Annotated in this window: 50 protein-coding genes, 4 tRNA genes and 1 riboswitch (2 of these 55 running past the window's edge); of the genes, 25 read left to right on the top strand and 29 right to left on the bottom strand. The window is 63.9% G+C overall.

What is annotated here, in order from left to right:
* On the top strand, positions 1–721 hold the 3' portion of the coding sequence (locus LGR64_RS05715; RefSeq protein ID WP_013801468.1) for a Ppx/GppA family phosphatase. It extends 260 nt beyond the left edge of the window; only the last 721 of its 981 coding nucleotides appear in the window; its start codon lies off the left edge, out of view; it ends in the stop codon at positions 719–721.
* A gap of 119 nt (positions 722–840) precedes the next feature.
* The gene (locus LGR64_RS05710) at positions 841–2,694 is read left to right on the top strand and encodes an EAL domain-containing protein (protein ID WP_034396146.1); all 1,854 of its coding nucleotides are present in this window, start codon (positions 841–843) and stop codon (positions 2,692–2,694) included.
* A 108-nt stretch (positions 2,695–2,802) separates the two neighbouring features.
* Here the strand turns inward: LGR64_RS05710 and glmM are convergent, their stop codons facing one another.
* From glmM to LGR64_RS05690, 4 genes are all read right to left on the bottom strand, one after another.
* On the bottom strand, positions 2,803–4,146 hold the full coding sequence (gene glmM / locus LGR64_RS05705) for a phosphoglucosamine mutase (RefSeq protein WP_141834536.1): 1,344 nt from the start codon (positions 4,144–4,146) through the stop codon (positions 2,803–2,805).
* A gap of 16 nt (positions 4,147–4,162) precedes the next feature.
* Positions 4,163–4,999 carry a dihydropteroate synthase gene (gene folP, locus LGR64_RS05700; protein ID WP_141834533.1) on the bottom strand — a complete coding sequence of 279 codons (837 nt, stop codon included), beginning with the start codon at positions 4,997–4,999 and terminating at the stop codon, positions 4,163–4,165.
* A 142-nt stretch (positions 5,000–5,141) separates the two neighbouring features.
* Positions 5,142–7,064: an ATP-dependent zinc metalloprotease FtsH gene (ftsH, locus tag LGR64_RS05695; protein ID WP_016447469.1), complete on the bottom strand. Its 1,923-nt coding sequence runs from the start codon at positions 7,062–7,064 to the stop codon at positions 5,142–5,144.
* A 170-nt stretch (positions 7,065–7,234) separates the two neighbouring features.
* Positions 7,235–7,888, bottom strand: coding sequence for an RlmE family RNA methyltransferase (locus LGR64_RS05690; RefSeq protein ID WP_141834530.1), 654 nt, complete (start codon positions 7,886–7,888; stop codon positions 7,235–7,237).
* A 737-nt stretch (positions 7,889–8,625) separates the two neighbouring features.
* On the opposite strand from LGR64_RS05690, the gene LGR64_RS05685 reads away from it, so the two are divergent.
* The 12 genes from LGR64_RS05685 (at position 8,626) to LGR64_RS05635 (ending at position 16,347) form a co-directional block, all read left to right on the top strand.
* Positions 8,626–8,961, top strand: coding sequence for a hypothetical protein (locus tag LGR64_RS05685; protein WP_133073611.1), 336 nt, complete (start codon positions 8,626–8,628; stop codon positions 8,959–8,961).
* A gap of 2 nt (positions 8,962–8,963) precedes the next feature.
* Positions 8,964–9,182 (top strand): hypothetical protein, encoded by a 219-nt coding sequence (locus LGR64_RS05680; RefSeq protein WP_133073610.1) that lies wholly within the window; start codon positions 8,964–8,966, stop codon positions 9,180–9,182.
* Complete coding sequence (locus LGR64_RS05675) at positions 9,175–9,378, top strand: hypothetical protein (protein WP_034367010.1); 204 nt, start codon at positions 9,175–9,177, stop codon at positions 9,376–9,378. The genes LGR64_RS05680 and LGR64_RS05675 overlap by 8 nt, the downstream gene beginning before the upstream one ends.
* 4 nt (positions 9,379–9,382) lie before the next feature.
* Positions 9,383–9,598 (top strand): major capsid protein, encoded by a 216-nt coding sequence (locus LGR64_RS05670; RefSeq protein ID WP_126312308.1) that lies wholly within the window; start codon positions 9,383–9,385, stop codon positions 9,596–9,598.
* Between the two features lie 615 nt (positions 9,599–10,213).
* Positions 10,214–10,915 (top strand): hypothetical protein, encoded by a 702-nt coding sequence (locus LGR64_RS05665; protein ID WP_230355067.1) that lies wholly within the window; start codon positions 10,214–10,216, stop codon positions 10,913–10,915.
* A 59-nt stretch (positions 10,916–10,974) separates the two neighbouring features.
* A complete protein-coding gene (locus LGR64_RS28655; protein ID WP_423779890.1) occupies positions 10,975–11,208 on the top strand; it encodes a virulence factor TspB C-terminal domain-related protein in 234 nt (77 codons plus the stop codon).
* Positions 11,209–11,212: 4 nt separating this feature from the next.
* Positions 11,213–11,509 carry a DUF2523 domain-containing protein gene (locus LGR64_RS05660; RefSeq protein WP_133072429.1) on the top strand — a complete coding sequence of 99 codons (297 nt, stop codon included), beginning with the start codon at positions 11,213–11,215 and terminating at the stop codon, positions 11,507–11,509.
* Positions 11,510–11,516: 7 nt separating this feature from the next.
* Positions 11,517–12,653, top strand: coding sequence for a zonular occludens toxin domain-containing protein (locus tag LGR64_RS05655; protein WP_230355066.1), 1,137 nt, complete (start codon positions 11,517–11,519; stop codon positions 12,651–12,653).
* 424 nt (positions 12,654–13,077) lie between these two features.
* Positions 13,078–14,046 carry a rolling circle replication-associated protein gene (locus tag LGR64_RS05650; RefSeq protein WP_133072427.1) on the top strand — a complete coding sequence of 323 codons (969 nt, stop codon included), beginning with the start codon at positions 13,078–13,080 and terminating at the stop codon, positions 14,044–14,046.
* A 349-nt stretch (positions 14,047–14,395) separates the two neighbouring features.
* Entirely contained in the window at positions 14,396–14,998 is a 603-nt protein-coding gene (locus LGR64_RS05645; protein WP_133072426.1) for a recombinase family protein, read from the top strand.
* Between the two features lie 67 nt (positions 14,999–15,065).
* Positions 15,066–15,539 carry a YhbY family RNA-binding protein gene (locus LGR64_RS05640; protein WP_012206726.1) on the top strand — a complete coding sequence of 158 codons (474 nt, stop codon included), beginning with the start codon at positions 15,066–15,068 and terminating at the stop codon, positions 15,537–15,539.
* A gap of 13 nt (positions 15,540–15,552) precedes the next feature.
* On the top strand, positions 15,553–16,347 hold the full coding sequence (locus LGR64_RS05635) for a hypothetical protein (protein WP_013801461.1): 795 nt from the start codon (positions 15,553–15,555) through the stop codon (positions 16,345–16,347).
* Positions 16,348–16,424: 77 nt separating this feature from the next.
* Here LGR64_RS05635 and LGR64_RS05630 read toward each other — a convergent pair whose 3' ends face one another.
* From LGR64_RS05630 to rpsB, 20 genes are all read right to left on the bottom strand, one after another.
* Positions 16,425–16,868 (bottom strand): DUF4149 domain-containing protein, encoded by a 444-nt coding sequence (locus tag LGR64_RS05630; RefSeq protein ID WP_141834526.1) that lies wholly within the window; start codon positions 16,866–16,868, stop codon positions 16,425–16,427.
* A gap of 44 nt (positions 16,869–16,912) precedes the next feature.
* Positions 16,913–17,389: a transcription elongation factor GreA gene (gene greA / locus LGR64_RS05625; protein WP_012206729.1), complete on the bottom strand. Its 477-nt coding sequence runs from the start codon at positions 17,387–17,389 to the stop codon at positions 16,913–16,915.
* A gap of 254 nt (positions 17,390–17,643) precedes the next feature.
* Positions 17,644–20,892, bottom strand: coding sequence for a carbamoyl-phosphate synthase large subunit (carB, locus tag LGR64_RS05620; protein ID WP_034396158.1), 3,249 nt, complete (start codon positions 20,890–20,892; stop codon positions 17,644–17,646).
* Positions 20,885–22,057, bottom strand: a complete 1,173-nt coding sequence (gene carA, locus LGR64_RS05615) for a glutamine-hydrolyzing carbamoyl-phosphate synthase small subunit (RefSeq protein WP_141834523.1) — start codon at positions 22,055–22,057, stop codon at positions 20,885–20,887. The genes carB and carA overlap by 8 nt, the downstream gene beginning before the upstream one ends.
* 174 nt (positions 22,058–22,231) lie before the next feature.
* Positions 22,232–23,023 (bottom strand): TrmH family RNA methyltransferase, encoded by a 792-nt coding sequence (locus tag LGR64_RS05610; RefSeq protein WP_099750765.1) that lies wholly within the window; start codon positions 23,021–23,023, stop codon positions 22,232–22,234.
* Positions 23,024–23,084: 61 nt separating this feature from the next.
* Positions 23,085–23,792, bottom strand: a complete 708-nt coding sequence (gene rnhB, locus LGR64_RS05605) for a ribonuclease HII (protein WP_012206733.1) — start codon at positions 23,790–23,792, stop codon at positions 23,085–23,087.
* Positions 23,755–24,945, bottom strand: a complete 1,191-nt coding sequence (gene lpxB, locus LGR64_RS05600; RefSeq protein WP_141834520.1) for a lipid-A-disaccharide synthase — start codon at positions 24,943–24,945, stop codon at positions 23,755–23,757. Before lpxB ends, rnhB begins: the two co-directional genes overlap by 38 nt.
* 21 nt (positions 24,946–24,966) lie before the next feature.
* Positions 24,967–25,764 (bottom strand): acyl-ACP--UDP-N-acetylglucosamine O-acyltransferase, encoded by a 798-nt coding sequence (gene lpxA, locus LGR64_RS05595; protein WP_013801455.1) that lies wholly within the window; start codon positions 25,762–25,764, stop codon positions 24,967–24,969.
* Positions 25,765–25,771: 7 nt separating this feature from the next.
* Positions 25,772–26,212, bottom strand: coding sequence for a 3-hydroxyacyl-ACP dehydratase FabZ (gene fabZ, locus LGR64_RS05590; protein ID WP_012206736.1), 441 nt, complete (start codon positions 26,210–26,212; stop codon positions 25,772–25,774).
* Entirely contained in the window at positions 26,209–27,216 is a 1,008-nt protein-coding gene (lpxD, locus tag LGR64_RS05585) for a UDP-3-O-(3-hydroxymyristoyl)glucosamine N-acyltransferase (protein WP_141834517.1), read from the bottom strand. The genes fabZ and lpxD overlap by 4 nt, the downstream gene beginning before the upstream one ends.
* Before the next feature lie 23 nt (positions 27,217–27,239).
* Complete coding sequence (locus LGR64_RS05580) at positions 27,240–27,749, bottom strand: OmpH family outer membrane protein (RefSeq protein ID WP_012206738.1); 510 nt, start codon at positions 27,747–27,749, stop codon at positions 27,240–27,242.
* Positions 27,749–30,046, bottom strand: coding sequence for an outer membrane protein assembly factor BamA (bamA, locus tag LGR64_RS05575; protein WP_013801452.1), 2,298 nt, complete (start codon positions 30,044–30,046; stop codon positions 27,749–27,751). Before bamA ends, LGR64_RS05580 begins: the two co-directional genes overlap by 1 nt.
* Positions 30,047–30,091: 45 nt before the next feature.
* Positions 30,092–31,462, bottom strand: a complete 1,371-nt coding sequence (gene rseP / locus LGR64_RS05570) for an RIP metalloprotease RseP (RefSeq protein ID WP_185750998.1) — start codon at positions 31,460–31,462, stop codon at positions 30,092–30,094.
* Between the two features lie 82 nt (positions 31,463–31,544).
* Positions 31,545–32,723: a 1-deoxy-D-xylulose-5-phosphate reductoisomerase gene (gene ispC / locus LGR64_RS05565; RefSeq protein WP_043819021.1), complete on the bottom strand. Its 1,179-nt coding sequence runs from the start codon at positions 32,721–32,723 to the stop codon at positions 31,545–31,547.
* Positions 32,720–33,574: a phosphatidate cytidylyltransferase gene (locus LGR64_RS05560; protein ID WP_141834511.1), complete on the bottom strand. Its 855-nt coding sequence runs from the start codon at positions 33,572–33,574 to the stop codon at positions 32,720–32,722. The genes ispC and LGR64_RS05560 overlap by 4 nt, the downstream gene beginning before the upstream one ends.
* A 13-nt stretch (positions 33,575–33,587) precedes the next feature.
* Complete coding sequence (gene uppS, locus LGR64_RS05555; protein WP_034396177.1) at positions 33,588–34,334, bottom strand: polyprenyl diphosphate synthase; 747 nt, start codon at positions 34,332–34,334, stop codon at positions 33,588–33,590.
* A gap of 35 nt (positions 34,335–34,369) precedes the next feature.
* On the bottom strand, positions 34,370–34,930 hold the full coding sequence (gene frr / locus LGR64_RS05550; protein ID WP_088164102.1) for a ribosome recycling factor: 561 nt from the start codon (positions 34,928–34,930) through the stop codon (positions 34,370–34,372).
* A 43-nt stretch (positions 34,931–34,973) separates the two neighbouring features.
* The gene (gene pyrH, locus LGR64_RS05545; RefSeq protein ID WP_012206745.1) at positions 34,974–35,696 is read right to left on the bottom strand and encodes a UMP kinase; all 723 of its coding nucleotides are present in this window, start codon (positions 35,694–35,696) and stop codon (positions 34,974–34,976) included.
* 64 nt (positions 35,697–35,760) lie between these two features.
* Positions 35,761–36,657: a translation elongation factor Ts gene (gene tsf, locus LGR64_RS05540; protein ID WP_065346071.1), complete on the bottom strand. Its 897-nt coding sequence runs from the start codon at positions 36,655–36,657 to the stop codon at positions 35,761–35,763.
* A gap of 113 nt (positions 36,658–36,770) precedes the next feature.
* Complete coding sequence (rpsB, locus tag LGR64_RS05535) at positions 36,771–37,523, bottom strand: 30S ribosomal protein S2 (protein WP_012206747.1); 753 nt, start codon at positions 37,521–37,523, stop codon at positions 36,771–36,773.
* A gap of 370 nt (positions 37,524–37,893) precedes the next feature.
* On the opposite strand from rpsB, the gene LGR64_RS05530 reads away from it, so the two are divergent.
* Positions 37,894–39,165, top strand: coding sequence for an FAD-dependent oxidoreductase (locus LGR64_RS05530; protein ID WP_141834508.1), 1,272 nt, complete (start codon positions 37,894–37,896; stop codon positions 39,163–39,165).
* Positions 39,166–39,209: 44 nt separating this feature from the next.
* Entirely contained in the window at positions 39,210–40,787 is a 1,578-nt protein-coding gene (locus LGR64_RS05525; protein WP_141834506.1) for an NAD(P)H-hydrate dehydratase, read from the top strand.
* A 6-nt stretch (positions 40,788–40,793) separates the two neighbouring features.
* Here LGR64_RS05525 and rnr read toward each other — a convergent pair whose 3' ends face one another.
* The gene (gene rnr, locus LGR64_RS05520) at positions 40,794–43,376 is read right to left on the bottom strand and encodes a ribonuclease R (protein WP_141834503.1); all 2,583 of its coding nucleotides are present in this window, start codon (positions 43,374–43,376) and stop codon (positions 40,794–40,796) included.
* A 34-nt stretch (positions 43,377–43,410) separates the two neighbouring features.
* Here rnr and LGR64_RS05515 point away from each other — a divergent pair.
* The 4 genes from LGR64_RS05515 to LGR64_RS05500 all read left to right on the top strand — a co-directional run bounded on the left by LGR64_RS05515 (position 43,411) and on the right by LGR64_RS05500 (position 44,218).
* A tRNA-Leu gene (locus LGR64_RS05515) sits at positions 43,411–43,495 on the top strand.
* Positions 43,496–43,654: 159 nt separating this feature from the next.
* Positions 43,655–43,739 (top strand) — tRNA-Leu (locus tag LGR64_RS05510).
* Between the two features lie 154 nt (positions 43,740–43,893).
* Positions 43,894–43,978, top strand: a tRNA-Leu gene (locus LGR64_RS05505).
* 155 nt (positions 43,979–44,133) lie between these two features.
* Positions 44,134–44,218, top strand: a tRNA-Leu gene (locus LGR64_RS05500).
* Between the two features lie 141 nt (positions 44,219–44,359).
* Here the strand turns inward: LGR64_RS05500 and LGR64_RS05495 are convergent.
* Positions 44,360–46,987: a DUF349 domain-containing protein gene (locus tag LGR64_RS05495; RefSeq protein WP_141834798.1), complete on the bottom strand. Its 2,628-nt coding sequence runs from the start codon at positions 46,985–46,987 to the stop codon at positions 44,360–44,362.
* A gap of 154 nt (positions 46,988–47,141) precedes the next feature.
* Positions 47,142–50,957, bottom strand: a complete 3,816-nt coding sequence (locus tag LGR64_RS05490) for a DUF748 domain-containing protein (RefSeq protein WP_230355065.1) — start codon at positions 50,955–50,957, stop codon at positions 47,142–47,144.
* 768 nt (positions 50,958–51,725) lie between these two features.
* Here LGR64_RS05490 and LGR64_RS05485 point away from each other — a divergent pair.
* From LGR64_RS05485 to nrdR, 3 genes are all read left to right on the top strand, one after another.
* Complete coding sequence (locus LGR64_RS05485) at positions 51,726–52,637, top strand: lytic transglycosylase domain-containing protein (protein ID WP_034396191.1); 912 nt, start codon at positions 51,726–51,728, stop codon at positions 52,635–52,637.
* 137 nt (positions 52,638–52,774) lie between these two features.
* Positions 52,775–52,950, top strand: a riboswitch (ZMP/ZTP riboswitch).
* 34 nt (positions 52,951–52,984) lie between these two features.
* The gene (gene glyA / locus LGR64_RS05480) at positions 52,985–54,232 is read left to right on the top strand and encodes a serine hydroxymethyltransferase (RefSeq protein ID WP_012206754.1); all 1,248 of its coding nucleotides are present in this window, start codon (positions 52,985–52,987) and stop codon (positions 54,230–54,232) included.
* 22 nt (positions 54,233–54,254) lie between these two features.
* Positions 54,255–54,710 (top strand): transcriptional regulator NrdR, encoded by a 456-nt coding sequence (nrdR, locus tag LGR64_RS05475; protein WP_012206755.1) that lies wholly within the window; start codon positions 54,255–54,257, stop codon positions 54,708–54,710.
* Positions 54,711–54,776: 66 nt separating this feature from the next.
* Here the strand turns inward: nrdR and aroC are convergent, their stop codons facing one another.
* Entirely contained in the window at positions 54,777–55,874 is a 1,098-nt protein-coding gene (aroC, locus tag LGR64_RS05470) for a chorismate synthase (RefSeq protein ID WP_141834497.1), read from the bottom strand.
* A gap of 200 nt (positions 55,875–56,074) precedes the next feature.
* Here aroC and LGR64_RS05465 point away from each other — a divergent pair, with 200 nt between their 5' ends.
* Entirely contained in the window at positions 56,075–56,572 is a 498-nt protein-coding gene (locus tag LGR64_RS05465; protein WP_034396196.1) for a helix-turn-helix domain-containing protein, read from the top strand.
* A 146-nt stretch (positions 56,573–56,718) separates the two neighbouring features.
* Here LGR64_RS05465 and LGR64_RS05460 read toward each other — a convergent pair whose 3' ends face one another.
* Positions 56,719–57,171, bottom strand: a complete 453-nt coding sequence (locus LGR64_RS05460; RefSeq protein ID WP_012206758.1) for a CBS domain-containing protein — start codon at positions 57,169–57,171, stop codon at positions 56,719–56,721.
* Between the two features lie 106 nt (positions 57,172–57,277).
* On the opposite strand from LGR64_RS05460, the gene LGR64_RS05455 reads away from it, so the two are divergent.
* Positions 57,278–57,318, top strand: partial view of an O-acetylhomoserine aminocarboxypropyltransferase gene (locus LGR64_RS05455; RefSeq protein ID WP_012206759.1) — the 5' portion only. The gene runs 1,258 nt beyond the window's last position; the window shows 41 of its 1,299 coding nt (coding positions 1–41); it begins with the start codon at positions 57,278–57,280; its stop codon lies beyond the right edge, outside the window.

The raw sequence follows: 57,318 nt of genomic DNA, 5'->3' as shown, positions 1-57,318 counted from the left end.
GCAGACGCTGAGAGAGGCATCGAACCGCCAGGTCTTCCTGGACGAAGGCCAGCGCATCCTAGGCTGCGCCATCGAAGTCATCGACGGCGAGGAAGAAGCGCGCCTGATCTATCGCGGCGTCGCCCAGTTGCTGCCGCCCGGTCCCCAGCGGCGGCTGGTGGTGGACATCGGTGGCCGCTCGACCGAGCTGTGCCTTGGCCAGCAGCGGCAGGTGCTGCAGGCACGCTCCTTCGCCTTCGGCAGCGTGACCTGGGCATTGCGCCACTTTCCCGATGGAGAGCTGTCGGCCCAGGCACTGTCCCAGGCCGAAGCGGCGGTGGCCGACATCATTGCGCCCGAAGCCGCGCGGTTTGCCGCCGGGCAGTGGAGCCATGCCTATGGGTCCTCCGGCACAGCCGGTGCCATCGTCAAGGTGCTGGCCCATGCACCCGATGGCACGGCCGGCTGGATCACGCGGCAGGGATTGGACTGGCTGCAGGCGCAGTTGCTGCGTGCAGGGCATGTCAGCCGCGTGAACATGGACGGGCTCAAGGAAGAACTGCGCCCCATGATCGGCGGCGGCATGAGCGTGATGCGGGCGATCTTCTCCAGCCTGGGCATCGAGCGCATGCGCGTGACGCATGGCGCACTGCGGCATGGCGTGCTGTATGAGCTGGCCGATCGGCTGGATGCCGAAGCCTCCGGAAAACACAGGCGTAGGCAAGTTGCACCCGGCCCCTGATGGCCCATGACGGCCCAGGCCCTGCTTGCGTCAGGGAAGGCCGATGGAGTGTTTTTCGCACAAGTGCTACACTTTGTAAGCTTCCCACCCTCCCTCCATTACCGCCCCACCGCTTCGCCATGTCCGCGCCGACGATTGCGTACGACCCTGTACTCGAACGTCCGTCTTCGATGATGGCGGCGTCCCTGCAACGCAGTCTGCGCGAGCAGCAGGCCCTGCTCGACAATGCTGGCGTCGGCATCGTCTTCATTCGCCAACGCGTCATCGTCCGCTGCAACCAGTGCTACGCAGACATATTCGGCTACGCGGGCGAGCATGCGCTGGTGGGCATCAACAGCGAACATCTGCATCCCAGCCGTGATGAGCTGCGCAGCCTGGGACGCGAGGCCTACCGCACGCTGAGCGCCGGCCTGTCCTTTCGCACGCAGCGCCGCCTGCGCCGCAAGGACGGCAGCCTGTTCTGGGGAGAGCTCACGGGGCGGCTCATCAATCCGGGCGATGCGCGCGAGGGATCAATCTGGATCGTGAGCGATATCGACGACCGCCTGCGTGCCCAGCAGGCCCTGAGCCAGGCCCACGAACTGCTGGAGCAGCAGGTGCGCGACCGCACACGCGAACTCAGCGCCACGGTGGAGAACCTGCACCGGGAGATTGCCGACCGCAAGCTGGACCAGGAACGCATCTACTGGATGGCGCACTACGACGCGCTCACCGGCCTGCCCAACCGCACGCTGCTGGCCGAGCGCAGTGCCCGCGCCATCGAGCTGGCCAAGGCCAACGACACGCCGCTGGCCGTGATGTTCCTGGACCTGGACCACTTCAAGCATGTTAATGATTCGCTGGGCCACCGCGTGGGCGATGCCTTGCTGGTGGAGATTGCCCGACGCCTGCGTGCCGTCGTGCGCGACCGCGATACGGTGGCCCGCATCGGCGGTGACGAATTCGTGCTGCTGCTGCCCGGCGCCAATGCCCAGGGTGCGGCCCGCGTGGCCGGCAAGCTGCAGGAGGCGTCGCGCCAGGCCTACCAGATCGACCGTCATGAGCTGACCATTGCGCCGTCCATGGGCATTGCGCTGTACCCGCGCGACGGCCACGACATCGACTCGCTGACACAGGCCGCCGATGCGGCCATGTACCACGCCAAGCAGGCCGGCCGCAACACCTACCGCTTCTTCACGCCGCAGATGCAGGCCCAGTCCCTGCGCGCCCTGCAACTGGAGAACGCGCTGCGCCGGGCGCTGGAGCGCAATCAGCTGTATCTGCACTATCAGCCGCAGATCACGCTGAGCACGGGCCGCGTGCGCAGCGTGGAGGCGCTGCTGCGCTGGGAGCACCCGGAACTGGGATCGGTCTCGCCGGCCGAGTTCATTCCCGTGGCCGAGGACAGCGGCCAGATCCTGCAGATCGGCGAATGGGTGCTGCGCAGCGCCATGCAGCAGTTGCAGGTCTGGCGCAATGCGGGCCTGTGCGACCTGAAGGTGGCCGTGAATCTTTCGGCCATCCAGTTCCATCAGCAGCAACTGCCCGAGATCATCAACCGCATCCTGCTCGACAGCGACCTGCCGGCCGATTCTCTGGAGCTGGAGCTGACCGAGGGCGTGGCCATCCATGATCCGCGCCAGGCGACGGCCACCATGGACCGGCTGCGCGAGCACGGCGTGCGCCTGGCCATGGATGACTTCGGCACCGGCTATTCATCCCTGAGCCAGCTCAAGCGCTTTCAGATCTACAAGCTCAAGATCGACCAGTCCTTCATCCAGGACCTGGACCACGACAGCAACGACCGCGCCATTGTCAGCGCCATCATCCGCATGGCCCAGGCCCTGGGCATGCAGACCACGGCCGAGGGCGTGGAGACCGAGGCGCAGCTGGAGTTCCTGCGCGAGCAAGGCTGCGATGAAGCCCAGGGCTACCATTTCAGCCGCCCGCTGGCACCTGAGGCGCTGGAGTCCTTCTTGCGCAGCCAGGGCTGACCGGGCCGCATCACCGCGCGCATCGCATCACCTCGCGCACCGGAATCCAGACGAAAAAAAGCCGAGGAATGAAGCCTCGGCCTTCCATGCACAGGAGCGCGCAACCGCTCAGGCAACCGGCGAATTCTTGGCCACGCTGGCCAGGCGCTCGGCACAGCGGCTGGCCTGATCGCCATCGCGCGCCTCCACCATCACGCGCAGCAAAGGCTCGGTGCCGCTGGCGCGGATGAGCACACGCCCGGTATCGCCCAGCTCGGCCTTGACGGCCTCGGTGGCCTCTTCCAATTGGGTGTTGCGCTTCCAGTCCTGGCCCGGCTGCAGCCGCACGTTGAGCAGCACTTGGGGAAACAGCTGCACGGACGACAACCACTGCGACAGGCTCTTGCCCGAGCGCACGCAGGCCTGCAGCACCTGCAGCGCGCTGACCAGACCGTCGCCCGTGGTGTGCTTGTCCAGCGCCAGCAAATGGCCCGAGCCCTCACCGCCCAGGGTCCAGCCCTGGCGGTGCAACTCTTCCAGCACATAGCGGTCGCCCACCTTGGCACGCACAAAGCCCACGCCCTGGGACTTCAGCGCCACCTCCACGGCCATATTGGTCATCAGCGTGCCCACGGCGCCCGGCACGGCCTCGCCGCGCGCCAGCCGGTCGGCCGCCATCAGATACAGCAGCTCGTCGCCGTTGTAGAGCCGCCCTGCCGCATCGACCAGCAGTAGCCGGTCGGCATCGCCATCCAGCGCCACGCCGAAATCGGCCTTGTTGGCGCGCACGGCCAGCACCAGAGCCTCGGGGTGCGTGGCACCCACGTCTTCGTTGATGTTCAGTCCATCGGGCGCACAGCCTATGGCCACCACATCGGCCCCCAGTTCATGGAAGACCTTGGGTGCGATCTGATAGGCCGCGCCATGGGCCGCATCGACAACGATCTTCACGCCCTTGAGCGTGAGTGCATGGTCAAAGGTGCTCTTGCAGAACTCGATGTAGCGCCCTGCCGCGTCTTCAAGGCGCCGGGCCTTTCCCAGAGCGGCAGAGTCGGCCCACACGGGATCTTCGGTCAAGGCCTGCTCGACCTCTTCCTCCCAGGCATCGGGCAGCTTGGTGCCCTGGGCGCTGAAGAACTTGATGCCGTTGTCGTAGTAAGGGTTGTGGCTGGCGCTGATGACCACGCCCAAGCTGGCGCGCTGGGCGCGCGTCAGGTAGGCCACGCCCGGGGTGGGCAGGGGACCGAGCAGCATCACGTCCACGCCGGCCGAGTTGAAGCCGGACTCCAGGGCACTTTCCAGCATGTAGCCCGAGATCCGGGTGTCCTTGCCGATCAGCACCATCGGGCGGGCTTCCTTGCGCCGCAGCACACGGCCCACGGCGTGCGCCAGACGCAGTGCGAAGTCGGGGGTGATGGGCGAGCAGCCCACCAGACCGCGAATTCCATCGGTACCAAAATATGTGCGTGCCATAGTGCTCCTTTGTTGTTCAGTTGTTGTCGTGCATGGTCTGCCAGACCGTCAATGCCGCCACCGTATCGGCCACGTCGTGCACGCGCACCACGCGCGCACCCCGCTCCACTGCCAGCAGCGCCGCCGCCACACTGGGCACCATGCGCTGGCCCTGCGCAAGGCCACTGACCTGCCCGAGCGAGCCCTTGCGCGACCAGCCCGCCAGCAGCGGAAAGTCTAGGCCCAGCAATTCCTGCTGGCGCGCAAGCAGCGAAAAATTCTGTGCCACGCTTTTGCCGAAGCCGATGCCGTAGTCCCAGACAATGCGCTCGCGCGCCACGCCCCGGGCCAGCAGGGCATCGGTGTGCAACTGCAGGAAATCGCGCACGGCGGGCACGGCATCGCCTTGCATGGGCGTGGTCTGCATGTCCTGCGGCGTGCCATGCATGTGCATGAGACAGATGCCGCAGCGCGGGTGCGCGGCCACCACCTGCTGCGCGCCCGGCTGGCGCAGCGCCCAGATGTCGTTGACGATGTCGGCCCCCAGATCCAGCACGGCCTGCATGACCTCGGGCTTGTAGGTATCGACGGAGACAGGCACGCCCAATTGCACCGCGCCCTGCACCACGGGCAGCACGCGCCGCAATTCCTCATCCAGCGGCACGGCCGGTGATCCGGGCCTGGTGGACTCGCCGCCGATGTCGAGGATGTGCGCACCTTCACCGATCAGCTGCTCTGCATGCCGCAAGGCCCGCTCCACGGTGTTGTGCCGCCCGCCGTCGGAAAACGAGTCGGGCGTCACATTGACGATGCCCATGACCAGTGGACGCTGAAGGTCTAGAACAAAGCGCGAAGTCTGCCATTGATGCGGCATGGGATTTCCTGAAGGTAGGCGCTTGCCGGACCGGGCCCCTCGCTCGGCCACCGCTGTGGGCGATTGAACACATCCTGCAAGCAAAGCAAAAGGGCCCCTCGGGGCCCTTTGCATGGGATTGGCAGATTCTGCGTCAAGCAGATCAGGCCGTGGTGGGCGCAGGGTCGGCATCCACTGCCGGCGTGCCGCCGGACGAGTTGCCACCGTCGGAAGACGGCGGGTTGCGCGGCACCCAGTCCTTGGGAGGACGCGGCTCGCGGCCGGCCATGATGTCATCGAGTTGCTCGGCGTCGATGGTTTCCCAGTCGAGCATGGCCTTGGCCATGGCATGCATCTTGTCGGAGTTGTCCTCGATCAGCTTGCGCGCCAGTCCGTACTGCTCGTCGATGATGCGGCGAACCTCCTGGTCCACCTTCTGCATCGTCTGCTCGCTCATGCTGTTGGTCTTGCTCATCGAGCGGCCCAGGAAAGGCTCGCCTTCCTGCTCCGCATAGACCATGGGGCCCAGCGCGTCGGTCATGCCGTAGCGCGTGACCATGTCGCGTGCGATCTGCGTGGCCCGCTCGAAGTCGTTGCTCGCGCCCGTGGTCATCTGGTTCATGAACACTTCTTCGGCAATGCGTCCACCGAACAACATGGCGATCTGGTTGAGCATGAACTCCTTGTCGTAGGAGTAGCGGTCCTTCTCGGGCAGGCTCATCGTCACGCCCAGCGCACGGCCGCGCGGGATGATGGTGACCTTGTGCACGGGATCGCACTTGGGCAGCAGCTTGCCGATCAGTGCGTGGCCCGCCTCGTGGTAGGCGGTGTTGCGGCGCTCTTCCTCGGGCATGACCATGCTCTTGCGCTCGGGGCCCATGATGATCTTGTCCTTGGCCTTCTCGAAATCCTGCATCTCGACGGTACGCGCATTGCGGCGCGCGGCCATCAGGGCTGCTTCGTTGCAGAGGTTGGCCAGATCGGCGCCCGACATGCCGGGCGTGCCGCGGGCGATCACGCCCGGATTCACGTCCTGGCCGACAGGGATCTTGCGCATGTGCACATTGAGGATCTGCTCGCGGCCGCGGATATCGGGCAGCGTCACATACACCTGGCGGTCGAAACGGCCGGGGCGCAGCAGCGCCGCATCCAGGATGTCCGGACGGTTGGTCGCAGCAACGACGATCACGCCGAGGTTGGTCTCGAAGCCGTCCATCTCGACCAGCATCTGGTTCAGGGTCTGTTCACGCTCATCGTTGCCACCGCCCAGGCCTGCGCCGCGCTGGCGGCCCACGGCGTCGATTTCATCGATGAAGATGATGCAGGGTGCGTTCTTCTTGGCGTTCTCGAACATGTCGCGCACACGGGCCGCGCCCACGCCCACGAACATTTCCACGAAGTCGGAGCCCGAGATGCTGAAGAACGGGACCTTGGCCTCGCCCGCAATGGACTTGGCCAGCAGCGTCTTGCCGGTACCCGGAGGCCCGACCAGCAGCAGGCCACGCGGAATGCGGCCGCCGAGCTTCTGGAATTTGTTGGGGTCCTTCAGGAAGTCCACGACTTCCTTGACCTCTTCCTTGGCTTCGTCGCAGCCTGCAACGTCGGCAAAGGTCACGGTGTTGTTGTTCTCGTCCAGCATTCGCGCCTTGCTCTTGCCGAAGCTGAAAGCACCGCCCTTGCCGCCACCCTGCATCTGGCGCATGAAGTACACCCACACGCCGATCAACAGCAGCATGGGGCCCCAGCTGACGAGCAGGGTCATGAGGACCGAGCCTTCTTCGCGGGGCTTGACGTCGAACTTGACGTTGTTGTTGATCAGGTCACCCACGAGCCCGCGATCCAGGTAGGTGGCTGTGGTGCGCACCTTGCGGTCATCGTTGGTCGTGGCCACGATCTCGGTGCCGCCGGGGCTTTCCTGGATGGTGGCGCTCTTGATGCGGTTGCTGCGCACCTCTTCCAGGAACTCGGAGTAACCGACATGGGACGCGCCAGCGCCGCCACGGGTGTCAAATTGTTTGAACACCGTAAACAGCACCATGGCGATGACCAGCCAGACGGCAATTTTTGAAAACCACTGATTGTTCAAGCGGGGCTCCAATGGGGATACAGATAAAACGACTTCCAGCGTGCTCGAAGCGTATTTGCGGTCCATTTTAGGTGTTTCAAGCTGGCTGGTCGCCTATATCCCTCTATAGCAGCCATAGCTTGAATGCGGTCTTGACCCGCGTCAGGGCCGCGCCGGGCGGCTGTGCAGGGCTACTTGAGCCCCATGCCCACCAGAAACGTCTCTGAAGACTTGTCGCGCGAGGACTTGGGCTTGATCGGCTTGACCACCTTGAAGGTCTGCCGGAACAGCGCTACCAGGCCGTCGTAGGCCCCGCCGTGGAAGAGCTTCACGACCAGGGCCCCTTCAGGTTTCATATGGTGGATGGAGAAATCAACCGCCAGCTCCACCAGCAGCGCAATGCGCGCCGCATCCGTCGTTCCGTTGCCCGACAGGTTGGGAGCCATGTCGGAGACCACCACATCGGCCTTGCCGCCGCCCAGCGCCTCCTGCAGCTGCGCCAGCACCGGCTCCTCGCGAAAATCGCCCAGAATGAACTGCACGCCCTCGATGGGCTCCATGGGCAGCAGATCCAGCGAGATGATCCGGCCATTGAGCGCGCCCACCGCCGCGCCTTCTGGCGACAGGCAGCGGCGCACATACTGGCTCCACGCCCCTGGCGTAGAGCCCAGATCCACCACCGTGGCACCCGGCCGGATGAGCTTGAGCTGCTCGTCGATCTCCTTGAGTTTGTAGGCCGCGCGAGCGCGGTAGCCGTCCTTCTGGGCGGCTTTGACGTAAGGATCGTTGACGTGGCTGTTGAGCCAAGCCTTGTTGACCTTCTTGCTTTTTGTGTTGACTTTCATACTTTTAGTATGGACTTTCATTTCTTCTTCCGACTCGTGGTCGATCGGCATGCTTCCGAGCACGGCCAGGACACCTTGTTCGACCTGGTCTAGTGCTCCCTTGATCAGGGCTTCGTGTTCGACATCATCGCTCAGGCCCGATGCCATGCCTTCGATGAGGATTCGTACTGCCTCTTCACGCATGCCTGCTGCTGCGGCGATTTGCGCGTGCTTCTGATAGCTGCAGGGCCTGCCCTTCTTGAAGCCGCTGATATGGGTCTCGGGTATGCCCAAGAGGTGGGCAAGCGCCTTCTGGCTGCCTACAGCACGTGTTGCGGCCTCAATTGTTTCAGCAATAGACACACTTTGCCTCTCTTGCAAAAAAGTTACTAGTCATGGTATCTTCGGCTCATTGATTACCACAGATGGTCATTGCCATCGAAGGTAATTTTCTCACAGGAGCCGCCAGCATGCCTTTTCGATCTTCCTCATGTCCTCTGCCTGGTCAGCGAGACCAGGGCGTGCGCCTGGCGGCTCCCGCCACGGTCGGCCAGGTGGGGGGCACCTCATGCGCTTTTTTGCATGCCCCCGGGCAAGTCTCTCGGGACAGTTCCGAGCCGGCCAGCTCGGCGCAATCCGCGGGGCATGCACCGTGACAGCCCTGCACGCTTCCTCGCGTGCGGGAAAGCGTAGAGCGCTGTTGCTCGCATAGCCCGAACTGCGCGGGATTTCACTACGCAGTCTGTCAAGGAAACACCATGTCTACACCCCTGCCCGCATTCATCAAGGTCCTGGTCGTGCAAGAGGTCCGCAAGGGCACCGGCAAGAGCGGCAAGCCTTACGAATTTCAAGAGGTCGATTGCCTCACTCTCGATGCGGACGGCGTCGAACTGCAGGTCGGCGTTACGCCCGTGCCTGCTCCCCTGGTCGGCAAGATCACGCGGGGCCTGTATGCCCCCGTCTACGGCATGCGCGTTGATTTCCAGTCTCGCAAGATCATGCCCGCCATCGTTGACTTCACGCCCGTGCCGTCGCTCGCACCTGTGGGCCGTGCTGCACCTGCCGCTGCAGCGCCTGCTGCACCGAAGGCTTAGCCATGGTCGCGCTCACCGAAGCCCAGTTGCAGCACTTCGCGCATACGTTGGTATGGCTCGCGATGTGCGGTGGTGCCCTCGGCGCTCTCGCCTTTGGGCTGTTCATGGCGGTTATCACGCGCGGCATTTCGAGCGTCGGTAACTGGATGGATCGGCGCACCCGCATCTACACAGCGCGGATGCGTGCCACTGCCCTGCATCGCATCAACAGCAATGGCTGACCAGGTCATTCAGTGCGCGCAAGCCTGCACGGTCACCGTGCAGCACGAATTTGCCCTCCCGGTGCTCTCGCTGAGTCCCGAAGAGGGCGCAGCAATCAGCGGCGCCGTCCTGCTGATCTGGGCTGTCGGTTGGGGCTTTCGAGTCCTGATTCAGACGCTCAGAAATACCGACGGAAACCAAACTCAAGAGGACTGATTTCATGAATCGCATCAATACCCAAACCGCGCGCATTGCCGCAATCGCTGCTGCTGCAGCCCTGGCCGCTGGTGGCGCGAATGCTGCTGCTGTGGACGTTGGCGCCGTCGTCACCGATATCGGTGCGCAAGCTGTGCCCATCGGCCTGATCGGCGCCGCCGTGCTGCTGATCTTCGTGGGCGTCAAGGCGTTCCAGTGGGTGCGCAAGGCGCTGTCCTGATCAGCGGCCTATAGGAACCCGCAGACCGGCCGGCTGCGGGGCCTTTTTTTTAAAGCGCCACGGGTGGCGTTTCAAAGAGGGGGTGCCATGGGCCTGTTTGTAATCGTCGCAATGCTGGGGGCTGCATGGCTTATCTTTTCCGCATAATTGCTTTTTTATTATCTTGCACGCCATTTGCAATTATTGCTGCAGAGCAGTGCACTTTATATAACACAAATGGTGGTGGCATCGATTCTGGGTGGGTCTCATCTAGGCAGGCTGCTTGTTCTCCTTTGGTGGGTGGGTCTTATACGATGTATCACGGGGTCAGTCCCGTTGTAGCAAAGATTGTTTCGGCGACAGTTACTCCTGGCGGGCTTTGTGAATTAGAAGCAGAGTACGTCTACAAAGGTACTACATATAAAGACTACGATAAGAGGGCAATATCTACAAAATTAGGTGACTGTGGATGCAAGGCCGGTACAAAGATGTATTTTGATGACCGACCTGGTGAGGTGCCGACTGCTATGTGCGAGAAGGGCTGCGTTGTCACCCCGACTATCACAACTAAATTTCAGAATTCGTCCGGCACGTGGGTGTGGGGCGGTGAGGGTACTCAGACTGGCGGTAAATGCGATGGCAACGCAGGTAATACGCCCGGCGATGGTAGTGGCGCAGGCGGCGGCACGGGTGGCGGTACTGGCGGTGGCACTGGGGGCACAGGTGGTGGCACGGGCGGCGGCACGGGTGGTGGCACAGGAGGCGGCACGGGTGGTGGCACGGGTGGTGGCACGGGTGGTGGCACGGGTGGTGGCACAGGAGGTGGCACAGGAGGTGGCACAGGAGGTGGCACAGGAGGCGGCACAGGAGGCGGCACAGGAGGCGGCACAGGAGGCGGCACGGGTGGTGGTACAGGAGGCGGCACGGGTGGTGACACAGGAGGTGACACAGGAGGTGGCACGGGTGGTGGCACAGGCGGCGGCACAGGCGGCGGTACTGGGGGCGGCACAGGAGGGGGCACGGGGGGCGGCACAGGAGGTGGCACGGGGGGCGGCACAGGCGGCGGCACGGGGGGCGGCACGGGAGGTGGCACAGGCGGCGGCACAGGGGGTGGTGTCGATACAGGAGGCGGCACAGGGGGCGGCACAGGCGGTGGCACGGGGGGTGGTGTCGATACAGGAGGCGGCACAGGAGGCGGCGATTGCAAGGGTGACGATTGCGGCGACGGCAAAGGCAAATTCGGTGGCTCTTGCTCTGCGGGTTTCACGTGTGAGGGCGATGTTTTACTTTGTGCGATTGCCAAAGAGCAGCATAAGCGCGCGTGCGAGTTATTCGTAAACGAGTCTCCAGAATCAAAGCTATATGACGCCGAAGTCGCTAAGGGTCGAAATCGCGACGTGACGAAAGATTTACCCGGAAATAAAGATGTGGATGTTTCAGGGAAGCTGAGTCAGGACAATTTGCTTGGTGGCGGCCAATGCATATCTGATTTGTCGGTGACTGTGTGGGGCACCGAAGTATCTTTGCCTATGTCCCGTATTTGTCCTGGCCTTGAATACATGGGCTGGGTGCTGGTCGCAGTGTCTAGCCTGGCTGGATTCCGTATTGTTTCTGGCGTTGCGAGGGAGTAATTAAATGCCTGTTTTTCTCGCTGCGCTGGGCGGCATGTTCCTTAATATTGCTGGCAGTCTCGCAGGACAAGTGTTGATTTCTCTCGGAATATCTGTTGTCACGTACATGGGTGTTGACACTGCGCTTGACCGTCTGAAGTCTGACGCTCTAACTGCTTTTTTCGGCCTGCCTCCTGAGTTGGTCGGTCTGCTTTCGTATATGAAAGTTGGCGTAGCCATCAGCATCATTACGTCAGCAGTAGCAGTGCGTCTCAGCCTCGCGGGCATGACTGGCGCGGTGAAACGTTTCCGTAAGCAGTGAGGCTGGGATGATCTATTTAACTACTGGTGGCAATGGTGCAGGTAAAACGCTGTTTACTCTCAAGGATGTCCGTGAGCAGCAATTAAAAGAAAGTCGTCCAGTCTATTTCCACGGTTTTACTGCGAAGCAGATCCTTCTCGATTGGGGTTGGCAGGAATTCGACCCGAAGAAATGGCAGGATTTGCCCGATGGCTCTATCTGTGTGATGGATGAATGTCAGAATGAGTTTCCTCACAAGATTCAAGGGGAGTTGCCTGAATATATAAACGCTGTCGCTCAGTTCAGGCGCAAGCGTGGTTTTGACTTCTGGATGATTACGCCTCATCCATCCCTGATAAACGTCAATATCAGGCGACTTATCGAGGCGCCTAGCTGGCATAGGCATTTCAAGCGTACTTTTGGCGCGGATATGGTCAGTGAGCTGCGCTTTAATTTTGCTGAAACTGCGTGTGAAAAGCCGGGTGCTGGTGCTCGTGGCGTCGTATCAATGCGTGCATTTCCCAAGGAGGTTTACGACTGGTACGAGTCCGCGTCTCTGCATACTGGCAAAAAAAAGGTGCCTTGGCGTGTCTGGATGGTTGTTGCTTGCGCCTTGCTTGTGCCTGCTTTTGGGTATCTCGCAATCACCGGGGTCTATAAAAATGTGACGAAAGAGCGGCCGCAAGCCACCGTTGCGGGTGCGACGGCTGGGCCTGGTCGTGCTGCAGGCAGCGAGGGGCGCGTGCTGACCGCTGCGGAATATGTAGACGCTCGCGCGCCTCGCATCCCAGGTTTCCCGCATTCGGCGCCCGTCTATGACTCTGTAACCCAGCCCGTTGAGGCGCCATACCCTGCTGCTTGCGTCGTCATGCGCGGAGAGTGCAAGTGCTACACGCAGCAGGCCACCCTCCTGTACATGCCTGAGGGCCTGTGCAAGCACATCGTAGACCGCGGCTTTTTCGTTGATTTCAAATTGCCGCGCGAGGCCCCGCGCCGGTCTGTAGATCAGTCTCGGCAGGAGGTGCGGCCAGTCCAGCCAGTGCAGCAGCAGCCCCCGCAGCAACTGCAGGTTGTCGTCGCGCCCCTCCCGCAGCAGGACCCCGGCGCGGCCTATCTGCAAGGTCTATCTGCGCGCAATGCACAGGTGCGTAGTGGGCTGCAGTGATGTCACCGTCCAGTCGCGCGACGTGCCCGGCGATGTGCTCAGGGCGTCACTAGCGCGCCTGCCGCTTGCTTCCTGCGGCGCTATTGCACGCCCTGCAGCGTCGTTGCCATTGCGCCTGCGCTGGCCCCTGTACGCGAGGCGCAGCGCCCATGCCAAGCGGGCCGCAATCCGTCGCCCTGAGAAACCAGGTAGCCCCCCGCGTAAGCGGCTCTGTGTTCTGCCTGGCCGTGGGCCTGGATGAGGCCAGCGTGCGGGTGGCCCGCCCATGCAGGCGGAGCGCAGGGGCGGGCCGCGCGCAGCGCGGCCTAGATTTATCCCATAAACACTTTGGGACATACAGGGCAGCAGGGCTCTGAAAAAGGTGAACCCCGCGACGGCGGCAACCGTCCGGGGCTCGTGACGTCAACCAACACGACTGGTCAACATGATCCGAATTATCTGTGATGCGAACCCTACGCGTCGATACACCCCTGAAGAACTGCTGCACATGCATCGTCGTGGCGAGGCTCTCACAGTCTTTGATGGCAGCACGGGCGAGGGCATGCGTGTGAAGGCCCATGACCTGGGCAATGGGCACATGGAAATCACAGGCACGGCCCCCACGGTCTGGGTGGAGCGTGAGTGGAATCACATAGCCCTGGAGACCTACCTGGAGCGCGTCATTGAACGGCGCGAGGAAGAGGCCGAAGAGATGCGCGAACGGTCGCTGACCATCGCGGCGAATCGTGCAAAGGTCAAGGTGCGCAAGCTCTGCAAAGCGATGGGATCAGACACCCTGCTGACGCTCACGTATCGCGCAAACGAGACGGACCTGGAGCGATCCAAGAAGGATCTAAAAGAGTTCGTGCGCCGCATGCGTCGGTACATGCCTGAGTTCAAGGCTGTGGCCGTGTATGAGTACCAGGCCCGCGGGGCAATCCATTGGCACATTGCGACGGCAAATGTGCCCCGTGTGTTCGAGCGCAAGAATGACCAGGGCCAAACCTACCAGGTCAAAAGCTTTGACGCTATCCGCAGCGTCTGGCGTGGTGTCACGAAAGAGCGTGGCGGCAACATCGATCTGGCCCGGCGCAAGCGCAACAGCATGCGTTCCCCTGCTCGCATTGCCTCGTACATCGCCAAGTACATCGTCAAGGCATTCCGCGAGGGGCAGGCCTTCACGAATCGCTACAGCACCTTCGGAGACTTCGAAATGGGCAAGCCCGTCGACCTGGGCTGGTTCCCTCGCGTCGCAGATGCTGTGTCGGCTTGCTATGACTGCATGCTTCAAGGTCAGGCTGTTGTCTATTCGGAGCTGTCGCGCTGGCGTGACTGGTTCGTACTGCACGCAGAGGTGCCAAAACGGCCCGCCACGCGTTTTTTAGAAGGTGGTGGCTATGCAGGCATCAACTGACCCTAAGCGCGCAAACAGCACCGGAAACGCTCGCCTGCGGCGATACCGCGACGGCAAGAAGCGCGTTGATCTGTACATAGACCCTGGGCTGCTGCAACAGGTGCAGCGGATCGGGAAGACCTATGAGGCCAGTCAAAGCGAGGTCATAGGTTGCATGCTGAGGCACGCGTTGACGTCACATGACTGGATGCGTTTCGGGCTGCTGTGGCGGAACAAGTGACGGGGTCGGGACGTAGGCATCTCGTCTACGTGATGCCGCTGTGTGGCTGTGGCCCCTACAGGTGCAGTTTGTCGCGTGATTTGACGCCCCTCCCTAGCATCAAGTCGTCGCAACAAAGTGAGTAGGAACATGCTGATTGGTTACGCGCGGGTCTCAACGAGGGATCAAGAAACGCACCTTCAGATGGATGCATTGCATCGGGCGGGTGTGCAACAGATCTATCAGGAGAAGACTAGCTCAGTGAGTGCACGCCCGGAGCTGCAACGCTGTCTTGCCGCGCTGCAGCCAGGTGACACCCTGGTTGTCTACAAAATGGACCGCATCGCTCGCTCGCTGCTGGATCTACTAATGATTCTGGATCGCATCAAAGCGTCAGGAGCTGCGGTGCGCTCTCTCACAGAGCCGCTTGATACGACAGGGCCGCTGGGTGTCTTCATGGTCCAAATTTTGGGAGCTGTGGCGCAGCTTGAGCGAGGGATCATCAGAGAGCGCACGGTTGCGGGGCAAGTTGCTGCGATCAAGCGGGGGCGTGTCTTTGGTAGGCCCAAGAAGCTTGATGATGAGCAAGAAGCGGAGGCCCTACGCATGTTGGCTGAGGGCTGGAGTAAGGCTGCGACGGCAAGGCATTTTGATGTGTCGCTGATCGTCGTGCGTCGGATCGCTGATGAGGCTGCGGGCAAAAAAAACACCGGGCGTTACCCGGTGCTGCGCAAGTTCCTTGATGGTGAGTAGCCATCGCCTGTGACGGCTTCTACTATTGACTTTCATGCTGGATTCTTTCAGCCTCGATAATACGGCCATGCCCCAAATTCAATTGACTCCCGCCGAGCGCCGGGAACACCGCGCCAACGCACACCACCTGGACCCCGTGGTCCTCATCGGAGGTGACGGCCTGACGGCTGCCGTGCAAAAGGAGGTCAACGCCGGCCTTAACGCACATGGCCTGATCAAGGTCCGTGTCTTCAACGACGACCGCGCCGCACGCGAGCAGATGTATCTGCAGCTGTGCGACGAACTTGGCGCTGCACCCATTCAACACATCGGCAAGCTGCTGGTGCTCTGGCGCCCCATGCCGGAAAAGGAAAAAGCCATCGACGAGAACCGCATGCCCGGTCCTCGCGATGTCAAGCTGCTCAAGTTCAGCAAGCGCTCCGGCCAAAAGCCCGAGGTCAAGCAGATCCGCGTGCTGGGCAACCAGCGCCTGACGGCAGGTGGCCAGGTCAAGCGCGCCAAGCCCAAGCAAAAGTCGGTCAAGAAGCGCCAGGCAGACTGAGTCCGCCGCATCCATGACCGTAGCATCCCATGCCGCCAGCGTGGCCCAGGCCGCGCAACCGCCCTCCGCCTCCCCCTCTGCGCAGCAGCGCTTCGTGATCTGCATGAAGTGGGGCAAGAAGTACGGTCCGGAGTATGTCAACAGGCTCTACGCCATGGTGCGTCGGCATCTGAAGGGCGATTTTCGCCTTGTCTGCCTGACCGATGACGGCGTGGGGATTCGTGACGAAGTCGAATGCCTGCCCATTCCGCCGCTGAACCTGCCCGCCGGCATTCCCGAGCGTGGCTGGAACAAGCTGGCCACCTTCAGTGCCGACCTGCATGGCCTGCGCGGCACGGCGCTGTTTCTTGACGTGGACGTGGTCATCACCGGGCCGCTGGACGATTTTTTCACCGAGCCCGGCGAATTCCTGATCATCCACGACTACAAGCGTCCCTGGCGCATCACGGGCAATTCCTCGGTGTACCGCTTCGAGCTGGGTGCCCACCCCGAGGTACTGGACTACTTCCGCACGCATTTCGAAGAGATCCGCAGCAGCTTCCGCAACGAGCAGGCCTACCTGTCCGACATGCTGCACAAGCAGGGCAAGCTCAAGTACTGGCCGCAGGCCTGGTGCCCCAGCTTCAAGTACCACTGCATTCCCGCATGGCCGACGAACTACTGGAAGCCGCCCTTCGTGCCGGATGGTGCACGCGTGGTCATCTTCCACGGAGAATGCAACCCGCCCGACGCGTTGGCCGGCCGGCGCAATCGGCGCTTTCGCTATATCCGGCCTGCCACCTGGGTGGCCGAGCACTGGCACGAGTGAGCAGCTCGACCCACAAAAAAACGCCCGCGCTTGCGGGCGTTTTCGTTTGGCATGGTGCCGAACCGGCAGGACCGGGATCAGGCCGTGGCCTCGGCTTTCGCTTGAGACGGACTGCCTATGCGCCACAGCACGACGAGCGCACACAGCCACTGCAGCGCATACATCACCGTGCCCACGCTGTGCCACAGCTTGAGGTTGTCGCGTGCAACGATGCGCGGCGACACGCCGTACTGGACCAGAAATGCCAGCAGCATGCCTGCGATCACAAAGCCCAGACAGGCCTTGGCCCAGGGCTGCAGGACCTGCTCCTTGTTGCGCCGGGACAGGACCAGCAGCAGGGCCGCGCAGGCGATGGACACCCAGGTCTGCGCGGCAAACAGCTTGGCTGCCATGAAGCCCGCGACAGCCGGCGTGGGCAATTGGGCGAACAGCATGGGCACGGCCATGAAGCCGATGGCCGACAGGCTGCCCCACCACAGGGCAGCAGCCAGCAGGGGAATGCGCTCGTACAGGTTGCTCATGGGCTTAGGCCTTCCTCAATGATCGAGGCACAGGCGCTGGCGCATCAGAGGTAGCGCACCGACACCACTTCATAGCGGCGCTCGCCGCCCGGTGCCTGCACGACGGCGGTATCGCCCTCTTCCTTGCCGATCAGCGCGCGCGCGATGGGGCTAGAGACGTTGATCAGGCCCAGCTTGAGGTCGGCCTCGTCCTCGCCGACGATCTGGTACTTCACCGTGTCGCCGCTGTCTTCATCCTCGAGCTCCACCGTTGCACCGAAGACCACGCGGCCACCGGCATCCACGGAAGAGGGATCGATGATCTGGGCAGCCGACAGCTTGCTCTCGACCTCGGCAATGCGGCCTTCGATGAAGCCTTGACGGTCCTTGGCAGCTTCGTATTCGGCGTTTTCGCTCAGGTCGCCCTGGGCACGTGCCTCGGCGATGGCCTGGATGATGGAGGGACGCTCCACGGTTTTCAGGCGGTGCAGTTCGTCCTTGAGCTTCTCGGCTCCGCGCTTGGTGATGGGAATGGTGGCCATTGAAAAGTCTCCATGTTCAGCGAACGCCGCGCGCTGCGCGGTTTCTTTGGTACAGGCGGGCCGGCGACTTTGCGGCTGGACCTGCACCCCAAAAGCAAACCGCCGCACGTTGCCGCGCGGCGGTTTCATCGAATGATTCGTTCCATTATGCCGTGTTTACCCACCCGAAATGGTGGGATAACCCGGTGGCACTGTCGGACAGTGCCGCTCGCTGCGCGCCATCAAAAAACAGGCGCAGCGGCAATGGAAGGATCTCAGGCAGCCTGCAGTTGGGCGTGCAATTCCTGGACCGAGTGCACGTCCATGTTGCCCATGGACTTCATGCCTTCGACGGCAGCTTCGGCACCGAAGATGGTCGTGAAGGTGGTCACACGCGCCAGCAGGGCGCTGGTACGGATGGCACGCGAGTCGGCGATGGCATTGCGGCGCTCCTCCACCGTGTTGATGACCATGGCGATCTCGCCGTTCTTGATCATGTCCACGATGTGGGGGCGGCCTTCAGTCACCTTGTTGACGAGCTGCACCTCGATGCCGGCCTCGGAGATGGCCGCTGCCGTGCCGCGCGTGGCGCACAACACGAAGCCCATCGCAGCCAGTTCCTTGGCCACGGCCACGGCACGCGGCTTGTCGGCGTTCTTCACGGTCAGGAAGACCTTGCCCTGGGTCGGCAGCGTGACGCCGGCGCCCAGTTGGCTCTTGACGAAGGCTTCGCCAAAGGTCTTGCCCACGCCCATGACTTCGCCGGTGGACTTCATCTCGGGGCCGAGGATGGTGTCCACGCCAGGGAACTTCACGAACGGGAAGACGGCTTCCTTGACGCTGAAGTACGGCGGCGTGACTTCCTTGGTGATGCCCTGCTGGGCCAGCGTGTCGCCGGCCATGCAGCGCGCAGCCACCTTGGCCAGCTGGATGCCGGTGGCCTTGGAGACGAAGGGCACGGTGCGCGAGGCGCGCGGGTTGACTTCCAGCACGTAGATCACGTCGCCGTCGGCCGTTTCCTTGATGGCGAACTGCACGTTCATCAAGCCGACCACGCTCAGCGCGTTGGCCATGGCGGCAGTCTGGCGCTTGATCTCGGCCACGGTCTCGGGCTTGAGGTAGTAAGGCGGCAGCGAGCAGGCGGAATCGCCCGAATGTACGCCAGCCTGCTCGATGTGCTCCATCACGCCGCCGATGAAGACGGCGCCTTCACGGTCGCGCACGCAGTCCACATCGCACTCGATGGCGTTGGACAGGAAGTGGTCCAGCAGCACGGGCGAGTCGTTGCTGACCTTGACGGCTTCGCGCATGTAGCGCTCCAGGTCGCGCTGCTCGTGCACGATTTCCATGGCACGGCCACCCAGCACGTAGCTGGGACGCACGACCAGGGGGTAGCCCAGGCCGGCCGCCTTTTCCAGCGCTTCGGGCTCGGTACGGGCCGTGGCATTGGGCGGCTGGCGCAGGCCCAGCTCATGCAGCAGCTTCTGGAAGCGCTCGCGGTCTTCGGCCGCGTCGATCATGTCGGGCGTGGTGCCGATGATGGGCACGCCTTCCTTTTCAAGACCCAGCGCAAGCTTCAGGGGCGTCTGGCCGCCGTACTGCACGATGACGCCAACAGGCTTCTCGACAGCCACGACTTCGAGCACGTCTTCCAGCGTCAGCGGCTCGAAGTACAGGCGGTCCGACGTGTCGTAGTCGGTGGACACGGTCTCGGGGTTGCAGTTGACCATGATGGTTTCATAGCCGTCCTCGCGCATGGCGAGCGCAGCATGCACACAGCAGTAGTCGAACTCGATGCCCTGGCCGATGCGGTTCGGGCCACCGCCCAGCACCATGATCTTTTTCTTGTTCGTCGGCTCGGCTTCGCACTCCTCGTCATAGGTGGAGTACATGTAAGCCGTGTCGGTGGCGAACTCGGCAGCGCAGGTGTCCACACGCTTGAACACGGGGCGCACGCCCAGTGCCTTGCGTGCCTCGCGCACGGCCTTCTCATTGCTGTGCAGCAGCTTGGCCAGGCGACGGTCGGAGAAGCCCTTTTGCTTGAGCGTGCGCAGCGTGGTGGCGTCCAGTGCGGCCAGCGCGGCATCGCCCTTTTCCTCGTAGACCTGGTCCAGTTCGAGTTCGATCTTCACGATCTCTTCGATCTGCACGAGGAACCACTTGTCGATCTTGGTGATGTTGTGCACCTCGTCCAGCGTCCAGCCGGCAGCGAAGGCATCGCCCACATACCAGATGCGGTCCGGACCTGGCTCGCCGAGTTCCTTTTCGAGGATCTCGCGGTCCTGGGTCTTTTCGTTCATGCCGTCCACGCCGACTTCCAGGCCGCGCAGCGCTTTCTGGAAGGACTCCTGGAAGGTACGGCCAATGGCCATGACCTCGCCCACGGACTTCATCTGCGTGGTCAGGCGGTTGTCGGCAGCGGGGAACTTCTCGAACGCGAAACGCGGGATCTTGGTGACCACGTAATCGATCGAGGGCTCGAACGACGCAGGCGTCTTGCCGCCCGTGATGTCGTTCTTGAGTTCGTCCAGCGTGTAGCCCACGGCCAGCTTGGCAGCGACCTTGGCGATGGGGAAGCCCGTGGCCTTGGAGGCCAGCGCCGAGGAACGCGACACGCGCGGGTTCATCTCGATGACGATCATGCGGCCGTCCTTCGGATTCACCGAGAACTGCACGTTGGAGCCGCCCGTGTCCACACCGATCTCGCGCAGCACCGCCAGCGAGGCGTTACGCATGATCTGGTATTCCTTGTCGGTCAGCGTCTGCGCGGGTGCCACGGTGATCGAGTCGCCGGTGTGCACGCCCATGGGGTCCAGGTTCTCGATGGAGCAGATGATGATGCAGTTGTCCGCCTTGTCGCGGACGACTTCCATCTCGTACTCCTTCCAGCCAAGCAGCGATTCCTCGATCAGCAGCTCATTGGTCGGGGACGCTTCCAGCCCGCGCTTGCAGATGGTCTCGAACTCTTCGGGGTTGTAGGCAATGCCGCCGCCCGTCCCGCCCAGCGTGAAGCTGGGGCGGATGACGGTGGGAAAGCCCATTTCCTTTTGCACGGCCCAGGCTTCGTCCATCGAATGGGCGATGCCCGAGCGCGCCGAACCCAGGCCGATGCGCGTCATCGCATCCTTGAACTTGAGGCGGTCCTCGGCCTTGTCGATGGCCTCGGGAGTTGCGCCGATCAGCTCGACCTTGTACTTGTGCAGCACGCCGTTGCGCCACAGGTCCAGCGCGCAGTTCAGCGCGGTCTGGCCGCCCATGGTCGGCAGGATGGCGTCGGGACGCTCCTTGGCGATGATCTTCTCGACCGTCTGCCAGGTGATGGGCTCGATGTAGGTGACGTCGGCCGTGGCCGGGTCGGTCATGATCGTGGCAGGGTTGCTGTTGATCAGGATGACCTTGTAGCCCTCTTCGCGCAACGCCTTGCAGGCCTGCACGCCGGAGTAGTCAAACTCGCAGGCCTGGCCGATGACGATGGGACCGGCGCCAATGATCAGAATGCTTTTGAGGTCGGTGCGCTTAGGCATTTTTGTGTTTCTCCATCAGCGCCGTGAAGCGGTCAAACAGGTAGGCGATATCGTGCGGGCCGGGCGAAGCCTCGGGGTGGCCCTGGAAGCAGAACGCAGGCTTGTCCTTGTGCTCAAGGCCTTGCAGCGTGCCGTCGAACAGGCTGATGTGCGTGGCGCGCAGCGTGTCGGGCAGGGACTCCATCTCCACGGCAAAACCATGGTTCTGGCTGGTGATGCTGACCCGGCCGTTGTCCAGGTCCTTGACGGGGTGGTTGGCGCCGTGGTGGCTGTTGGCCATCTTGAAGGTCTTGGCGCCGGCGGCCAGGGCCATGATCTGGTGACCCAGGCAGATGCCGAAGACGGGCTTGCCGGACTCCACCAGCTCCTTGGTGGCGGCAATGGCGTAGTCGCAGGGCTCCGGGTCGCCAGGGCCATTGGACAGGAAAACGCCGTCGGGGTTGAGTGCCAGCACTTCCTTGGCAGGCGTCTTGGCCGGCACCACGGTCAGCTTGCAGCCGCGCTCGGCCAGCATGCGCAGGATGTTGAACTTCACGCCGAAGTCATAGGCCACCACATGGAAACGCGGGGCCTGCTGCTGGCCGTAGCCTTCGCCCAGCTTCCACTCGGTTTCCGTCCATTCGTACTGCTGGGCGGCGCTCACCACCTGGGCCAGATCCAGGCCCTTCATGCTGGGGGCCGCCTTGGCCGCAGCCAGTGCCTCGTCGATGCGCGCCTGGGTCACTTCTTCGCCAGCGGCCAAACCGACGATGGCGCCGTTTTGTGCGCCCTTGTCGCGCAGCAGCCGTGTGAGCTTGCGCGTGTCGATGTTGGCAATCGCCACCGTGCCGCTGCGCGTGAGGTAGTCGGGCAGGGTCTCGGACTTGCGGAAGTTGCTGGCCAGCAGCGGAAGGTTCTTGATGATCAGGCCCGCCGCATGGACCTTGCCAGCCTCGACATCCTCTGCGTTGACGCCGTAGTTGCCGATGTGCGGATACGTGAGCGTCACGATCTGCTGGCAGTAGCTGGGGTCGGTGAGGATTTCCTGGTAGCCGGTGATTGCCGTGTTGAAAACGACTTCACCAACCGTGGTGCCTTGCGCACCGATCGAGTTGCCAACAAAGACCGTGCCGTCTGCGAGCGCCAGGATGGCGGATGGGAATGCTCCCTTGAGAGACAAAAGCACTGGGTTCTCCGGTTCTAATTACGGTTACGCCCAGCGTGCCGCACGGACGGATCCGGGCGGGTTATAGCTTGTCTGCAGGGGGTGGCGAGGAAGCGTCGCTAGGCGTAGTGTGGAATGCTTGAAAGCCGCCCATTATAGGCTGGTCGTGCTTCAGCCTCCTGACAGGAGGCGGGATTACCCTTGACGTGAGCCGGCACTCACGCTGCTTGCGTGCAGGCATATCGCCGCTGCAGCAGCCACGTTCAGCGACTCCTCACCGCCCGGCTGGCCGATGCGCACATGCTGCGCTGCCCGCTGCATCAGCGCCTCGCCAACGCCCTGCCCTTCATGGCCCATGGCCCAGGCACAAGGCCAGGGCAGCGCGGCATTGTGGATCAGTTCGCCCTGGTGGGAACTGGTCACGATCAGGGGCAAGCCAAGCGCATCCAGGTCTTCGGGCGAGGCCGACTCGACCAGTTGCAGACCGAAATGCGCCCCCATGCCGGCGCGCAGCACCTTTTGGCTCCACAGCGCAGCCGTGCCCTTCAGGGCCACGACCTGGCTGAAACCGAAGGCAGCGGCACTGCGCAGGATGGAGCCCACGTTGCCTGCGTCCTGCACGCGGTCCAACACCACCGTGGCCACGCCGGCACGGATGACCGCCGATGCCTGCCAGTCCATCAGAAAACCGATGCGCGCCGGGGACTCCAGGCCGCTGACTTCGGCAAACAGGGCATCTGCCAGCACCACGCACTTGCCTGCGCCCTGCACCCATTCCAGCGGCACCAGCGGCCAGAAGGATTCGGCCACCACGGCCACGGAGGGCTGCATGCCACGCGCCAGCGCGGCACGGCACAGATGGTCCCCCTCCAGCCAGACGCGCCCTTGCTTGCGGTAGGCCCCACTGTCCTGGACAAGCCTGCGCAAATCCTTGACCAGGACGTTGTCACGGGACTGGATCAATGTGGCGGCGGGTTGTCGGCTCATGGTGAGGCTTTCGGGCAAAGGGAACAGCGCGCCACGGGCGCAGAAAGAAACGGCAAGGCGCTCAGGCCGACAGCAGCAAGGCTTGCGCGCCCTGCGCCGCAGCTGCCACGCGGGCAGCGGCCAGAGGCTCGGCCATGCGGGCAATGCTCACGACATGGGCCACCGGCGCGAAGGTTCGCCGGTGCTCCTCGCAGGCACCGTGCAGGCGCAGCGCCGCAAGGTGGGCCGCCGTTCCGTAGCCCTTGTGGCCGTCGAAGCCGTATTCCGGATATTGTTCATGCAGCCGTTCGCACCAGCGGTCGCGCGTGACCTTGGCCAGAATGGAGGCGGCCGAGATGGCCTGCACCAGGGAGTCCCCCTTGACAATGGCCTCGGCCTGCACATCCAGCACGGGCAGCTGGTTTCCATCCACCAGCACGAGCACCGGCTTCAGGCGCAGACCCAGCACCGCACGGCGCATGGCCAGCAGCGTGGCCTGCAGGATGTTCAAGCGATCAATCTCTTCGACCGAGGCCTCGGCAATGCTGCAGCACAGCGCCTTGGCACGGATCTCGTCATAGAGTGCCTCGCGGCGCGCAGCCGTGAGCTTCTTGGAATCGTTCAGGCCCTCGATGGGATTGAGATCGTCAAGAATGACAGCAGCGGCCACGACAGGGCCGGCCAACGGGCCGCGGCCCGCTTCGTCCACGCCCGCAACCAACCCCGGCGGATGCCAGGGCAGGCACGCCTGTTCAGGCGGCAGTGGGGGCAATGATTTTCTCGATCGCATGGGCGGCCAGTTCGGCAGTATCGCGCCGCAATTCATGGTGCAGCGCTGTGAAGCGCTGTACCAGCGCCTCGACGGTTGAAGGGGAATGTTCGCACGCCTGCAGCCATTGCAGCACAGCCGCGCTCAGCGCCTGGGGCGTTGCCGCATCCTGGATCAGCTCGGGCACGACGAAATCGCCGCACAGGATGTTGGGCAGGCCCACCCAGGGCTGCAACTGCTTGCCACGCATCAGGCGCCAGCTCCAGGGGTGCATGTTGTAGCCGATCACCATGGGACGCTTGTACAACGCGGCTTCCAGCGTCGCCGTGCCGCTGGCGATCAACGTCACGTCGCAGGCTGCCAATGCATCATGGGACTGGCCGCGCACGATGTGCAGCGACGAGGCCATGCCGGACTCCTGGGCAATGCGCCGCAACTCGTCCAGTTGCGAAGGCACGGCAGGCACTACTATTTTAATAGCTGGCAGCGCCTTCCGGACCAAAGCTGCAGCCTGAAAGAAACAGGCTGCAAGATAGCGGATTTCGGAGCGTCGGCTGCCGGGCAGCACGGCCAGCACCAGACCATCTTCCGGCAGACCCAGCCGACGGCGCGCGGCGGCACGGCCGGGCTGCAGCGGAATCACGCTGGCCAGGGGATGGCCCACGTAGGTGGCGTCTATGCCGTGACGGGCCAGCAACTCAGGCTCGAAGGGAAAGATGCACAGCACATGGTCGGCCGCACGCCGGATTTTCTCGACGCGATCGGCACGCCAGGCCCAGATCGAGGGGCAGACGAAATGCACGGTCTTGATGCCCGCAGCCCGCAGATCGGTCTCCAGGCCCAAATTGAAGTCGGGCGCATCGATGCCGACAAAAACGGCTGGCGGCTGCTTGAGCAGGCGCTGGCGCAACTGCCGGCGGATGTTCAGAATCTCGGCCAGTCGGCGAAACACTTCCCAGCTGTAGCCATGCACGGCCAGCCGCTCGCAGGACCACCATGCCTCAAAACCGCGCTGCTGCATTTGGGGCCCGCCGATGCCAAAGGCCGAAGCCTCGGGCCAGCGGGCCTGCAGCCCCCCGAGGAGCAAGGACGCCAGCAGGTCGCCTGAGGTTTCCCCGGCGACCATGGCAATCGATGGACTCAGGCGCGCCAATGGCGCCGCGTTCTCTGTCATGCCGTCCTTTCGCGCGCCGGATCAGCGCGCAATGCCCCGGGTCGAAGCGGCCAGAAAATCCAGCATCAGCGATACATCGGCAGCGGCCTCGGGCTGCTCGCCAGCCAGCGCGCCAATAGCGTCGCGCGCGGCCTCCAGGGTCAGCCCCTGGCGATACAGCAGACGGTGCATCTGCTTGATGGCCTGGATACGCTGCGGCCCGAATCCGCGCCGGCGCAGGCCTTCGATATTGAAGCCACGCACGGCCAGGGGATTGCCATCCACCATCATGAAGGGCGGCACATCCTGCGAGATATGGCTGGCAAAGCCCGCCATGGCATGGGCACCCACCTTGGTGAACTGGTGCACACCCGTCAGGCCGCCCAGGATCACATGGTCGCCCACATGCACGTGGCCGGCCAGGGTGGCATTGTTGGCCAGGATGGTGTGGCTGCCCACGACGCAGTCGTGGGCCACATGCACATAGGCCATGATCCAGTTGTCATGGCCTATGACCGTGACACCCTGGTCCTGCACGGTGCCCGCATTGAAAGTGCAGAACTCGCGCACCGTGTTGCGGTCACCGATGACAAGCCGCGTGGGCTCGCCTGCGTACTTCTTGTCCTGGGGCTGCGCGCCCAAGGACGCGAACTGGAAAATCCGGTTGTCACAACCAATGCGGGTATGGCCTTCGACAACGCAATGCGCGCCAATCGTGGTGCCGGCGCCGATTTCCACATGCGGCCCGATGACGGCATAGGGGCCGACCGACACCGATGAATCCAGCTGTGCAGCGGAATCTATCAGTGCCGTGGGATGGATGCGTTCAATGCCAGCCATGCGCCCGTCAGCCCACGTTACGCATGGTGCACATCAGCTCGGCTTCGCAGGCCACTTCGTCCTCGACGCGGGCCACGCCCTTGAACTTCCAGATGCCGCCGCGAACGCGATCGATGGTGATCTCCAGCACCAGCTGGTCGCCTGGCTCCACGGGGCGCTTGAAGCGCGCACCGTCGATGCCCACGAAGTAGTAGATGTTGTTTTCGTCGGGAACCTGGCCCATGGCATCGAAGGCCAGCAGGCCGGCAGCCTGCGCCAGCGCCTCCAGGATGAGCACGCCCGGCATGACGGGACGGCCTGGGAAATGGCCCATGAAATAGGGCTCGTTGAACGTGACGTTCTTGATCGCCTTGATGCGTGTATTGCGCTCAAGCTCCGTGACCTTGTCCACCAGCAGGAAGGGGTAGCGGTGGGGCAGTTGCTTGAGAATTGCGTGAATATCCATCATTGCGTTCCGTTATGGCCTTGATCCGCCGATTGCTGCAGTTGCCGCTCCAGGGCCTTGATGCGATCGCGCATGGAGTGCAGCTGCTTCAGCGTCGCAGCATTTTTTTCCCATTTGGCGTTTTCATCCACGGGAAACATGCCCGTGTAAACACCTGATTGTGTCAGCGAACGGGTCACTACCGTCGCTGCCGAAATATGCACCCTGTCGGCCAGCTGCAGATGGCCCAGCACGATGGCGCCGCCTCCCACGGTGCAATGCGCGCCAATGCGCGCGCTGCCGGCCACCCCCACGCAACCGGCCATGGCCGTATGCTTGCCGACGTGCACGTTGTGACCGATCTGGATCAGGTTGTCGAGCTTGACCCCGTCCTCGATCACCGTGTCGTCCAGCGCTCCGCGGTCTATGCAGGTATTGGCGCCGATTTCCACATCGTCGCCGATCCGCACGCCACCGAGCTGCTCGATCTTCACCCATGCTCCGTTCTCGGGCGCAAACCCGAAGCCGTCCGCTCCCAGCACCACGCCGGAATGCAGAAGACAGCGCGCCCCCACATGGCAGTTCTCGCCAATGGTGACGCGCGACTTGAGCACGGTGTGGGCACCGATGGTGGCACCCTCTTCAACCACGCAGAGCGGGCCGATCGTGGCAGAGGCATCAACGATGGCACTCTCGTGCACCACCGCGCTTGGATGGATACCGGCCGGCGCCACAGACCTGCAGTTCCGCTTCCACCACTGCGTGGCCCTGGCGAAGTAGGCATACGGGTCAGGGACCACGATGCAGGCACCCCGCTGCTGCGCCGGCTCACGCATGGCGGGCGCCACAATAACGCAGGCCGCCTCGGAGGCGGCCAGTTGCTGGCGGTAGCGGGGGTTGCTCAGAAAACTGAGATCCCCGGCCCCGGCGGAATCCAGCGGCGCGATGCGGGAGATGGGCATCTCCCTTTCGCCACCGACCAGTTCGCCACCGAGTGCATCGAGGATCTGACCCAACAATACGCTCACGGCATGCAGCCCTGGACGCTGGCTTACTTGCCGCCGCCGTTCAGCGCCTTGATCACTTTGTCAGTGATGTCGTACTTGGGGTTGATGTAGACGGCTTCCTGGAGGATGACGTCGTACTTCTCGGCTTCTGCCACTTGCTTGACCACCTTGTTGGCGCGCTCCAGAACCTGGGCCAGTTCCTCGTTCTTGCGGGAGTTCAGGTCTTCCTGGAACTCACGGCGCTTGCGCTGGAACTCGCGGTCCTGGTCCACCAGCTGACGCTGACGGGAGACGCGCTGGCTTTCGGCCATGGTGGGCGCTTCACGCTCGAACTTCTCCGAAGCGCTCTTGAGCGTATTGCCCTGGTCGACCAGTTCCTTCTCACGCTTGGAGAATTCCTGCTCCAGCTTGGACTGCGCAGCCTTGGCCGTCGACGCTTCACGGAAGATGCGGTCCGTGTTCACAAAGCCGGCCTTGAACTCTTGAGCGTGCGCAGAAACAGCCATGGCGCCAAGCAGCACAGCCAGGGAAAAATGGCTAGATAGAGATTTCATTAGAAAGAGGTTCCAATTTGGAATTGCAGTCGCTGGATTTTATCCCCGGTCTGCTTGCGGATGGGTTGAGCAAAGGCGAGACGCAGGGGGCCCAGGGGGGAAATCCAGCTGATGCCCAGGCCCGTGGAAGCCCGCAGCTCCCCGAGATCGAAGTTCTCGTTGGCCCCGTAGACATTGCCCACATCGAGGAATGTAAAAAGACGCAAAGTCCTGTCATTGCCGGCACCGGGGAAGGGAATCATGAACTCTGCGTTCAAGGTCACCTTCTTGGAGCCGCCAAGCGCCAAGTTTTCCTTGGTGTCGCGCGGACCCAGCGAGCCCTGCTCGAAGCCACGCACCGAGCCCAGGCCACCCGAGAAGAAGTTCTTGAACAGCGGGAACGGACGGCCATTGAGGCCCTTGCCGTAGCCCAGTTCACCGTTCAGTGCCAGCGTGTACTTCTTGCTCAGAGGGATGTACTGCTGGATCTGGTAGTTGGCTCGCACATAGCGGGCCTCGCCACCCACCGACCACTCGGTGTTCAGGCGCTGGTAGAGACCCGAGTTGGGCGCCAGCGCGCTGTCACGGCTGTCACGCGACCAGCCCAGGGTCAGCGGAATGCCGGTGTTGGAGTAGCCGTACTTGTCGGCATAGTCCTTGTACGCCTGGGGCAGGTAGGTGCCGGGCTTGATTTCGGAGCGCTCCACGCCACCGCCGAAATACACCGTGTCGATCTCGCTGAAGGGCACGCCAAAGCGCACGCTACCGCCCGAGGTGACGATCTTGTAGGCCGCATCGTCGTAGTAGGGACGGTCGGTGCGGTAGTACAGATCGTAGGTGCGCGAAATGCCGGTGTCCGTGAAGTACGGGTCCGTGGTGGACAGCACCATGGTGCGGCGGTACTTGCTGGTATTCACGTCCACGCCCAGGTAGTTTCCCGAGCCGAACACGTTTTCCTGCTTGATGCCGAACGAGAGCGAAACCTTTTCGGCACTGGAGAAGCCCGCACCCAGTTGCAGCGAACCCGTGGGCTTTTCAGCCACCGAGATGACCAGATCCACCTGGTCAGGCGAGCCCGCCACTTCCTGGGTTTCGACGTTGACCTCGGTGAAGAAGCCCAGACGGTCCACACGGTCGCGCGACAGGCGAATCTTGTCGCCGTCGTACCAGGAGGCCTCGTACTGGCGGAATTCGCGGCGGATCACTTCGTCGCGCGTGCGGTTGTTGCCACTGAGATTGATGCGTCGCACATAGGCGCGGCGAGAAGGCTCGGCGTGCAGCACCAGGGCCACGCGGTTGGTTGCACGGTCGATGTCCGGCACGGCCTCGACGCGTGCAAAGGCAAAGCCGAAGTTGCCGAAGTGCTCGGTGAAGGCCTTGGTCGTCGCCGTGACCTGGTCGGCGTTGTAGGGCTCGCCGGGCTTGATCTTGACCAGGGACTTGAATTCGTCGTCGCGGTCGAGGTAGTTGCCTTCCAGCTTGACGCCGGAGACCACGAAACGCTCGCCTTCATGGATGTTCAGGGTCAGCGAGATGGTCTGCTTGTCGGGCGAGATGGCCACCTGGGTGGAGTCCACGCGGAACTCCAGGTAGCCACGCTGCAGGTAGTACGAGCGCAGCGTTTCCAGGTCGGCGTTGAGCTTGTTGCGCGCATAGCGGTCCGACTTGGTGTACCAGCTCATCCAGTTGCCGGTGTCCTGATCGAACAGATCCTTGAGCGTGGATTCGCTGAAGGCCTTGTTGCCGACGATGTGGATCTCGTTGATGCGGGCCGGATCGCCCTCGGTCACCGTGAAGGTCAGGTTGACGCGGTTGCGCTCGATGGGCGTGACCGTGGTGACGACTTCCGCGCCATAAAGGCTACGGTTGATGTACTGGCGCTTGAGCTCCTGCTCGGCACGGTCGGCCAGGGCCTTGTCGAAGGGACGACCTTCTGCCAGGCCCACATCGCGCATGGCCTTTTGCAGGGTTTCCTTGTCGAACTCCTTGGTGCCGGCGAAGTTCACCTCGGCGATGGTCGGGCGTTCTTCGACGACGACAACGAGCACGTTGCCATTGGCTTCGAGGCGGATGTCCTTGAACAATCCCAGCGCGAACAGCGAGCGGATCGCAGCTGCGCCCTTGTCATCGTCGTATTGGTCGCCCACGCGCAGCGGGATGGATGCGAAGACCGTGCCCGGCTCCACGCGCTGCAGGCCTTCGATGCGGATGTCCTGTACACGGAAGGGCTCCAGCGCCCAGGCTGCATTGGCAGCCAAAACCATGGCAGCCAGGGTCGATGCAGCGCGCACGCCCAGGCGATTGATACGTTTAGTCATGAATGGATTTGCCGCCGCTGCGGCTTGCCGAAAACGGCTGAAAAGTTAGCCCCAAAGCCGGTTGATATCGTTGAAAAAGGCGACGGACATCATCATCATCAAAACCGCCACGCCTGCACGCTGCAAGCGCCCGGCCCAGACTTCCGACACGCTTCGGCCAGTCACGCCCTCCCAAAGATAATACATCAGGTGCCCGCCATCGAGCACCGGCAGGGGGAGCAAGTTGAGAACCCCCAGGCTGATGCTTATCAGCGCCAGGAACGAGAGGTATTGAACCAGGCCCATGCTGGCCGAGCGCCCCGCATAGTCGGCAATGGTCAAGGGGCCGCTGATGTTCTTGAGCGATGCCTCACCTATCACCATGCGGCCCATCATTCGCAGCGTCAGCGACGACAGCTCCCAGGTGCGCTGCACGCCAGCCCACAGGCCTTCCAGCGGACCGCGCTGCACCAGAGCCATCTCGGGAGCGCTGCCGATGTAGGCACTGATGCGGGCAATGCTCTCCTTGCCATCTTCCGAGCGGCCCAGATCGGGCAGCACGGGGATCTGCAGTTGCCTGCCATCGCGCTCCACCAGCCAGACCTGCTGCTGGACCTGGCCGGATGCACCCATCTTGCGGATGAGATTGCGCAGTTGGGTGCCGTCATCCACCGGGGTGCTGCCCACGCGCAGCACCAGGTCGCCCTGGCGCAAGCCGGCCTTTTCGGCGGCACCACCGGCAATCACCTTGTCCAGCACGGGCTGCGTCCAAGGCCCCAGCAGGCCCAAGCGCTCGAAGAAGGCGGCATCGGGCTCGCCCTGCACCTGACCGGCCAGCGCCAGCCGCAGTTCGGACGGAGCGGTGCGCCGGCCCTGGAGCACTTCCATGCGCACCGACTCATCATCGAGCGCGGCGCGCGTCAGTGTCCAGCGCAGATCATTGATGGAGCGGACCTCTTCCCACTCCTGGTCGCCCAAGGCGATGCGCAGCACGCGATCACCGCCCTGCACGCCCGCCATCTGCAGCACCGTGCCCGCCGGCGGCGTGGCCAATCGCGCCACGGGCTCCTGCATGCCCATCCAATTGACGACGGCCAGCAGCGCAACGGCCAGCACGAGATTGGCCACCGGGCCTGCCGCCACGATGGCCGCACGTGCACGCAGCGGCTGGGTGTTGAATGCCAGATGGCGCTGGTCGGCAGGGACTTCGCCCTCACGCTCGTCGAGCATGCGCACATAGCCGCCAAGCGGCAGTGCACCGATGACGAATTCCGTGTCCGAACCTTTGCGCTTCCAGCGCAGGATGGGGCGACCGAAGCCGACGGAAAACCGAAGCACCTTCACGCCGCAGGCCACAGCGACGCGGTAGTGGCCCCACTCGTGGACGGCAATCAGCACGCCCAGCGCGACCACAAATGCAACTACGGTCAGCAACAATTGATACTCCTTTGAATCCAATGCGCACCTGGACACCGCCGCAGGCCCACCGAGAAACCCGGTCTGGCCCGCGAAACCGGCATTACAGCTGCCACTGCCGCGCCACGGTGTGCGCGATTTCGCGGGCCTGGGCGTCCAGGGCCAGCAGGTCGTCAAGGCTGCCCAGTGTAGGCGGCAGCAAGGTTTCGAGAGTGCGCAAATTCACAGCGTGGATACGGTCAAATGCCAGGCGTCGCTCCAGGAAGGCGGCAACGGCGACTTCGTTGGAAGCATTGAGAACCGCCGTAGTTCCCTCGCTGGCGAGCAGCGCCTGCCAGGAAAGATGCAGGCCCGGAAAACGCACGGCATCCGCCTCTTCAAAGGTCAGGGCCGACAGCTTCGCGAAATCCAGGGGCGCCGCGCCACTGGCGATGCGCCGTGGCCAGGCCAGGCCGCAGGCGATGGGCACGCGCATGTCGGGCGTGCCCAGTTGCGCCAGCACCGAGGCATCCTTGAACTGCACCATGGAGTGCACGATCTGCTGCGGGTGGATGACGACCTTGATCTTGTCGGGAGCCATGTCGAACAGCCAGCGTGCCTCGATGACCTCCAGCGCCTTGTTCATCATGGTCGCCGAGTCCACGGAGATCTTGCGCCCCATGGAGAAGTTCGGGTGCGCGCAGGCCTGCTCCGGCGTGATCTCGGACAAGGTGGCCGGATCGCGCAGGCGAAAGGGTCCACCCGACGCCGTGAGCAGCAGACTGTCCACGCGATCGGGCCAGCTGGCTCGGTCTTCCGGCAGGCACTGGAAAATGGCCGAATGCTCGCTGTCTATGGGCAGCAGGGTCGCGCCATGGCGCTTGACCGTGTCCATGAACAGTGCGCCGCCAACGACCAGAGCCTCCTTGTTGGCCAGCAGCAGGCGCTTGCCCGCGCGCGCGGCCGCCAGACAAGGCGCAAGGCCCGCCGCACCGACGATGGCAGCCATGACGGCATCGACCTCGGGATGCGAGGCGATCTGCTCCAGCGCGTCTGGCGACTGCAGCACTTCGGTCGCCAGCCCATTGCTGCGCAGCTGTTCAGCCAGCAGCTTCGCGTGTGGCGCGCTGGCCATGACGGCATAGGCGGGCTTGAATTCGGCGCACTGGCGCAGCATCAGGTCCACTTGCGTGGCCGCGCTGAGTGCAAAGACCTCGTAGTGCTCGCGGTGGCGCGCCACCACGTCCAGCGTATTGGTACCGATGGAGCCTGTGGAGCCCAGGACGGTGATTTTCTGCTTCATGAATGCGCGAAAGAGGAAAGCATCATGGCCAGCGGCAGGGTCGGCAACAGGGCATCGACGCGATCAAGCACGCCGCCATGGCCGGGCAGCAGACCACTGCTGTCCTTGACGCCCACGCTGCGCTTGACCAGGGATTCGACCAGATCGCCGACCACGCTCATCGCGGCCATGAACACAACCGCCAGCAGCAGGAACCAGGCCCCGCGCGCCAACAGCAACGAATAGAAACTGGGCACGGCCACCCCGTAGTGGCGGTCCGCCCAGACCCAGGCCAAGGCCAGCACCAGCACGCCGGCCATGCCGCCCCACACGCCTTCCCAGCTCTTGCCAGGACTGATGGACGGCGCGAGCTTGGACTTGGTGAATTTCAGGCCCAGGGTCCGGCCTGCGAAATATGCAAAGACATCGGCCACCCAGACCAGCACCAGCACCGACAGCAGGAAGTTGATGCCCATCATGCGCGCCTGCACCACGGCCACCCAGGCCAGCCACAGGGCCAGCACTCCGCCAACCAGTCGCACAGGCCCCGCAATGCGCGGCCAGCCGGCCACGCCTGCGCGCAGCAGTGCCGCTCCGCCCAGCACCCAGGCGGAGCCAGCGACCACCCAGACCGCGGTCAGAGGACGCTCCAGCCAGCCCACGGCCCAGGTCCCCACGCACATCGCCGTGCAGATGGCACCTATGCCTATGGCACCAGCGGAGCCAAAGCCGTTGAGACGGCCCCATTCCCAGGCACCCGCTGCCATGAGCACGAGCACCACCACGGCGAACGGAACGCCCGTCGGATAGAACAGCGCAGGCAGCAAGATGGCCAGCAGGATCAGGGCGGTGATGACTCGCTGCTTGAGCATGGCTCCCCCTTGTTCAGGTCGTCTGTTGATGGGACGACTTCGATTGTGATTGGTGTACTTGCGCGGAGGTCTGGCCGAAGCGCCGCTCGCGCGAAGTGAAGGCGGCAATGGCCTCGTCCAGGCAGGCCTCGTCGAAATCAGGCCACAGGCTGGCACTGAAGAAGAGCTCTGAATACGCGGCCTGCCACAACAGGAAGTTGCTGATGCGCATCTCCCCGCCAGTGCGGATCAGCAGGTCCGGGTCGGGCACATGGGCCAGCGCGAGTGCGCGGTCCAGGCTCTGCGGGGTGATGGGCTCGCCCTGCTCTGCCAGCCGGGCTGCGGCCTGGGCAATGTCCCAGCGCCCGCCGTAGTTGAAGCAGACATTGAGCACCAGGCGGTTGTTGTGTGCCGTGACCTGCTCGGCCTGGGCCAGGCCTGCGCACACTTTCTCGCTCAGGCCACTGCGGTCGCCGATGAAGTGCAGGCGCACGCCATCGCGGCTCAGTTGCTGCACTTCCTTGGCAAGGGCATTGGCCAGCAGGCCCATGAGACCGGAAACCTCCTCTTCGGGGCGGTTCCAGTTCTCGGAAGAGAAAGCGAAGACGGTCAGGACCTGCACGCCGCGCTGGACGCAGGCGCGGGCACAGCGGCGCAGCGATTCCACGCCCTGCTTGTGGCCGGCCAGTCGCGGCAGAAAGCGGCGATTGGCCCAGCGTCCATTGCCATCCATGATGACGGCAATATGGCGCGGCACCGCGCCGGAGTCTTGGTTTGTCAAAGGTACAGGCCCTGAGGCAAGTGAGGCAGAACGCCTCAGACCGCCATGATGTCTTGTTCCTTGGCAGCCACCAGCACGTCGATCTCGGTGATGTGCTTGTCGGTCATCTTCTGGACATCGGCTTCGCAACGCTTTTGGTCGTCTTCCGAGGCTTCCTTGTCCTTGACCAGCTTCTTGACGGCTTCGTTGGCGTCGCGGCGCAGGTTGCGCACGGCGATCTTGGAAGCTTCGCCTTCGTTGCGGGCCAGCTTGGTCATTTCCTTGCGGCGTTCCTCGCTCATCGGAGGCATGGGCACGCGGATCAGATCGCCCAGCGAGGCAGGGTTCAGACCCAGATCGCTTTCGCGAATGGCCTTCTCCACCTTGGCGGACATGCTCTTTTCCCAGGGCTGCACGCTGATGGTGCGCGCATCGAGCAGGTTCACGTTGGCCACCTGGGACAGCGGCACCATGGAGCCGTAGTAATCCACATGGATGGAGTCCAGCAGCGAGGGGTTGGCACGGCCGGTACGCACACGCGCAAGATTGTTCTTGAGCGCTTCGATGGACTGACCCATCTTGGACTCGGTGGTCTTCTTGATGTCTGCAATCGTCATGTTCTTGTTCCTTGAAGAGCTGTGAAACGCGGTATCAAAACGCTCAAGCGTACACCAGCGTGCCCTCATCCTCGCCCATGACCACGCGCTTGAGCGCGCCGGGCTTGATGATGGAGAACACCCGGATCGGCAGCTTCTGATCGCGGCACAGCGCAAAGGCAGTGGCGTCCATGATGCCCAGGTTGCGCGAAATGGCCTCGTCGAAAGCCAGCTTGTGATAGCGGGTCGCGTTGGGATTCTTCATCGGGTCGTCGGTGTAGACACCATCGACCTTGGTGGCCTTGAGCACCACTTCGGCACCGATCTCCGCGCCGCGCAGTGCCGCGGCCGTATCGGTCGTGAAGAACGGGTTGCCGGTGCCGGCGGCGAACACCACCACCTTGCCCTCTTCGAGATACTGCAGGGCCTTGGGGCGCACATAGGGCTCCACGACCTGCTCGATGGCAATGGCCGACATGACACGGGCGATGAGGCCCTGCTTGTCCATGGCATCGGCCAGGGCCAGGGCATTCATCACGGTGGCCAGCATGCCCATGTAGTCGGCGGTGGCGCGGTCCATTCCGACCGAACCACCAGCCACGCCACGGAAAATATTCCCTCCACCGATCACCACGGCCACCTGGACACCCACGCGGGTGACTTCGGCGATTTCGGAGACCATGCGCTCGATGGTGGCACGGTTGATGCCGAACGAGTCGTCGCCCATGAGCGCCTCACCGGACAGCTTGAGCAGGATGCGCTTGTGGGCCGGTGCGGCGTTGGACATGGTGTTTCTCCGAAAGGTGGATGGTGGTGGATGGTGAAGGGAACGGTTCAGGCGCTCAGACGAATCAGGCGCCGGCCTTGGCAGCGGCCACTTGGGCAGCCACTTCGGCAGCGAAGTCGTCAACCTTCTTTTCGATGCCTTCGCCGACCACGTACAGGGTGAAGCCCTTGACGTTGGTGTTGGCGGCCTTGAGCATCTGGGCCACGGTCTGCTTGCCGTCGGCAGCCTTCACGAAGACCTGGTCGGCCAGCGAGACTTCCTTCAGGTACTTCTGAACCGAGCCTTCAACCATCTTGGCGACGATCTCGGCAGGCTTGCCGGATTCGGCAGCCTTGGCGGCAGCAACGGTGCGTTCCTTTTCGATCAGCTCGGCAGGCACGTCAGCGCTGGTCACGGACACGGGCTTCATGGCGGCCACGTGCATGGCGACGTCCTTGGCAGCGGTTGCATCGCCTTCGAACTCGACGATCACGCCGATGCGCGAACCGTGCAGGTACGAAGCCAGGCTGGAGCCGTCGAAACGCTTGAAGCGGCGGAAGGACATGTTCTCGCCGATCTTGCCGATCAGGCCCTTGCGCACGTCTTCCAGGGTGGGGCCGAAACCGTCCTGCTCATAGGCCAGGGCGCTCAGCGCGGCCACGTCAGCGGGGTTTTGCTCGGCGACCAGCTTGGCGGCGGCATTGGCCATCGCGATGAAGCTGTCGTTCTTGGACACGAAGTCGGTTTCGCTGTTGACTTCGATCATGGCACCCTTGTTGCCATCGATGAAGGCGGTGATAACGCCTTCGGCGGTCACGCGCGAGGCAGCCTTGCCAGCCTTGGTGCCCAGCTTGACGCGCAGCAGCTCTTCGGCCTTGACCAGATCGCCCTCGGCTTCGGTCAGGGCCTTCTTGCATTCCATCATGGGCGCGTCAGTCTTTGCGCGCAGTTCAGCCACCATGCTTGCGGTAATTGCAGCCATCGTATTTCTCCAATGTCAGTTCGATTCGTTACAGGATTTCGGCTAAAAAAACGGGGCTACCCTGAGCCCCGCTTCTTATTCAGCGACGAGGTCGCTCAGCCGGACAAGCTCAATCAGGCAGCGGATTCTTCCACTTCCACGAACTCGTCACCGCTCTCGCCGGATGCAGCCTTGACCACGTCGGTCAGTGCAGCAGCGCGGCCTTCCAGGATCGCGTCGGCGATGCCTTGGGCGTACAGTTGCACAGCCTTGGCAGAGTCGTCGTTACCGGGGATGACATAGTCGATGCCTTCGGGGTTGTGGTTGGAGTCAACCACGCCAACCAGGGGGATGCCCAGCTTCTTGGCTTCGGCCACGGCGATCTTGTGGAAGCCCACGTCGATCACGAAGATGGCGTCGGGCAGGCTGTTCATGTCCTGGATGCCGCCGATGTCCTTTTCCAGCTTTTCCAGTTCGCGAACGAACATCAGCTGTTCCTTCTTGCTCATGGCTTCCAGGCCGGCTTCTTGCTGGGCCTTCATTTCCTTCAGACGCTTGATGGACGTCTTGACGGTCTTGAAGTTGGTCAGCATGCCGCCCAGCCAACGCTGGTCAACGAAGGGCACGCCAGCGCGCTGGGCTTCTGCAGCCACCATCTCGCGGGCTTGGCGCTTGGTGCCGACCATCAGGATCGTGCCGCCGTTGGACGCCAGTTGCTTGACGAACTTCTGGGCGTCCTGGAACATCGGCAGCGACTTTTCCAGGTTGATGATGTGGATCTTGTTGCGGTGACCGAAGATGAAGGGGGCCATCTTGGGGTTCCAGAAACGGGTCTGGTGACCGAAGTGGACGCCTGCTTCCAGCATCTCGCGCATAGTGACGGACATATGAATACCTCAAAGGTTAGGTCTAAAATCCAGCCCGACAATTGCCCCCTGAAACACAGGGCGCAACACCTTGAAGGGACTGGTTTGCGATTGACTTTGCGCAGGATCCCCAAGCATGGGCAGGCGTTCTTGACGAACACTCCGCACCCAAAAGCTTTCGCCTGACCCCCGGCAATCGCGGAGAAAATCAGGGGGAACCCCTAGCAAAGCCGCAAGATTCTAGCACACGCCACCCCTCAACCGAGGCTTCGCTCTCAAAGCGCGCTCACCACCCCTCACGGCCCCGGCAGTTGCACAACATGCACACACTCCTGTAGTGATAGCTGCATCCGCTTGATAATCCGGGCACTTCAGCAGATTCCACCCAAAAATGAACATCGCGATTGTGGGCGCCGGCAGCATTGGCGTTGCGACAGCCCACGCACTGGCACAGGCCGGCCACGAGGTCACCGTCTACGAGCGTCACGGCACCGCAGCCGAAGAAGCCAGCTTCGGACATGCCGGCTGGCTGGGCCCCAGCCTGCTCCAGCCCTGGAGCGTCCCCGGCCTTTCAACCGCCGAACGCTCCCCCTCCCTCCCCGGCCGGCAGGCCCTGCCGCGACTGGGCTCCGGAAACCTTGCAGCCCAGCTGCGCTGGCTATGGCAATGGCGCCAGGCCGGACGGCAACTGCGCAAAGGCAACGCGCCCACAGCCGCCATGGCGGCGCTGGAGGCGCTCACGCAGCGCAGCCAGCAGTTCCAGCAATCGCTGTGGCGGCAATGGGAGTTTGACCCGGAATATGTCGCCGGAAGCCTGGTGCTGCTGGGCAGCGAGGCCGAGCACGAACAACTCAAGCCTGCGCTGGACGCACTGGCCGAGGCCGGCACGCGCTGCGAGGCACTGGATGCCACCCAGACCCGGCTGCGCGAACCCGCGCTGGGCGAGGAAACCACGCTCGCAGGCGCCCTGTATTTCCCACAGGCAGGCGCAGCCAATGGCCGCCTTGCCACGCTGATGCAACGCCAGGCAGCGCAGTCGGCAGGAGCACGATTCGAGACGCAGCGTCTGGTGCAGAGATTGCAGCCCGGCGGCGCCGGGCGCACCGCACGCCTGCAGTTGCTGGGCGAAGACACCCCCCGTTCGCACGACGCCATCGTCGTCTGCGCCGGCGCCGAGGCCACGAACCTGCTCACGCCGCTGGGCCTGCGCCCACCCATGATCGCTTTGCACGGCTATGGCGTCAGCGCCCCTTTGCGCGAACAAGGTTATGCACCCCGCCACGCCATCGTGGACTGGAGTGAGCAGATGACCCTGGTCCGCCTGGGCCAGCGCATGCGCATCGTGGCCGGCGCAGAGCTGGGCCGCCGCAGCCCCATGCATGAGGCCACGCTGCAGCGCATGTATCACCGCTTCAACATGGTTTTTCCCGGCAGCGCGGTGCTGGCCTCGGGCGTACAGATCTGGCATGGCACGCGCATGTGCACGGCCGATGGGCTGCCGCTGGTGGGCGCCAGCGGACTGCCCGGCATCTGGCTCAACCTGGGACACGGCAGCTGCGGCGCCGCCATCGCGCAGGGGTGCGCAAGCATGCTGAGCGACCTGATGGACAACCGCGCCAGCTTCCTGGACAGCGCACTGCTAGACCCGCGCCGCTTCGGCTGATCGCCCCCGTCCACCACCCGGCGGCGGACCGCTATGCTCGGTCCATGCTGCGCATTCCCACATCCACCGCCTTGCCGTTGTTTGATACGGCAGCCACTCGCACCCTGGAACAGCAGGCGGCAGCCAGACTGCCCGCGCACAGCCTCATGCAACGCGCTGGCGCAGGCCTGGCACGCCTGGCACGCGCCAGCGCTCCCCATGCACGCTGCATCTGGATAGCCTGTGGCCCCGGCAACAACGGCGGCGATGGCTTGCAGGCAGCCGCCTGGCTGCAACAAAGCCTGAATGCGGCTCCAGAAAAGGCCCGCAGTTGCCGCATTCTGGTCAGCTGCGTGCGTGAACGCGCCAACATGCCCACCGATGCACGCGCCGCCTGGGACGCCGCCCACGAAGCCGGCGTGCAATGGACCGAGCACATGCCCGCCAACATGGGACCACAGGACTTGTGCATTGACGCATTGCTGGGCATCGGCCTGCGCCAGCCAGACGCCGCAAGCCCACGCACCGGCACGAATGAGCGCCTGCTCACTCTGCTGCGCAGCCTGCAGTCCAGCACCAGCCCGGTCCTTTGCGCGGACATAGCCTCCGGACTGGATGCCGACACCGGGCAGTACCTGCCTGGATTCGCACCCCCGAACGCCCCAGCCAGCGCACGGCACACGCTGGCGCTGCTGACGCTGCACCCCGGACTGTTCACAGGAGGTGGCCGCGATGCCTGCGGCCAGATATGGTGGGATGACCTGGACACGGGACTGGCGAAAGGCGAGCCAATCCTCACTCACCTGCCCTGCGCACAACTGTTTTCACCAGGCGCCAGCGCCCCGCGCCCGCATGCCAGCCACAAGGGAAGCTTTGGCGACGTGGCCATCCTTGGCGGAGAGGGGCTGGGGCAGCGCGGCCTTTCCATGACCGGCGCCGCCTGGCTGGCTGCCCTGGCCGCGCTGCATGGTGGCGCGGGGCGCGTGATGCTCGCTCTGCTCGATGCCTCGGCCGGGTCAGGCCAGGCCACCGCGCCCTGGCCCGAAATCATGCTGCGCAGCCCCGAAGCGCAGGACTGGCGCAGCACCACCGTGGCGTGCGGATGCGGGGGCGGCATGGCGGTGCGCGCCTGGCTGCCCCAGATATTGGAACAAGCCCCCAGGCTGGTGCTGGACGCAGACGCACTGAATGCCGTTGCCGAAGATGAATCGCTGGCCTCGCTCCTGAAAGAGCGCCGCCAGCGCGACCTGCACACGGTGCTGACGCCTCACCCGCTGGAGGCCGCCCGCCTGCTGAAGACGAACACTGCACAGGTCCAGGCACAGCGGCTGCACGCCGCCAGGCAGCTGGCGCAACGCTTCGCTTGCACCGCGCTGCTCAAAGGCTCCGGCACCGTGATCGCCGGGCCTCAGGGAGATAGTGATGCACCGCCTTGCTGGATCAATCCCACGGGAAACGCCCGCCTGTCGACCGGAGGAACCGGCGATGTGCTGGCCGGGCTGATTGCCGCGCTGTGGGCCCAGGGCCTGGAGCCCACGCAGGCAGCAACCCTGGCGGCCTGGCGCCATGGATTTGCAGCAGACCATTGGCCTGCGCACATCCCGTTCAGCGCCAGCGCACTGGCCCAGCAGCTCGGGACATAAAAACCCTCAGGACTTGCGCCGGGGCTTGGATGTGTTGCCCGTCACCTTGGACTTGACGGCGCCCAAGGCCTTCTTGCCCAAGGCGCGCAGTGCCTGCACCGGCGACGGTGGAGGCAGCTGCGGCAGGCCGTGGGCAGCAGCATCCGTGGCCGCAGGCTTGCGTGCCTCGGACTTGCGCGCCTCGGACGCCCGGCCTCTGCGGGGTCGCGCAGCGGAGCCAGCAGATGATGGTTCCGCAACCGCCTCGCCCATGTCGCTCTGCCGCGCCGAGGTAGCCGGGCGCGGCTGAGCATTCGCATATTCAGCTTCCAGCGCGGCCAGGTTCACACCCTTGACCATGGCCTTTTTAGACGCCTTGCGCCCCTGCTTGCCGGCCGACGCCGCTGCATCAGACTCAGGCCTTGCACCGCCGGAGCCCCCCGAATTGCGCTGCGCCCGCTTTTCCTTGGCATCGCGCCGGCCCCATTTTTCGCCCTGATGGGCTTCCGTGCGCGCCGGCGTCCTGCCGGGCCGGCCCGAGGCCGGCTGCTCTTCGCCATCGCGCACCAGGCGGAAATCGATGCGCCGGCCATCCAGGTCCACGCGGCTGACCTGCACGCGCAGCCGCGTGCCGATGCCATAGCGAATGCCCGAGCGCTCGCCGCGCAGTTCCTGGCGCGCCTCGTCAAAGCGGAAATAGTCGCCGCCCAGCTCGGTGATGTGGACCAGCCCCTCCACATACATGGCGTCGAGCGTGACGAAGATGCCGAAGGTGGTCACCGCAGAGACCATGCCGCCGAACTCCTCGCCCAGATGCTCGCGCATGTACTTGCACTTGAGCCAAGCTTCGACATCGCGGCTGGCCTCGTCGGCCCGGCGCTCGTTGGCACTGCAGTGCAGGCCGGCGGCTTCCCAGGCCTGGACCTCGGCAGCGGGCGCGCGCTTGCGCGGCTTCTGGCCGGGTGGGCTGACGCGTGATGCCAGACGCTTGGCCAGCTTGGCCTCGGCTTCTCCGGGGGTGGGCAGCTCGGGCAGGCGATAGTGCGTGCCTTCGAGCTCGGCCTTGATCACGCGGTGCACCAGCAAATCGGGATAGCGGCGGATCGGGCTGGTGAAGTGCGTATAGGCGTCGAATGCCAGGCCGAAGTGGCCCGAATTCTCGGGCGTGTAGAAGGCCTGCATCATCGAGCGCAGCAGCATGGTGTGGATCTGCTGGGAGTCGGGACGGTCCTTGGTGGCGTTGGCAATGGCCTGGAACTCGGACGTGGCCGGGTTCTCGCTCAGCGCCACACCGACCCCCATGGCCTTCAGATAGTTGCGCAGAATGTCCTGCTTTTCCAGCGAGGGCTTGTCGTGCACGCGGAACAGGCCGACGCGACCGCTTTGCTCGATGAAGTCCGCACTGCAGACATTGGCGGCCAGCATGGCCTCCTCGATCAGCTTGTGCGCCTCGTTGCGCGTGCGCGGCACGATCTTCTCGATGCGGCCGTTCTCGTCACAGACGATCTGCGTCTCCGTGGTCTCGAAGTCCACGGCGCCGCGCGCCTCGCGCGACTTGAGCAGCGCCTGGTAGACGCCATGAAGATTGAGCAAGTCACCCACGCGCTCCGAGCGCCGGGCAGCCTCCGGGCCGCGCGTATTGGCCAGGATGGCCGCCACCTCGGTATAGGTGAAGCGCGCATGGCTGTGCATTACCGCCGGATAGAACTGATAGGCATGGATCTCGCCCTTGGCGGTGATCAGCATGTCGCAGACCATGCACAGGCGGTCCACATCGGGGTTGAGCGAGCACAGGCCATTGCTCAGCTTCTCGGGCAGCATGGGGATCACGCGGCGCGGGAAATAGACGCTGGTGGCGCGGTCATAGGCATCGATGTCGATGGCGCTGCCCGTGGTCACGTAGTGGCTCACATCGGCAATCGCCACCAGCAGGCGCCAGCCCTTGCTGCGTCCGACCTTGGCGGGCTCGCAGTAGACGGCATCGTCGAAATCGCGCGCGTCCTCGCCATCGATGGTCACCAGGGGCACATCGGTCAGGTCGATGCGCTTCTTGCAGTCGGCAGGCCGCACCCTGTCCGGCAGCGCCTTGGCCTGCGCCAGGCAGGCATCGGAAAACACATGCGGGACGCCGTACTTGCGCACGGCGATCTCGATCTCCATGCCGGGATCATCGACTTCACCGAGCACTTCGATGATGCGTCCCACGGGCTGGCCGAACAGCGCAGGCGCCTCGGTCAGTTCCACCACCACCACTTGGCCGATCTTGGCCGATCCTGTGGCATTGGCGGGGATCAGGATGTCCTGGCCGTAGCGCTTGTCCTCGGGCGCCACCAGCCACACACCGCTTTCCTGCAAGAAGCGGCCAATGATGTTGTGCGCAGGGCGCTCGATGATCTCGACCACACGGCCTTCAGGCCGGCCGCGGCGGTCCTGGCGCACGATGCGGACCTTCACGCGGTCCTTGTGCAGCACGGCACGCATTTCATTGGGGGGAAGGAAGATGTCGCCTTCGCCGTCATCGCGGATGACGAAGCCATGTCCGTCGCGGTGCCCCTGCACACTGCCCTCGATTTCGTCGTTCACATCGGCGCTTTTGGCGTGAGGGTTCATTTTCTTGGTATACAATCTAAATCTTTCCTGAGATGCCCAGGTGGCGGAATTGGTAGACGCACTAGTTTCAGGTACTAGCGGGTAACTCCGTGGAGGTTCGAGTCCTCTCCTGGGCACCAAGTTTAACGACAACCTGCAGAGGTTGCGGTGAACTAAGGAACTATCTTCAGCAGAAGGCAGTTCCCTGGCTTCATGGCTTGGCAGATGACAGTCTCAAGAAAAAAATCGAAGATCGGGATGCTTCTGCAAAAAATGCAGTAGAATTTCAGCTTCAGCAAGCCCAGGTGGCGGAATTGGTAGACGCACTAGTTTCAGGTACTAGCGGGTAACTCCGTGGAGGTTCGAGTCCTCTCCTGGGCACCAAACATGAAAAGGCCGTTGCACACGCAACGGCCTTTTTCTTTTCTGATCGATGAAAGCCGATGGCAAGGGCATCTCGCCAAGAAAAGTTCAGGAAATCTTTGCAAACCTGCCCGGCACATCGCTTTCACGCTATATAATTTGCGTACTCTGAAATGCCCAGGTGGCGGAATTGGTAGACGCACTAGTTTCAGGTACTAGCGGGTAACTCCGTGGAGGTTCGAGTCCTCTCCTGGGCACCAAACATGAAAAGGCCGTTGCACACGCAACGGCCTTTTTTCTTTGCCTCGCCGGCACCGTCGCAAGCCCCTGCACCATCCCGCAGAAATTTCTCAAAAACTTGGGAAATCGGCTTCAGACGGAGATTTCGCGCTATATAATTTGCTCACTCTGAAATGCCCAGGTGGCGGAATTGGTAGACGCACTAGTTTCAGGTACTAGCGGGTAACTCAGTGGAGGTTCGAGTCCTCTCCTGGGCACCAAACATGAAAAGGCCGTTGCACATGCAACGGCCTTTTTTCTTGGGCGCTGCAGACGCATCGACCCCAGAAGGTCGCATCCATGGCGCAAAAAAAAGGGAGCCAGCGGCTCCCTTCCTGGATGAGAGGATCACCTCCCGTGCATCACTTGCGCAGCAGTTGCTTGAGCACGTTCTGCAGGCGGCGCGCGCTGGCATCATCGCGCGGCGATGCCAGCACCCGGGCGGCATCGTTGCCCCAGGTTTCCTGCGGAGCAGGATCGTTGCGGCGCGTCAGCAGCTGCAGCTGCAGGGCACGGCGGGCGCTCAGATGTTCCGCAGGTGTGGGAACGTCGGCGGCCATTTCAAGGCGCAGCAGGGCTTCGCCCGCGTCTCCCTTGGGTGCCTGACCCAGGGCCTGCGACCAGGCGCTGCGCACTTGCGCAGACACACGGCCGCCAAGCTGCTGGGCAGCCGGCATCTGGGCAGCATCACGCGACTCCCACGCCGCCATCAACTGGGTCAGTGCCTCACCATGGGCCTGGGCCGCGAGCTTGCGCAGGGCGTCCTGGGCATGTTCCATGGCTTCACGCTGGGCGCGGAAGGCGGGGTCCGCCAGGCGCGGTCCGCGCTCTTCGCGCGGCTCGCGGCTGAAACGGCCACTGTCGCGGCTGTCTCGGCCATCCCGGCCGTCGCGGCCACGGCCACCATCGCGGCGGTCGCCAGGACGGGCAGCACGTGCACCGCCCTCTTCCTTCTTCATGCCAGGACGATCGTCGCCGCGCACGGCAACCACGGGGCGCACCGGCACCGGCTTGGCTTCGGATTCTTCCGAACCCGCTGCAGCAGCGGCAGGCTCCTGTGCTGGCTGGGCCGCATTCACGGAAGCATCGGCACGGCCACGCAGCGCTTGCTCCAGAGCCTCCACCGCAGCGCGGATTTGCTGCACATCACCCGAGGTGTTGGCAGCTTCCACGGCCTGCGACGCTTCCAGCACGCGGCGATCATGGTCGCTGAGTGCCACGGCTGCGGCGCGGGGGCCCCGCTCGGTGCCCTTGCGGTTGAAGGCTTCGTCCAGTGGCTTGCGGAAGGCATCCCAGAGCTTTTGCTCGTGCTTGCGATCCAGCGGCACGGCCTGCGCCTCGGCCTGCCAGCGCTGCTGCAGGGCCTTGACGGCGTCAATGCGCAGATTGGGCGCTGCGCCCAGCGCGGTGGCTTCGTCGATCATGGCGTGGCGACGCTGCAGGCTGGCCTTTTGCGCGGCATGCAACGGAGCCTCGGCCAGGGCCATGGCCTGCTTGAACTGGGGTTGCAGTTCGGCAAACAGCTTCTCGCCGATGTGGCCGCTTTCACGCCAACGTTCGGCGAACTGGCGCAGTGCGCGCGCCGCGCCCTTGAGATCTTCGCTGGCGGACTGCTGTGCTGCCCAGGCCTTGATCTCTTCGATCAGCGCCAGGCGCTGTGCCTTGGACTGGGTGGTTTCGGTGCGCAGCTTGTCGTGCCAGGACTCGACCACCTTGTGGGCCGTGTTGCAGGCTTCGTCAAACTTCTTCCACAGTGCGTGGTTGGCTGCGCTGCCCTGGTCGGCCAGCTTCCATTGCTCGCGCAGGCTGCGCAGCGATTCCTGGATCTTGCGACCACCCAGCGCCTGGCCTTCAGGGCGGTTCAGCAGGGCTTCCGCCTTGGCAACCAGTTCCTCGCGCAGCTTGTCGGCATTCTGGCGCGGCCAGCCTTCGGACTCGCCAGCTGCCAGAAGGGCCTCATGCACCTTGGTGACCAGTGCATCGTCCACCAGGCGGCCATGGGCCTTGATGGCGGCGCGCACGGCCTGCACGGCGGCGGAACCGGCCTTGCTTTCGCCGGCAGCCGTCTCGGCCTGGAGCTGCTCCAGCGCCTGGGTCAGTGCACTGCTGGCGGCAGCCACTTGCTCAGGCGATGTCTTCGCCTTGGGCTGGGCTGCGCTGCGGGCAGCGGGAGCCGGCTTGGACGGCTCGGCAGCCGCTGCCTCGGGAGGCAGGCCACGCGCCACGCGCAGCTCATCGGCCCACACGGGTACGGTGGGCAGCGGAGCGGCTTCGTCGGCGGCGGCAGCTTCGGTCAGCGCCAGTGCAGACTGGAAGGCATCCCAGACCAGGATCAGTTGTGCGCTGGCGGCTTCCAGCTGGGGCGGGAAACGTCCGTCCACGCTGGCCCAGTTGTCATCGCCAGTCAGTTCGCCGGCCTGCTCCTGCCAACGGGCCACGTCGGCGCGCAGGTTGTCGAGCACTGCCTGGGCATCGCGCCAGGGCTTGGTGGACAGGACCTCGATGCGCTGGGCCAGCAAAACGGCGACTTCGCGCTGGACCTGCACGCGGTGCTGCAGTTCCTCGATGGCCTTGACACGCTCGGCCAGCTGGGCCTTGTGCTGCGACAGAGGTTCACGCGACAGCGGGGCGCCCGCCTTGGCGGCGTCGCGCTGCCAGGCGATGGCGTCGGCGGCATTGAAGGGCGATGCGACCAGCAGCGCCTGGGCCTTTTCAGCCCACTCCACTGCGATCTTTTCCTGGTCCTTGGTGCGGCGGATCTCGTCCAGGCGCTCACGCACGGCACGGGCCGCGCCCTTGTCGCGCGCGCTCAGTTCCTTGAGGACGTCCTGCAATTGCTCGACCGAAGGCTGGGTTGCCAGCCAGTCGCGGATGCGCGCGGCGCGATCACCCGAGGTTTCGGCGGAGAAGGCACCGCCCGTGAGCACATCCAAGGGGTGTTGTTCGGGATTCTTGGCAGAAGCAGGGCTCACTTCAGGTGCATCGGACATGGTGCTGCGGGGGGAAAGAGAAGACATGAATCAATCGTTGAATGTCTGGCTGCCGCGGGCCGCCAGACGCGGCCGGCCAGGCCGCATGCGGGCATGCTAGCCGGACCGGGAAAACCATATTCTCGCCGTTATTTGAAGCGGAGCCAAAACCGGGCTACTGCGTGGACAGGCTGAGCTGGGCGCGCGGACTCCATTCCTGGTCGTCGGAGTCCAGTTTTGGAGCCCCCAGAAACAGGCGCTCAAGCGGCAACTGCTGCTGGGCAAGGTAGTCGCGCACGGCCACGGCGCGGGCCAGCGCCAGTTCGCGCATGGCGTCGTCGGGCACGGCAATCTGCTCCAGCAGCAGACTTCGCATCTGGTCGGTGGGCAGGTCCTTGGCCATGCCGATGACATTGCGCGGCTTGGCAAAGTCGGCGCGACTGTACAGCGCCTTGGTCAAGGCCGGTACTTCGGAGGCGGGCAACTCGGTCACGGACTCTGCCGATTTGCCGTCGCGCAGCACCTGGCGGCGTTTCTGGGCGAGCAGCAGGCGATCGAGCTCCGCCTGCTTCCAGGCCTCTTTGTCCTGCGCCTCGCGCGCCTCGCCGATCACGGTGAGCTTGAGGGCCGGGCGATCCTTGAGGGAGGCAACCACCTTGTCCAGGCTCTCGCGGGCCTTGCCGTCGATCTGGGCACGCCCCGGCGCGAAGGCCACCACGCCCGATTCGCTGCCGCCCCCAAAAGCGCCCGACAGCAGCGAGAACGGCGAGGTGATGGCCTTCATGATCAGGTTGCCAATGATCTTGAAGATGACCGGCGCCAGCCTGAATTGCGGGTCGTTGAGCGAGCCGCTGACCGGCAGGTCCAGGTCGATGACTCCGTTGCGGTCAGCCAACAGCGCCACCGCCAGGCGCACGGGCAGCGAGGCGGGCGCGCCTTCGACGGCTTCGCCGAAAGTGAGCTGATGCAGCACCAGCTTGTTGCGCGCCGTGAGCTGGCCATCGGGCTCGATCTTGTAGTTGACGTCCATGCTGAGCTTGCCGCGCTCGATCCCGTGGCCCGCGTACTTGATGGAGTACGGCGACAGCGGGGGCAGTTCCAGATCGCGCATCTGGGCACGTATGTCCAGGGCCAGCGGCTTGGCCAGCGGATTGACCTGGCCGGTGATCTCCAGCGAAGCCGTGCCCTGGGCGCGGCCGCGCAGTTCCACATCCGCCAGTTGCGGCGCCTGCTGGCTGGCAGGCTGCTCGGACGAGAAGGCGCTCAGGCGGCCCGCCAGCTCGCTGAGGTCGGCCGAGTAGTTGGGCTGGATGAAGTAGTCGGAGAACTGGACCCTGCCGCCCGTCAGCACAATCGGCCCGATCTTGATGACGGGCGCAGGCCCGGAGGCAGCCTGCGGCGGCGCCGGTTCGGCGGAAGCCGCCGTGCCATCCGCGGCCGGCGTGGCGTTCTGCTCCAGTGACTGCTGGGACTTCGCCGATTTGACGATGTCCTGCAGGTTGATGCGCCCGTTGCGCTGCACGATGACGCGCGCAAAGAAGTCGCTGAGCGCCGTCTCGCGCACGCTCAGGCGCAGCGGCTGGGCGGGCTGCATCTGCAGATCCAGCCCGCGCACGGCCAGCGTCTTCCAGGCCACGAGTTCATCGCGCAGGCCGAGTCCCAAGGCAACCGACTGGGCCTTGGCCCGGTCGGCAGTGGACTCGCTGAGCACGGCAGCCACGGCGCCTGCCGCCGTGCGTGGAGCGCCCTGCCCTGCCTCGCCCGCCGCTTGCACGGGAGAGGCCAGCGCGGAGCGCATGCGCAGATCCACGAGCTCGACATCCCCCTGCACCGCCAGCTCGGGGCCGGCCGGTTGGCTGACAAAGCGCAGTTGTCCGAGGAAATTGCCGTCGGCACGCACCAACTCCACATTGAGCATGTCGGCAAAGTAGGGCTCCAGCGCATGCAGCGGCAGGCTGCGCGCCTGCAACTTGCCCTGAAGCGACAGCGGCGCCAGCCCCAGGTCCCCACGCAGGCTCAGCGAGCCCGCCTGGACACGCCGGCCCGAGCTGACCTGCGCGGACAGCTCCAGCGGCGTGGGCGCGGATTTTGCGGCCAGCGGCTCGATGGCGCCCATGCGAAGGCGCAGTGAACCCAGGTCCAGCGACACGGTGCGCGCCGAATCCGCGTTGCGCACGGGCGCTTCGTCACGCAGCGCAATGGCGCCGCCATCGACCTCCACCGCCTGCAGCTTCAGGCCCCAGGGCCGGGACTTGTCCTTGCCGGCGTCCTGCGATGCGGGTGCCGAGGAAGCGGGCGGCAGCCATTGCTCGTACATCCACCGGCCCTGGGCATCGCGCAACACGGCCAGCTGCGGCTTTTGCAGTGCCAGGCGGCCAACGGAGACCTGCTGGCTGGCCAGATTGACCTGCACCTGCTCCAGCTGCAGGTGCGCGATATCGACGGGCGCGGCCTTGTCCTTGAGGCTCAACTGCTCCACGCCCAGCCCGGCCACCTGAACCACCATGGCGGAACCGTTCCAGCCCAGGCCTGCGTCGGTGCTCAACAGACCCGTCAGCTCGGGTCTGATATGGGCAGACAGGTACGGTGCTGCCAGTTGCAGCGGCAATTGCCGCGCGGAGATGGCCAGTTGGCCCTGCTTGTCGGTCAAGGCGCCGCTCAGCTGCAACTCGGCAGGTTTCGCCCCCTCCCCCGCCGATTCGGGCTGCACCTGCATGCTGGCAGCAAGCTGCAGCGGTTGCTCCAGGGGCCAGCGGATATCGCGCACCTGCAACGACAGCTCGCGCGCCTGCAGCGCAGCGCCCGACTTTCCAGCGTCGGGAGCGGCATCGCGCCAGTGCACCGTGGCATTGGCAACGGACAGCCTGTCCAGGCTGACCTTCCATGGCTGGGGCGCGTCGGAGGCAGGCTTTTCCGCTGCCGGCCTGCCATCCGGGGAGGAAGCACCCCCCATCGCCGTCCAATTGATGCGACCTTGCGCATCGCGGGCCGCAAAAATCTCGGGAGCGCTCCACTGCACGGACTCCAGCTCCGCAACCGACTGCAGCGGCTGCACGTTCTTGAGCACGGCGGCCAGGCGCTCGAAGCGCAGCAGGGGGGCGCCGTCGCGGTCGTGCAGCTCGGCGCCGGACAGGCTGACCTCCCCGGTGATGCGGACCACGGCCTGCTCGGCCTGCTCAAAGGAGATGTGCAGGTTGGCATCCAGCACACCGGAACGCGGCTTGACAGGTGCGGTGACGGGCACATAGCCCAAATAAGGTGTCAGGTCCACGCCCTGCCAGCTCAGATCGACAGCGGTCTGGCGCTGCTCGGTGAAGGGCGTGCTCTGGGCGCTGGATTCAAACCGGCTGCCGTTGAGCGCAAAGGACAGGTGCGGGAGCACCTTGATCTCGCGCTTGGACTCCAGGTTGCTGATGAAGGGCAGGCGCAGCTGCAACTGCTCGAGCATGTGCTGGCGCTGCTGGACCTCGTCCTGCAATTCCACGCGGCCGTCGCGCAGCGCAATGTTGTACAGCGCAAAGCCCACTGGTTTGGAGGGCGGCGTGTCGCCGGGTTCGGCCAGCCTGGCCAGCACATCGTCCACATCGAAATGCCCCAGGCGCTGCTGGGTCAGGCGCAGCACCGGCGCATCGACCTCGATGGCATCCAGCACCGGCGCCAGCCGAAACAGCGACTGGATACTGGCATTGACATAGATGCGGTCGATCTGAAGCTGGGGGGACGAAGATGAAGACGGCACGGACTCCGGCGCCGCGCCTTCCGCCTGGCTCCTGGCAATGCTCAGGTCCCGCAGGGTCAGCTCCAGCGACCAGGGCCGGAACTCCACTGCACCCACACGGACCTGACGGCCCAGCTTGGCCGATGCCTGCTTTTCCAGTTGACTCTTGGCCACAACGGGCACCAGCGCCCACAGCAGCAGCCACAGCAAAAGGAACGCCACAAGGGCGATGGCCAGCCTGCGCAGCCAGCGGTGCTTGAAGAGAGATTGCATGGGGCTCTGGTAACTAGTACAGCCCCATCCTGGGACACAGGACAGGGCAACGGCTGCATTGCACCAGAAATTGGGGCGGCAGCAACGGCTGGGCCCGCACCACGGCACATTTCTTGACGTTGCGGCCATCCTTGAACGACAAAGCCCGGAAGCCGTGAACCGGCTTCCGGGCTTTACGGCGGGCACAAGTCCCGACCGTTTTCCGCAGTCAAGGAGAGGATGGTCCTTGCTGCTTGGAAGCAAGAGATTGCTTCCAGGAAGGCCGCGGAAGAAGACTTGAACCACGGTGTCCGCACTATCGAACACCACTTTTACCCGTCTTCCACCTTGGCGAGACGACTGCAGCAGCAGTCGCCTCCAATATAGAAGGACGCAGGGTCGGCCTGCCAGTGCTTTTGCATTTCATTGCAATTTCATGACGCACTCTGAAAACGGTGGAAGCGGCGTACATCGGTAGCACGCCACCCGCTCTTCAACACCTCAAAACTGTGTTTGTATCCATGGTTTGTTATTACTCATTGATCTAAAAAGTTGATTTCATAGTGTTGACCGTGTATTTGGTGAACTCCTAGAATCCGCCAGCGCTCGAATAGAGCGTTTTTTGTTTCTGCTGCCTCACGACTGAGCAGATCCCGCAGGCCTACAACGCAATGGTGCACCAAGCGCCAGCCTCCCGGATCCGCAGCACCCAATCCAGGGTGTCAGCCTCACCGGCCTTTGCTTCGGCGAAGGCCGTTTCGGGTTGGTGCCCCTAGAAAGGAAAAAGCTATGCCAGCGTCAGGAAAATTTTTCGCCGCCGCGCGAACGTTCGCCATCGATGTGGCCAACGGTTTTCTTGCCATCATCCACAACAGCTTCGCCCTGCTGGGCCTTGCTGTGGCCTTCATGGCCATCACCTTGTTCGCCCGTCCTGACCTGCGCGATGCCGGAGAGAGCCAGCTGCGCTCCTGGCTGACCGCTCGCCAGATGGCCGAGCTGGGTGTTCCCGTCGAACTCGCTGCCAGCGATCGGGCGACGGCGACCAACCCCAAGAACCTGCCCAAGGAGCAGGCAGCCGTGGCCTTCTGGCTCAGCAAGAAGTACCGCGTGGCGCCTGAGCCGATCGCGGCACTGGTCAGCGAGGCCTATGACCTGGGCAAGGTCAACCGCCTGGACCCGACGCTGATCCTGGCCATCATGGCCATCGAGTCCAGCTTCAACCCGTTTGCGCAAAGCGCTGTCGGCGCGCAGGGCCTGATGCAGGTGATGACCACGGTGCATACCGACAAGTATGAGAACTTCGGTGGCCAGAATGCTGCCTTCGACCCGGTCAGCAATCTGCGCGTGGGCGTGCGCGTACTCAAGGAATGCATCGAGCGCGCCGGCTCCATCGAAGGAGGCCTGCGCTACTACGTGGGCGCAGCCAACCTGCCCACCGACGGTGGCTACGCCGCCAAGGTGCTGGCCGAGCACCAGCGCCTGCGCATGGCCGCCGGCCTGCGTGCCGTGCCTTTGATGACCGCCAAGGTGGATCAGCCCCGGCAGGCCGTACAGATCGCCTCCACCAAGCCGGCCACCCCTGTGGCAGAGGCCTCAGGCCCGGCAGCAGCGGCTGCGCCTGCAGCCGTGCCGGTCAGCTCGAGCAACACCTCTGCCCGCTCCGAGCAGGTGGCCCTTCAGTCCCAGGAGCCGGCGCTTTAGCCTGACTTCCCGGCATAGTGAGTGCACAGCTGGCCAAGGCCAGCTTTTTTCATGCCCGATCCAACTGCAGGTGGCCCACGCAAACGCCTTCTGCAACGCCCCTGCCAGGTCTTCGGCGCCACCGGCTCAGCTACACTAGCGGGGTACGCAACTGGCGATAGGCGCAGCCGCTTCACGCACCGCTGCCGCTGACGTGGAAACCAGCAGAAGGCCCGAGAAGGACCACCTTCTGTGAACCACCGGGGAGCGTACCGCCCAGCCTCCATGCGCACGCGGGATCTGGAGTGTTCCGCCGTTCGCCTGGGCAGCCCTTGGCCTCAAGGGAATTTCAAGTTCACAGGACTGCCATGTTTCAACGCACCAATACCGTCGAGAAGGTCGACGCCGAAGTCTTTGCCGCCATCCAGGCCGAGAACCTGCGTCAACAAGAACATATCGAGCTGATCGCCAGCGAGAACTATTGCTCGCCTGCCGTCATGGAAGCCCAGGGCTCCCAGCTCACCAACAAGTACGCCGAAGGCTATCCGGGCAAGCGCTACTACGGCGGCTGCGAGAACGTCGATGTGGTCGAGCAACTCGCCATCGACCGCGTCAAGAAGCTGTTCGGCGCCGAAGCCGCCAACGTGCAGCCTAACTCCGGCTCCCAGGCCAACCAGGCAGTGCTGATGGCCTTTGCCAAGCCCGGCGACACCATCATGGGCATGAGCCTGGCCGAAGGCGGTCACCTGACGCACGGCATGCCGCTGAACATGTCGGGCAAGTGGTTCAACGTGGTCTCCTACGGCCTGAATGCCGAAGAAGCCATCGACTACGACAAGATGGAAGCGCTGGCGCGCGAGCACAAGCCCCGCATCATCGTGGCCGGCGCATCGGCCTACGCCCTGGCCATCGACTTCGAGCGCTTCGCCAAGATCGCAAAGGAAGTCGGCGCCATTTTCTGGGTGGACATGGCCCACTATGCCGGCCTGATCGCCGCAGGCGTGTACCCCAACCCCGTGCCCCACGCCGACGTGGTCACCACCACCACGCACAAGAGCCTGCGCGGCCCGCGCGGCGGCGTGATCCTGATGAAGGCCGAGCACGAGAAGGCCATCAACAGCGCCATCTTCCCCGGCCTGCAAGGCGGCCCGCTGATGCATGTCATTGCCGGCAAGGCCGTGGCCTTCAAGGAAGCGCTGTCGCCCGAGTTCAAGACCTACCAGGAACAGGTCGTGAAGAACGCCAAGGTTGTCGCGGAAACGCTGACGGCACGCGGTCTGCGCATCGTCTCCGGCCGCACGGAAAGCCACGTCATGCTGGTGGACCTGCGCGCCAAGGGCATCACCGGTAAGGCGGCCGAAGCCGCGCTGGGTGCCGCCCACATGACGATCAACAAGAACTCCATCCCCAACGATCCCGAAAAGCCGATGGTGACCAGCGGCATTCGCGTGGGCACGCCCGCCATGACCACGCGCGGCTTCAAGGAAGAGGAAGCCCGCCTGACAGCCAACCTGCTGGCCGACGTGCTGGAGAACCCCGCCGACGAAGCCAACCTGGCCCGCGTACGCGCCCAGGTGGCCGAGCTGACGGCCCGCTTCCCGGTCTACGGCGCCTGAGTTGCACGCATAGAGGCCTGCCATGAAGTGCCCGTTCTGCAGCCATCCGGACACCCAGGTCGTGGAGACCCGCGAGGCCGAGGATGGGGGCTTCATCCGCCGCCGCCGCCAGTGCGGCGGCTGCGACAAGCGCTTTACGACCTATGAGCGGCCCGAGGTCAGCTTTCCCGCCATCGTCAAGAAGGACGGGCGGCGCATCGAGTACGAGCGCGCCAAGCTGCTGGGCTCGTTCAAGATCGCGCTGCGCAAGCGCCCCGTGAGCACAGAGCAGATCGATGCCGCCATCGAGCGCATCGAGGAGCGGCTGCGCAACCTGGGCGAGCGCGAAGTGCTCTCCAGCCGCCTGGGCGAGATGGTGATGCGCGAGCTCAAGCTGCTCGACAAGGTCGGCTACATCCGCTACGCCAGCGTCTACCGCAGCTTCGAGGATGTGGACGACTTCAAGAACGTCATGGATGAGGTGCGCAATCCCGGCTGATCAGGCCGGCAGGACGCAAGAAAGCCGCCCTTGGGCGGCTTTTTCTTTGGTAGCCTGGCAGTGCTCTCAGGGCGCGGCGGCAGGGATGGGAGCCAGGCCCGAATCCACGTCACCGCACTGTGCGCGGTGGCGCAGCGCATGGTCCATCACCACCAGGGCCAGCAGCGCCTCGGCGATGGGCGCTGCGCGGATGCCGACGCAGGGGTCGTGGCGGCCCTTGGTGATGACCTCGGTGCTCTGGCCCTGCACGTCGATGGATTCGCGCGGCGTAATGATGGAACTGGTGGGCTTGATGCCTATGCGCACTTCCAGGTCCTGACCCGTGCTGATGCCGCCGACGATGCCACCGGCGTTGTTGCTGCGAAAGCCTTCGGGACTCAGCGAGTCGCCGTGCGTGGTGCCGCGCTGGACCACGCTGTCGAAACCGGCACCGATCTCCACGGCCTTGACCGCATTCAGGCCCATCATGGCGTAGGCGATATCGGCATCCAGGCGGTCATACAGCGGCTGGCCCAGGCCCACCGGCATGCCGCTGGCCTGCACGCGCAGCGCAGCACCGCAGGAGTCGCCCGACTTGCGCAGCGCATCCATGTATTCCTCGTATTGGGACACATCAGCCACCGGTGCAAAGAAGGGGTTGTTGCGCACATGCTCCCAGCTCTCGAAGGGCAGGGACAACTCGCCCACCTGGGTCATGCAGGCGCGGAACTCGGTGCCGAACTTTTCCTTGAGCCACTTCCTGGCCACGGCACCAGCGGCCACCGTGGGGGCCGTCAGCCGTGCCGAGGAACGGCCGCCGCCGCGCGGATCACGGATGCCGTATTTCTGGAAGTAGGCGTAGTCGGCATGGCCGGGACGAAAGCTCTGCGCAATGTTGGAGTAGTCCTTGCTGCGCTGGTCGGTATTGCGGATCAGCAGCGCGATCGGCGTGCCCGTGGTGCGGCCTTCGTAGACGCCCGAGAGGATTTCCACCGCATCGGGCTCGTTGCGCTGGGTCACGAACTTGCTGGTGCCGGGGCGGCGGCGATCCAGATCTTGCTGGATATCCGCTTCGTTCAGCGCCATGCCGGGCGGACAGCCGTCGATGACGCAGCCTATGGCCGGGCCATGCGATTCGCCGAAGTTGGTGACAGTGAATAGGGTGCCGAAGGTGTTGCCGCTCATAGGCCGACGATTATGCCCGGGTAGCCCGCAAGCGCCGTGCCCGCGGCGGCGGTGCATTGCGCAGGCAGCCATCGCCCAGCGAGAATAAAAATAGCTATCGAATTGCAAATATTCATAGTTAAAATTGCAATCCACCCTTTTTCAACCCGCCTGCGGATCACCACGCTGGCACCAGCCGCAAACTGCGGGAGGTTCGTGAAATGCAGGCCTCTTACGACTCAACGCAAATCCAGGATCACGGCGACCATGCGGGCAGCACTCCACCGGCATCGCCAGGCCTTCAGCCCAAGGACGAGGAGCAGGACCTTCGCCCCTCGCTGCTGAATGTACTGCTGACATCGTCCAGCCCTGGCGATTTCAGAACCCGCAATAGGCTTGCCCAGGCCAAGCAGTACATGCGGGCCCGGCTCGACGACCCCGAGCTCAAGCCCTTGCAGGTGGCTCGGGACATGGGCATGTCGCTGCGCAGCCTGGCGCGGCTGTTTGCCACCGAAGGCCTGACCCCGAGCCGCTGGCTCTGGAACGAACGGCTGGCCCAGGCGCACCTGCTGCTTCGGGCAGACAATGCGCGGCGCGTGACCGATGTGGCGCTGGCCTGCGGCTTCACCAGCTTCTCGCACTTCAGCCGTGTCTTCAGACAGGCCTATGACGTGCCGCCCAGCGCCTTGCTCAAGCCCAAACGCCGCCGCGTGCACTGACAGGTCCTGCTGACCATCCGCTCGCTGTTCACGCGACTGTCTGCTTTGCGCCCTGCGCGCAAAGACAAAGGCCTCCGCCGCATTTTGCGTTCGGAGGCCTTGCTGCCCAATGTGAAACGGACGAAAGGTCGATATCGCCCCGACGATCAGTCCGCGCCCTGGCGCTCGCCCTCGGGCCAGTCGCGGATGTAGGCCTTGAGCATGCGGTTCTCGAAGTTCTGGCTGTCCACCACAGCCTTGGCCACGTCGTACAGGCTGATCACGCCCATGAGCATGCGCTTGTCCATCACCGGCATGTAGCGTGCGTGGCGGTCCAGCATCATGCGGCGCACCTCATCCATGTCGGTTTCCATGGTGCAGGTCATGGGAGCGTCGTCCATGGCCGAGCGCACCAGCGTCTCGCCCACCCCGCCGTGCTTGACGAAGCCCTGGATCACTTCGCGGAAGGTCAGCATGCCGACCACGTCGCCATGCTCCATGACCACGAGGGAGCCGATATCGCGCTCCGACATCACCTGCACCGCGCTGGCCAGGCTTTCGTCCGGCGACACCGTGTAGAGGGTGTTGCCCTTGACGCGCAGGATGTCACTTACTTTCATGCCGTATCTCCAAATTTGTCTGTGTCGCCGTGGTTGCGGCAAACCCGTGTCTGACAGGAAATATAGCCCACAATGCCCGCTTGCCTTGACAACCATGGAGACAGGAATGCCCGGCTACTCGGACCCCGGCTTTGACACCCTGGCGCT

Source organism: Delftia sp. Lp-1, assembly GCF_020523835.1.
Taxonomy (GTDB): Bacteria; Pseudomonadota; Gammaproteobacteria; order Burkholderiales; family Burkholderiaceae_C; genus Comamonas; species Comamonas acidovorans.
This window is presented reverse-complemented; position numbering and strand designations above follow the sequence as displayed.

What these genes read in the sequence shown, in the direction of transcription:
- LGR64_RS05680 (WP_133073610.1), top strand. Translation starts at nt 8,964, where the DNA reads ATGGTCGCGCTCACCGAAGCCCAGTTGCAGCACTTCGCGCATACGTTG.
- LGR64_RS05685 (WP_133073611.1), top strand. Translation starts at nt 8,626, where the DNA reads ATGTCTACACCCCTGCCCGCATTCATCAAGGTCCTGGTCGTGCAAGAG.
- LGR64_RS05630 (WP_141834526.1), bottom strand. Translation starts at nt 16,868, where the DNA reads ATGAGCAACCTGTACGAGCGCATTCCCCTGCTGGCTGCTGCCCTGTGG.
- tsf (WP_065346071.1), bottom strand. Translation starts at nt 36,657, where the DNA reads ATGGCTGCAATTACCGCAAGCATGGTGGCTGAACTGCGCGCAAAGACT.
- carB (WP_034396158.1), bottom strand. Translation starts at nt 20,892, where the DNA reads ATGCCTAAGCGCACCGACCTCAAAAGCATTCTGATCATTGGCGCCGGT.
- aroC (WP_141834497.1), bottom strand. Translation starts at nt 55,874, where the DNA reads ATGAGCGGCAACACCTTCGGCACCCTATTCACTGTCACCAACTTCGGC.
- LGR64_RS05635 (WP_013801461.1), top strand. Translation starts at nt 15,553, where the DNA reads ATGACCGTAGCATCCCATGCCGCCAGCGTGGCCCAGGCCGCGCAACCG.
- LGR64_RS05465 (WP_034396196.1), top strand. Translation starts at nt 56,075, where the DNA reads ATGCAGGCCTCTTACGACTCAACGCAAATCCAGGATCACGGCGACCAT.
- LGR64_RS05670 (WP_126312308.1), top strand. Translation starts at nt 9,383, where the DNA reads ATGAATCGCATCAATACCCAAACCGCGCGCATTGCCGCAATCGCTGCT.
- LGR64_RS05580 (WP_012206738.1), bottom strand. Translation starts at nt 27,749, where the DNA reads ATGAAATCTCTATCTAGCCATTTTTCCCTGGCTGTGCTGCTTGGCGCC.
- LGR64_RS05530 (WP_141834508.1), top strand. Translation starts at nt 37,894, where the DNA reads ATGAACATCGCGATTGTGGGCGCCGGCAGCATTGGCGTTGCGACAGCC.
- frr (WP_088164102.1), bottom strand. Translation starts at nt 34,930, where the DNA reads ATGACGATTGCAGACATCAAGAAGACCACCGAGTCCAAGATGGGTCAG.
- pyrH (WP_012206745.1), bottom strand. Translation starts at nt 35,696, where the DNA reads ATGTCCAACGCCGCACCGGCCCACAAGCGCATCCTGCTCAAGCTGTCC.
- folP (WP_141834533.1), bottom strand. Translation starts at nt 4,999, where the DNA reads ATGCCGCATCAATGGCAGACTTCGCGCTTTGTTCTAGACCTTCAGCGT.
- greA (WP_012206729.1), bottom strand. Translation starts at nt 17,389, where the DNA reads ATGGCCACCATTCCCATCACCAAGCGCGGAGCCGAGAAGCTCAAGGAC.
- rnhB (WP_012206733.1), bottom strand. Translation starts at nt 23,792, where the DNA reads ATGCGATCGAGAAAATCATTGCCCCCACTGCCGCCTGAACAGGCGTGC.
- LGR64_RS05660 (WP_133072429.1), top strand. Translation starts at nt 11,213, where the DNA reads ATGCCTGTTTTTCTCGCTGCGCTGGGCGGCATGTTCCTTAATATTGCT.
- rnr (WP_141834503.1), bottom strand. Translation starts at nt 43,376, where the DNA reads ATGAACCCTCACGCCAAAAGCGCCGATGTGAACGACGAAATCGAGGGC.
- nrdR (WP_012206755.1), top strand. Translation starts at nt 54,255, where the DNA reads ATGAAGTGCCCGTTCTGCAGCCATCCGGACACCCAGGTCGTGGAGACC.
- glmM (WP_141834536.1), bottom strand. Translation starts at nt 4,146, where the DNA reads ATGGCACGCACATATTTTGGTACCGATGGAATTCGCGGTCTGGTGGGC.
- LGR64_RS05485 (WP_034396191.1), top strand. Translation starts at nt 51,726, where the DNA reads ATGCCAGCGTCAGGAAAATTTTTCGCCGCCGCGCGAACGTTCGCCATC.
- LGR64_RS05525 (WP_141834506.1), top strand. Translation starts at nt 39,210, where the DNA reads ATGCTGCGCATTCCCACATCCACCGCCTTGCCGTTGTTTGATACGGCA.
- lpxA (WP_013801455.1), bottom strand. Translation starts at nt 25,764, where the DNA reads ATGGCTGGCATTGAACGCATCCATCCCACGGCACTGATAGATTCCGCT.
- LGR64_RS05495 (WP_141834798.1), bottom strand. Translation starts at nt 46,987, where the DNA reads ATGTCCGATGCACCTGAAGTGAGCCCTGCTTCTGCCAAGAATCCCGAA.
- LGR64_RS05640 (WP_012206726.1), top strand. Translation starts at nt 15,066, where the DNA reads ATGCCCCAAATTCAATTGACTCCCGCCGAGCGCCGGGAACACCGCGCC.
- LGR64_RS05490 (WP_230355065.1), bottom strand. Translation starts at nt 50,957, where the DNA reads ATGCAATCTCTCTTCAAGCACCGCTGGCTGCGCAGGCTGGCCATCGCC.
- fabZ (WP_012206736.1), bottom strand. Translation starts at nt 26,212, where the DNA reads ATGATGGATATTCACGCAATTCTCAAGCAACTGCCCCACCGCTACCCC.
- glyA (WP_012206754.1), top strand. Translation starts at nt 52,985, where the DNA reads ATGTTTCAACGCACCAATACCGTCGAGAAGGTCGACGCCGAAGTCTTT.
- LGR64_RS05710 (WP_034396146.1), top strand. Translation starts at nt 841, where the DNA reads ATGTCCGCGCCGACGATTGCGTACGACCCTGTACTCGAACGTCCGTCT.
- LGR64_RS05690 (WP_141834530.1), bottom strand. Translation starts at nt 7,888, where the DNA reads ATGAAAGTCAACACAAAAAGCAAGAAGGTCAACAAGGCTTGGCTCAAC.
- lpxB (WP_141834520.1), bottom strand. Translation starts at nt 24,945, where the DNA reads ATGACAGAGAACGCGGCGCCATTGGCGCGCCTGAGTCCATCGATTGCC.
- LGR64_RS05655 (WP_230355066.1), top strand. Translation starts at nt 11,517, where the DNA reads ATGATCTATTTAACTACTGGTGGCAATGGTGCAGGTAAAACGCTGTTT.
- LGR64_RS05645 (WP_133072426.1), top strand. Translation starts at nt 14,396, where the DNA reads ATGCTGATTGGTTACGCGCGGGTCTCAACGAGGGATCAAGAAACGCAC.
- LGR64_RS05610 (WP_099750765.1), bottom strand. Translation starts at nt 23,023, where the DNA reads ATGAGCCGACAACCCGCCGCCACATTGATCCAGTCCCGTGACAACGTC.
- LGR64_RS05675 (WP_034367010.1), top strand. Translation starts at nt 9,175, where the DNA reads ATGGCTGACCAGGTCATTCAGTGCGCGCAAGCCTGCACGGTCACCGTG.
- LGR64_RS05665 (WP_230355067.1), top strand. Translation starts at nt 10,214, where the DNA reads ATGGCAACGCAGGTAATACGCCCGGCGATGGTAGTGGCGCAGGCGGCG.
- bamA (WP_013801452.1), bottom strand. Translation starts at nt 30,046, where the DNA reads ATGACTAAACGTATCAATCGCCTGGGCGTGCGCGCTGCATCGACCCTG.
- LGR64_RS05650 (WP_133072427.1), top strand. Translation starts at nt 13,078, where the DNA reads ATGATCCGAATTATCTGTGATGCGAACCCTACGCGTCGATACACCCCT.
- LGR64_RS05460 (WP_012206758.1), bottom strand. Translation starts at nt 57,171, where the DNA reads ATGAAAGTAAGTGACATCCTGCGCGTCAAGGGCAACACCCTCTACACG.
- LGR64_RS05560 (WP_141834511.1), bottom strand. Translation starts at nt 33,574, where the DNA reads ATGCTCAAGCAGCGAGTCATCACCGCCCTGATCCTGCTGGCCATCTTG.
- rpsB (WP_012206747.1), bottom strand. Translation starts at nt 37,523, where the DNA reads ATGTCCGTCACTATGCGCGAGATGCTGGAAGCAGGCGTCCACTTCGGT.
- ispC (WP_043819021.1), bottom strand. Translation starts at nt 32,723, where the DNA reads ATGAAGCAGAAAATCACCGTCCTGGGCTCCACAGGCTCCATCGGTACC.